Here is a 57,671-nt window from a genome sequence, read left to right on the forward strand (position 1 = left end):
CCAGCGCGGATTGCCCGGCCATTCCGAAGCAAGCACAAGCGCCTGCCCGAACCGACGAAAACGATTGCGGCTGAAATCGCGGCGCAGGTCTTTCAAAAAGAGACCGAATGCCGGCCAGAAACCTGGCTTCGGCAAGCAACGCACGAGACTGCGGAGTACCCGCAGCGGTTCCTCATGTAGATATTCGGGAAGATAGTGGACATCGGCACGAATTTCATCGTGAACCGGATGGCGCTTGCCGTCGGTCGGGCGGCGAAGCGCGATCAGCACGAGGTCTAGTCCGGCCTGCTCGAGGCCAAGCAGTTCCTGCGCGATGAAGGTTTCCGAAAGACGCGGATAGCCCTTCAGAACGACTGCAATCTTGCGATTTGTCGGCAATGCTTCAGCTCGATTTCTTCACGATATTCAGGTGGTCGCTCGAAGGCCGTTCGAGCCACCCGCCGACGATTTCAGAGATATGCGCGAGTCCTTCCAACCGCAAGCCGTTGGCGGTGCTCTTCGACGGCGGCGCCCGGGACGGCAGCGCCTTCAGCGCCGCCGCCAACCGCAGCGGATCTTCCGCTTCGTCCGGCAGCAGCATTTCGACGAGCCCAAGCTCGGCGGCGCGGCGCGCACGGATCAACTGCTCTTCGCGCGGCTGGATGCGCGGCACGATCAGAGCAGGCTTGTCGAAAGAGAGGATTTCGCAATAGGTGTTGTAGCCGCCCATGGCGACGACGCCTTTTGCCCCGGCGATGAGCTCTTCCATGCGATTGTCGAACTCGATGATCTTGATATAGGGGATCTTGCTGCCCTTGCGGATCAATTTCTCCCGCTTCTTGACCGGCATATAGGGCCCGAGCACGATCAACGCATTGTACGTGAGTTCCGGATCCTGCTGATAGGCATGGATCACATCGTGGATCAGGTCGGCACCGTCGCCGCCGCCACCTGTCGTCACCAGGATGTAGTCGCCCTGCGGCTTGTGTCCGGGCAATTCCTCGCGCGGAACGCTGCGCTGCAGGAAGCCGACGAAGTTCATTCGGTCGCGCACGGCCGGCGGCACTTCGAGCTCGGTCAGCGGGTCGTAGAAATCCGGCGGGCCATAGACCCAGATCGTATCGTAATACTGCTCGATCTTTCGCATCGTGTCGCGCCGCTTCCACTCCGCTTCCAGCAGGTGCGGCGCATCCATGACCTCGCGCAAGCCCAAGACCAGCGTCGTGCCGTGCGCTTTCAAATAGGTGAGCGTCTCTTCGACTTCGCCGCGCAGGCCCATCGGCTCCTTGTCTACGATGAAGATGTCGGGCTTGAAGGTCTCGGCGGTGTGGCGAATGATCGCCTGGCGCATCTTCAGCGTCTCATCGAGCTCGATGTGGCGGTCGAGCGACGTGTAGTCGCCATTGTGGAGTTTGATAACGCTCGGGATCTTCACGAAATCGACGCGCGCACGGTAGTCGAATGCGCCGGCGATCGTCGCGCCGGAGATGATCAGAATGTTCAAACCGCGGTAGTCTTCCACCAGCGAATGCGCGATCGTGCGGCACCGGCGAAGGTGCCCGAGCCCGAACGTGTCATGGCTGTACATGAGGATCCGGGCATCTTCAAAGCGCCGCATCATGCAAGGAACCTTTCGCTCAGAGGCAATGAACCGTTTCACGCCGTTCGGTTGCCGGCATCAAATCGGGCCTCATTTGTAGGGATCGGCCGCGTCACGCAACCCATCTCCCAGGAAGTTGAACGCCAAAATCACAAGAATGACCGGAATTGTGGGAAATAGGAGCCAGGGATAGAAGGCGATGACGCTGACGCTTTTTGCCTCGGTCAGGAGAATGCCCCAACTGGTGATCGGGGGCCTGAGGCCGAGGCCGAGGAAGCTCAGGGCGGTCTCGCCGAGGATCATGCCGGGGATCGAGATCGTCGCGGTGGCGATCAGATGCGACATGAAGCCGGGCACGAGATGTCGGCCGATGATGCGGCTGCTCTTCGCACCCATCAACTGGGCGGCCAGCACGTAATCTTCTTCGCGAAGCGCCAGCAGTTTCGAGCGTACCGCGCGCGCGAGCCCCGTCCAGTCCAGGAGTCCGAGGATGATCGTGATCGCCAGGTAGATCAGAATCGGGCTCCAGGTCGCCGGCATGATCGCCGCGAGCGACAGCCAGAGCGGGATGCTCGGGATCGACTGCAAGACTTCGATGACGCGCTGGACGATGAGATCGAAGACGCCGCCGTGATAACCGGCAAGGCCGCCGATGACGATGCCGAGCACGAAGCTGACGGTGATGCCGAGAAGACCGATCGTGAGCGAAATTCGAGCGCCGTAAATGATGCGGGACAGCACGTCACGGCCGAGACGATCCGTTCCCAGGAAAAAGGCCTGACCGCCTTCGGCCGGGCAAACGAGATGCACGTTGCTGTCGAACAGGCCCCAGAAGCGATAGCTGTCGCCGCGGCAGAAGAATCGGAGCCGCTGCACGTCCTTGGTATCGTCGGTGTAGTTGCGCTTCAGCGTGTCCATGTCGAGTGTCATGGTCCGTCCATAGACGAAGGGACCGACGAACTTGCCCTCATGGAACAGATGCACCGCCTGCGGCGGCGCATAGATGTAATCCATGTTGCGGGTGTGCAGGTTGTAGGGTGCCAGGAACTCGGAGACGACGATCGACAGATAGAGCACCGCGAGGAAAATGCCGGAGGCGAGCGCGAGCCTGTGGCGGCGGAATTTCCACCACATCAGGCGAAGCTGGGAAGCCTGGTTGACGCGCACCTGCTCGTCGGTCATCGCCTCGATGGAATAGGGATCGAAGGGAGCCGTCGATACGTAGTGCGGCAAGGGCTCGCCGGGCGCCGGAAGAAATGACGTCACTTGGTGCTCCTGCCTTGCAGCCGAATTCGAGGATCGAGGATGGCGAGCGCGATGTCGGAAATCAGCACGCCGATCACCGTCAGGAAGGCGAGGAACATCAGGAACGAACCGGCGAGATACATGTCCTGGCTTTGCAGAGCCTTGATCAACATCGGTCCGGTGGTTTCCAGCGACAATACGATCGCGGTGATTTCAGCGCCGGAAATGATCGCCGGCAGAATCGAGCCGATATCCGATATGAAGAAGTTCAGGGCCATCCGCAGGGGGTACTTGACCAGCGTGCGCATCGGCGAAAGGCCCTTGGCCCGGGCCGTCACGACATACTGCTTCTGCAACTCGTCGAGCAGATTGGCGCGCAGGCGCCGGATCATGCCGGCCGTGCCCGCCGCGCCGACGATGATGACGGGAATCCAGATATGCTCGAGGATCGACTTCGCCTTGGCCCAACTCATCGGCTCGGCCAGATACTTCTGGTCCATCAGGTGACCGATCGAAATCCCGAACCAGATATTGGCGAAATACATCAGGATCAGTGCGAGCATGAAGTTCGGGATGGCGATGCCGATCAACCCCACGAGCGACAGGCCGTAGTCGCCCCAGCTATACTGATGCGTCGCGGAATAGATGCCGATTGGAAAGGCGATCAGCCAGGTGAAGATGATGGTGACGAAAGAAACAAGGATCGTCAGCCACAGACGGTCGCCGACCACGGCGCTGACCGGCAGTTCATATTCGAAGGAATAGCCGAAATCGCCCTTCAGCATGCCACCGAGCCAGTAGACGTAGCGCAGGGCCGCCGGCTGATCGAAGCCGTACTCCTTCCTCAGCGCCTCGATCTGTTCCATGTCGACGCCTTCGCCCTGCGCCTTGATCTCGGAGACATAGCTCTCGAAGTAGTCGCCGGGCGGCAGTTCGATGATGGTGAACACGAGAGCGGAAATGATAAGAAGGGTTGGAACCATCGCCGCGATACGCCAGAGAATATATCGCAGCATGTCAGGCTTCCTGCTCGATCCAGAAGGTATCGGTCTTGTAAACACCAAAATAGCAGGTGGGATCGAAGCCGTAGAGCGCCGTTTCCGGCACATTCCGAAGCTTCTTCGCCACGAGGATCGGCTGTAGCGAGGCGTTGACGATACCGATCGAGAAGACCTGGTCTGTGTAAATCGACAGCATGCGGGTCCAAATCTCCGTACGCTCGGCATCTTCAGCCGAATGCCGCCAGCGCTGCAGCAGTTCCGTCAGTTCGATGGCGGCCGGAAGATCCGGCGGCTGGCCCATTTCGCCATGGGACAGGTAGTTGAGCCCCCAGACCGGCCATTGCAGCTGGTCGTCGGCGGTCGGCGCCAGCTGCCCTGGGTTCATTCCCGGGGTGGGAACGCCGTTGTCGAGCCCGAACCACATCGACATGATGATCTCGCCGCCGACAGCGCGGCTGCGGAACGTGTCGCGCTGCGAGGTGCGGATGAAAAGGGATATCCCGATCTTTTGCCAGTAGTCGGTGATGAGCTGCAGCACGTCCGTTTCGAGCGTGCTTTCACCCGCCGTTTCCACGACGATTTGCGCCGCCCGGCCGTCGGACAGGATGCGAATACCATCGCTGCCGCGTTGCGTAAGCCCAACCTCGTCCAGCAACGCATTGGCCTGGGCCGGATCGTGTGCGATCCAGGCGCTGGCGAATTCCGGACGAAAGAGCGGGCTATCCTGCAGGACCGTGTCGGCGCTCTCCTTGGTCAGGCCGTAGAAGACTGCCTTGTTGATCTCGGTGCGGTCGATCGCAAGTGACAGCGCGCGGCGAACGCGCACGTCCTGCAGAAGCGCCCGCCAGACCGTGTCGGAGCAGTTGAGGTTCGGCAAGAGCGCCAGGCGCGAGCCTTGCGTCTTCTTCCACAGCAGCACCTTCACCGGATAACGCTTCTCGGAATCCTTGAGGAAGGTATAGTCGACGAAATCGATACCCGTCGCCTGCAAATCGCTTTCGCCCGTTCCGGTCTTCGCCGGAATCAGCGCCGGCGAGCTGACGTTGAGCACGAACTTGTCGATATAGGGAAGCTGCAATCCGTTCTCGTCGACGCGGTGGAAATAGGGATTGCGCTCGAAGACGAACTGTTCGGCCGGAAGCGACGTGGTGTTACGCCATGGATCGAGCGTTGGAAGGTCGGGGTTCTCAGGGCGATAGGAGCGAGCCATGCGCATATGGAGCTGGCTCCATTTCTTGACGCGCTGCTCCTTCATCAAAGCCTTGAGCTTGTCTTCTTCCTGGTACTTCTCATGGAACTGTTTGAGATAGGCTGACGGCATCGCCACCACCAGCGGCTGCGGTGCCGCGAGCTTCTGCAGGAAGTCCGGGTTCGGTGTCGCCCAGGTATAGCGAACGGTTCGCTCGTCGATGACTTCGAACTTTCCTGCTTCGCCGTCCATGACGAGCGCAGTCGGCAATCCGGCGGGGCTAAGCTTCTCGTTGTTGAGGACATCGTCCCAGCAGTAGCGGAAGTCCTCGGCCGTCAGCGGTGTTCCGTCGGACCACTTGTGACCTTCCCTCAAATGGAAGGTGAAGATACGGTCCTCGACCGTCTCGTAGCTCTCGAGCACGTCCGCTTCGAGCTTCAGCGTTTCGTCATAGCCGACCAGTCGGGCATAGCCGTAGACGGTCATCAGCCGGATGTCCTTGGCGCTGCCGATGATCATCGTCACGACGCCACCATGCTTGCCGGGTTTGCGCCCCAAGGCCGCGACGTTGATAACGCGTGGCGTCTTGGGCAAACGTTCGCTAAGCGGCGGGAGCTTGCCTTCCGCAATCAGCTTTTCCAGAAACGCCGGCTCGCCGGCGGCAGCCAGGAGCCGCATAGGAAACGCCACGGTTGCAAGCAATGCCAGAACAGTTCGGCGGGTGATCATGGCCGTAACTCCCTTGCATCCACCGACCGGCGCGCCAGTACGAAGTGGTCGCCACCGAGATCTGCGGGGGTGAGCGTGTCGCCAGCGTCGTCGTCACGGAACTGCGGTCCCCAGCGCCGCATATCCGATCCTTCGCTGTCCTTCAGCCTGTCGAAGTCGAGTTGCCGGTCGAGATCCGGATAGGGAACGGCCGCCAGCAGCGACTTGGTATAGGGATGAACCGGATTGCGCATTAGCACCTCGCGCGGGGCGAGCTCGACGATGCGACCGGCGCACATCACGGCGATGCGGTCCGCCATATAGTCCACGACTGCAAGGTTGTGCGAGATGAACAGGCAGGTCAGCCCCAGTTCCTTCTGCAGATCCTTGAGAAGGTTGAGAATTTGCGCCTGGACCGAAACGTCGAGCGCCGAAACCGGTTCGTCGCAGATCAACAGTTCCGGTACCAGTGCGAGAGCCCGGGCAATGCCGATACGCTGACGCTGCCCACCGGAGAAGCTGTGCGGGTAACGGTTGATGAAACGCTGGTCCAGACCCACCGCCTGCAACAGCGAACGCACCGTCTCGACACGCGATTTCGCCGTCCCGCGCCCGTGAATCTCCAGCGGTTCGCTGAGGATGTTCTTGACCGTCATGCGCGGGGAAAGCGACGAAACCGGATCCTGGAAGACCATCTGGATTTTCGAGCGCAATGCCTGGAGATCGTCGCCCTGCGCCTTCAATACATCGACGGGACCTTCGCCATTGTCGAAGATCACCGATCCGGCATCGGGTGTCACCGCCCGCATGAGGATCTTGCTGACGGTCGTCTTGCCGCAGCCGCTCTCTCCGACGAGACCAAGACATTCACCACGGCGAATATCGAAGCTGACGTCGTCGACGGCGCGATGCAGCGTGCTCTCCCCGCCGCCGAACCACGAAGACTTTCGCGTTCCGTAGGTCTTCGAAACATTGCGGACGGACAAGAGCACATCGGGACCGGCCCGTCGGTCGGCAGCCGAGCCCCCAAGCAGCGTGCCCGCCTTGACCGGCACTTCACGCAGCGCCTTCAACCGCTCGCCGGGCTTCATGTCGAAATGGGGAACGGCCGCCATCAGCCCCTTGAGATAGGGGTGCTGCGGATTGCGGAAGATCGCCTCGACGGGACCGGCCTCGACGATCTGCCCGTGATAGATCACCACAACCTCGTCGGCCATGTTGGCGACGACGCCGAGGTCGTGGGTAATCAGCAGCATCGCCATATTGAGCTTCACCTGAAGCTCGCGCAGAAGTTTCAGGATCTGCGCCTGTACCGTCACGTCGAGCGCGGTCGTCGGCTCGTCGGCGATCAACAGGGCAGGCCGACAGATCAGTGCCATGGCGATCATCGCGCGCTGGCGCATCCCGCCGGAAAGCTCGAAGGGATACATGTCGTAGGCGCGCTTCGGATTGGCGAAGCCGACATAGCCGAGCAGTTCCTCGGTGCGCGCACGGCGCTCAGCCTTTTCCGCATCCGTGTGGATTTTCAGCACTTCGGAAATCTGGTTTCCGATCGTGTGGAGCGGCGACAGCGACGTCATCGGCTCCTGAAAGATCTTGCTGATGCGCGTACCGCGTAGACCGCGTATTTCCTCGCCTTCCCGCTCCAGCGAGAGCAGGTCGATCGGCTTTGCCGCCGTGGTGGGGTCGTTGAACAAAATTTTGCCACCAACCCTCGCGACGTTGGGCAAAATGCCCATTACCGCTTGGCTGATGGCCGACTTTCCCGATCCCGACTCACCGACGAGAGCCGTAACCTTCCCGGGCAAAATCCTGAAATTCGCGTTATTGACGGCTTGAACTTCGCCGCCGAGCACCGAGAATGTGATCCGCAGACCTTCAACTCGAAGCAGGTCCGCCCCAGATGTCATCGCAGCACGCTTCCCTCATCGCTTCTTTTTATCCGCCGCCTCTAAAAAAAGACTAGCGCAGCTTCAGAGGGCTGTCCAGCAGGGCCGACTGCAACCGGAGCATTGCCCCGTGCATTCAGTTGGTTAGAGCGCAGGGCACGCCCCGCCCTTCAACACATCGGAGCAATTCGGCGAGCGACGGAAGTCGTCATAAAACAGCGTCCAGTCCGTCCCGTCGGCCGCACGGTAGGGGCCGAACTTGAAGTATTGGTTCTTCCCGAGCCCCTTGTCGTCGTGGCCGACGTGCCCCGTTACCGTGATGATCGGCTTGTCATTGGCGAACAGCTCGATGCGCCCCGTCCCATTGGCTCCCGGTAGCGTGTAGATCGCGAAATCGATCCAGCCGGATTTCGGGTCGGGCAGGGGGTTGCCGTGGTTCGTCACCTTGATGGCATCCGTGCAGGCATTGAACAGACTGCCGTCCTCCAGTTTCCAGTTGCTGTCGGCGGCGACCAGCATGCGCATCTGGTTGACGCCTGGCCGCCCCCACACGGGGATCTCGCCGGGCTTGCAGCTCGCTGGCGTACCTTCCGGGCCGGATGAGAGCGGCGCGATGTAATTCGTCTCCACCGTGACGAAGAGCTTGCCCGCCTCGAGGCGCAAGGCAAGGAACGGGCTGAAGTCGCCTTCGGCGCCGGGATCGATCTCGCGCTTCCATTGGGCGATCAGATAGCGATGATCCTCGTTGGGGATCGGATCGGCGAATTTGACTGCGAAGCCGTACCAAATCCCCTGGTCGTAGGGCACGCGAAGCGCCGTCTTCTCCCAGATCTCGGCTCGCTCGCTGCAACCGTCGAGCGAATCAGGACAGGTCGGAACGACGCTCAGTTTGAGCGCGCCCTTTCCGGTATGCGTGACCTGGCTTTGAAATTCGACCGTGCCGGCGCTCTGCTCGAAATTCTCGCGATAGTAAAGCCCACCTTCGGGCGCGAAGTTCTGTCCCTCGAAGCCGTCTGACAGTTTGGTTTCCCACGGCTGCGCCATCGCGCCCCCGGCCATGGCAATGCTGGCGGCGACAAACACGACTCGGAACATTCTTCCCCCTTATTGAAGCATCTTGTCGATGAGGCCGCGCGGCGGCTGTAGCGGACGAGTATTGCGATGAAGCAACATGACATGTTCCGCCTCGGAAAGTCCATCCTGCAACACATCGTCGAAGCGCTCGTCTGCCCTGGCAAGCAACGCCGCATCGTTGGGGTAGAGAATCGTGAATTTCTGCCGGACTCCGCGCAGTTTTTCCTGGCCGAGCGCCGTCCAATCTCCGCCGCAGTAGTTGACGAAGGCCTCACTGGCAACAACGCTATGCGCATATTTCTTGGTGAGGTTCTGCAACCGCTGCACTTCGTTGACGGCCGAGCCGAAAGCGGAAAAGGTCAGCCGGTCGCGCAAGCCAACGTTGCCGAACATCACGTTGCCGACATGGAGCCCGATACCGTAGCCAATCGGATCGCGCGCTTGCTTGCGCCGTTCGCCGTTCAACATCTCCATGCGCGCCGTTGCTGCGCGCACGGCGGAAAAAGCCTCGCGGGCAGCAAACTCGGACGGCTCCTTGTGGCGGCCGCACGGATAGACGGCGATGAACCCATCCCCGACGAAGCTCAGGATATGGCCGCCATTGCGGTTGAACGGCGCGGCGATCGCGTCGAAATAGGTGTTCAGCGTCTCGATGTAGGACTGTCGCCCTTCCTTTTCCGCCAGCATCGTCGAACGACGCATGTCGGCCATGACCAGGATCGCGCGCACCGTTTCCCCGTCGCCACGGCGGACCTGACCGCTCATCACGCGTCGACCGGCACTGGAACCGAGATAGGTGGTCAGCATGTTGTCGGCGAGTTTGCCGAGTACCGCCATCTTGGCAGCGACCGCGAGGTGATACTGCAGCTTCAGCAATGCCCCGATCACATCGTCGGTGAAGCCGCCGTGACGATCCGTCGTCCAGGAACCGACCATGCCGTGACCGGAATCGGCGCCGAGCGACTGCATGAAGGCCAGATAGTCGGTGGCCCCCATCTCCTTGAGGTCGTCGAAGATCGGGAACTCGGACGGGGTATCCTGATAGATGCGCCGCCGGACATGTTCGAGATTGTTGTTGAGCAGATAGTAATAGGGGCTCTGGAGGAAACGCTCCGGATTGAGCGCCAGCTCTTCGTGCCGAAGGCCGCTGACCTCGACGCCCTTGCCGCGGATCCAGGTAAAACCAAGCGCATCATAGAGCGGATGCAACATCGAAAAGGACAGATGAACGCGCATCAGCGGCAGGCCGGCGGCGGCGAGCCGCTCGCAGAAGCCTTTGACGATCGTCTCCAGCGGTGCGTCGCTCAGCGATGTCCGCATCAGCCAGTCGGCAACCTTGTCGATGAGGATTTCGGATACGTTGTCGTTCGTCGGGGCCATTTCGCGTCCTCACCATGACAGACCGTCCCGCGTCAGCATCCGGAGACGACGAACGCCCCGGCAAAGTGCCGGTCCATGTTCGCGGGGGGATGATGATGAGCCGTGCCCGTTAAGAAAATGCTCCAGCCGATTCCGGCGTCAATGACGTGCAGGCACCCGGAATGCGGCACTTATATGTTGCAGATATTGATCCCGCCTTGCGATTTCCAGAGGCCCGGCAAAGTTTTTCTCGCACGAAGAATTGATAGCCGGCTCAAGGGCCTGAATGCAGGCGTGACGCAGTGCCTCGCTTGACTTGCCGCTTGTTTCTCTCCAACAAACCACGACATGTTCGCGCGGGCGCCACCGCCTGCCACGAGATCCGGAAAACAAACTTGACCTCACCTCATTACGAAAGCCTGCTCTCGTCCATCTCCGCCTTGAGCGCCACGGTTGGCGTCATCGGTCTCGGCTATGTCGGCCTGCCGCTCGCCATCGCCGCTGCTCGCGCGGGCTTCGTCGTCACCGGCTTCGACATCGACCCCACCAAGATCGTCGCGCTCGACGCGGGCAAATCCTACATCGCCGCCGTATCGGACGCAGCACTTGCGAAAGAGAACAGTGCCGGCCGCTTCCGCTCGACCACGGACTTTCAAAAGCTGACGGACTGCGACGTCATCATCATCTGCGTGCCGACCCCGCTCACCAAACACCGCGATCCCGATCTTTCCTTCGTCGAGAAGACGTCACGGGCGATCGCCGCGACCCTGAGGCCCGCACAGCTCGTCGTCCTGGAATCGACCACCTATCCCGGGACGACCGACGGCGTCGTGCGCACGATCCTCGAAGAAACCGGGCTCAAATCGGGCAGCGATTTCTTCGTCGGCTTTTCGCCGGAGCGTGAGGATCCCGGCAACCCGACCTACGAAACCGTCAGCATTCCGAAGGTCGTCGCCGGCGACGGACCGCAGGCTTCGGCGTTGATGGAGCGCTTCTACGCAGCCGTGGTGAAAACCGTGGTGCCGGTCTCCTCCAACGCCACGGCGGAGGCGGTGAAACTGACCGAGAACATTTTCCGCTCGGTGAACATCGCCCTCGTCAACGAATTGAAGATCGTCTACGAGGCGATGGGCATCGACGTATGGGAAGTGATCGAGGCGGCGAAGACCAAGCCGTTCGGCTACATGCCCTTCTACCCCGGCCCGGGGCTCGGCGGTCACTGCATACCGATCGACCCCTTCTATCTCACCTGGAAGTCGCGGGAATACGAACTGCCGACACGCTTCATCGAACTTGCCGGCGAGATCAACTCGGCCATGCCCCGTCATGTGATCAGCCGACTTGCCGAGGCGCTCGACCGCAAGGCCGGCAAGGCGCTCAGCCGTTCCAACGTCCTCGTCGTCGGCCTCGCCTACAAGAAGAACGTTCCGGATATTCGCGAAAGCCCGTCGCTGCGCCTGATCGAATTGATCGAAGAGCGCGGGGGCCGCACCGCCTATCATGACCCCCACGTCGCCGAGATCCCGCCGACACGCGAACATGGTGCGCTGAAGGGCCGGCGTTCGGTCCCGCTCGACGCGCAAACGGTCGCGGCGTTCGATGCGGTTCTGATTGCCACCGACCACGACCAGGTGGACTACGCCGCCCTTGCCAATTCCGCCTCGCTCATCGTCGATACGCGCAACGTCTTTTACCGCAACGGCTTGACCGGCGACCATATCGTCAAGGCTTAGCCCGATCTGGCCCGGGAGGTCTGAAAATCGGGCGGCAGCTCGCGTGTGTCTACGCCGCCTGCACGCGCGCCAGCGCGGCCTTGAGCTTGCTTGCTGCCACCGCATAGCCGCCCGACGCGCCGTCGACGAAATGCATGTGATCCCGTGTCATCGGCGTCGGCACGATGCAGGTCATCAGCGCCGAGCCCTGTTGATGCAGGCCATAGTGCCCGACACCCGCCGCCTCGGCCTGCCTTAGCCGCGTCTCGATCCGTCCGAGCCGTTCGGCACTGATGTCGATCGTCATTTTCAGCCCATCATCGAATTTGCGGAAATCCGTGTTGTCGGCGAGATCACGACGGTAACGGCCCGTGTCGAATGATCCAAGATTCCAGCCCATCCTGAGGCAGACGAACAGCACCAGCGTCTGCACGGTGATGAAGCAACGGGCGAGGAAGCGCCGTCCTTTTGGTGCCACAGCCCGCGTCTCGGCATCGATCCCCTTGAAGGAGAACCGCGGATTCGGCCCGAGTTCAGGAACCGGATGGCCGTTGCGCTCCTCCTCGTCGGCCAAAGCGACAATATCGGCGATCAGCGACTGGAATTCTGCTCCATTGCCTTTCGGTCCGGGCACGGCGATGATCGACGCAATGGTGCCATGGCGGGACTCGATCGGGTTCCAGCGACAGGAGAGCCCGGTCAAATCAGGCCGGCTGCCGGGGATCGCGGCACCGACGGAATAGCGACCCGCCTTCATCGCCGCCTCGGCCCAACTGGCGCCACCGCCCGCAAACATCGCATAGGAAACTTCTTCGCTCGCCTTGAAGCGGGCGACGCGCATGTCGAGGCCGTTTGCGCGGATATCGCTGACCGGCACCAGCGCGGCGCGCAAGTCGAGCCCAAGTTCCTCCGCCACCCAGGTCTTCACGGCGGCGAGTGCGTCGCGGGCGCGATCCTGCATTGGCGCCGGCAGCGCGGCGAGCGCGCCGTCACCCCCGAAAACAAAGGGCATCGACTTTTCTTCGAGTGCGTTCATCAACGCCGAAATGACGCTGGCGCCTGCCATGTTCACGGTTTTGTAACGGCCCTCGGCGATCGCGCCGGTGGAATTGACGATGTCGGCAACGGCAAGAATCCAGCTGTCCGGCAGCGGGCGATAGTTCGCCTCGTCCGCGACCCCTTCGAACGCATCGAAAAGGGGGACGCTGTCGTAGAACCGCCCGTCTGCTGTCTCAACCATGCGTGACCTGTTCCCTACGTTACTGCGTTCGATAGACAATCCATATAAGAGCGCAACAAAAAGTTTCACATGCCGTTGCCAAGGCCCCGCAATCTGTCCGGCGACCCCCGCTATAATGCGGTTCCGTCGGGCGATTTCCAATCAGGCGCTGTTGGCGACGCTAAGGTTACTTTCCAAATAATAACCCATGGCATTGCAGGGGTATGGCCATCTGTGCTTGTTTAACAGTCACACAAGGATCAAAATGACCCGAGCGTGCGTAGTGAAGCCGAAACTGAATGCGTGACGACAACTTTCGAGTGCGGTTCTGGGGCGTAAGAGGAAGTTTGCCGGTATCCGGCCAACAATACGTCGCCTATGGGGGAAATACATCCTGCATCGAAGTTCGATGCGGCAAGGATGTTTTGCTCTTCGATGCGGGGTCTGGGCTGCGCGAAGCCGGTTACTCGCTGATCGCCGAGGGCGTCGACCGGTTCGACCTTTTCTTCACCCACAGCCACTATGACCACATCATCGGCCTTCCCTATTTCAAGCCGATCTACAAGTGTCAGAATTCGGTTCGCTTCTGGTCGGGCCACCTGCACGGCAGCATGACCACCAGGGAAATGATCCGTGACTTCATGCGCCCGCCATGGTTCCCGGTGGACCCGGATATCTGTCAGGCAAGCCTCGACGGCATGGATTTCAAGCCCGGCGACGTACTGACACCGCGCGAAGGGATCACGATCCGCACGACAAGTCTCAATCATCCCGGCGGCTGTGTCGGCTACCGCGTCGAATGGAACGGCCGCGCCGTCGCTCTCGTCTACGACACCGAGCACGAGCCCGGCATTCTGGATCCCGCCGTTCTCGAACTGATCGCCGGCTGCGACCTGATGGTCTACGACTGCACCTATCTCGAGAGCGAGATGGATCATTTTCAGGGCTATGGACACTCGACCGGCATGCATGGCGCCCGGCTGGCGATGGCCGCCGGGGTCAAGCAGCTCGCCATGTTCCATCATGATCCGTCCCGCACCGACGAGGCGCTTGCCGCCATGGAGCGTGACATTCGAGCCACCTTCGCCGGCGCCTTTGCCGCCCGCGACGGGCAGTTCATCGATCTGTAAGGTCGCCGCCGGCAAGCCAGCGACAGGCAGGATGTCTGCTGGTCGCTGCGAAGAGCTTTTCGAGGAACGCCCATACTCCCTCGTCGTGAACCAAGTGATGCGTCAACACGCCGATCATGCGGCCCTTCTGGTCTGCTCTCTCATCGACATCGCCGGATACTTGCCGAAGCCTCGCGAGGATGTCGGCGACGATCAGGGCATGGTCGCGGCAGCCGCGTGTCCCGCGCCAGTCCATCACGTCGACATGGGTGTTAACGAGCTTGAACGGTGACGGCTTTTCCGGACCGAAGATCGAGAGCGCCTTGAAACCGACATCGGGCAAGCCGTCGAGAAGGGCTGGATCGATCCGGTTCCACGGCGGAACGAGCATCGGCACGAAGCTACCGGGGAAAAGCGCCTGCAGGCGGCTATAGCCGCGCTCGAGTTCGTGGAGCACCGTGGCGCGCGGCCGGTGTGCGCCGAGCTCCTGCTTCTTTTCCTCAGGCGGCGCGTGATTGCGATGCGCCCAACCGTGCACCGCAATGCTTGCACCTTCGAGCCCGTCGAGGCGGCGCGCGAGCGCATCGCCGGCCTGGGCCGGCGGAACGGCCAGAACCACCGGAAATGCGTGTCGGTCGATCAGCGACAGCAGGCGATCGAGCGCCGCCGTCGGTTCGGCTGCGTCGTCGTCCCGCAGCCAGAAGTCCACCTGCCGCCCCGACGCCGCAACGCGATCGAGTTCCGCAGCAAAGCGCTGCCAATGGATTTCTTCGGTCATGCCGGCCTCTCCAGGAATTCATCGAAAATCGAGCGAAGCCGTCGAGCGGCTGCCGGAAACGAACGCTCCTCATGAACGAACCGTCGGGCGGCTGCGCCCAATCGCCATCGGCGTGCCGGGTTCTCGATCAGGTCGCGCATCGCCGCCGCATAGGCATCGATATCCCCGTCCGGCGTCAGCAACCCGGTCTCCCCGTGCCTCACGACCTCGGGCACACCGGCCGTTCGCTGGGCAACGACCGGCAGACCGGCCGCCTGCGCTTCGAGATAGGCAAGCCCGTAGGCCTCGCCGCAGCCGGGCCACACGTAAAGGTCACCGCCTGCAAGAATTTGCGGAAGCTCGGCTGCATCCTTTTCGCCAAGCCACACCAATCGGTCGGGAGGCAAGGAAGTGAAGGTTTCTTTGACCGCCTCCCGGCAAGGCCCGTCGCCGACGATCGTCAAGGTCCAGGCGGTGGCAGCAAGGCGCATCAGCGCCTGCGCCAGCATGCGGTAGCTGTCCATCTTGTCGCCGCTGCGCATCATCGCGACCACGACCATCCGGCAATCGGCATCGGCCCGCGGCTTGGTTTCAATGAATGGCGCCGCATCGATGAACGGCGCGAGCATCGTGTGGCGGCAGGAAGGCGCGGCTTCAAGAAGGCCGTCGCGGTCGCGGTGTGTCAGGCAGATATTGACGGCCGCCTGCGAGATGGCCGCAAGAACATGCCGCTGGGCTATGGCCCGGATACCCTCGTTCCGCCGCATCGAATAGGACGCTTCAGCCGTCACATAGGGAATGGAAAATTCGTCTGCGAGCCCCGGCCCGAGAAGGTCCGGCGCCTTGTAATAGGGGTGGTAGCAGAACCAGAGATCGGGCGCGCCCTCGCTGCGCCAGAGTGCCCGAAGGCGCGCGGCCTCCGTGTCCGCCGCAAGCTCCAACGCGTGGAAATCGTGATCGGATGGCGTCGCCATGAAGCTGCGCAGGTCGGATGCAATGGCAACCTCGTGCCCATCGATCCGAAGGGCCGCCATCAGCATGCGCGCCATCAGCCGGTCACCTGACGGCACCGGGTGATCGGGGGATTTCAGCGGTGCATAAAAGGCGATCTTCATCTGCAGCGAGCTATCGTGCCTCCGCGCGAGACTGTCAACCAACCGAGTCCGGCACGCACCTTAGGTTCATCAATCAAACGGCAAATCATAGTAGTCGCGCCGGATAAGTTTCAGCGTGCGATCCGGCTGAATGACATAGGTCTCCTGAACGAAACTGTTGCCGCTCGTGAAGCGGTGCGGGACGATGCTGCCCACGGGCGCCTTCGTCAGTTTTGTCCGGGGCTGGCCACCATAGGTGATGCTGCCCGGGATCGGCTCGATGTCTGGCGTCGTGCAGCCGGCGAGCGTCAGAGCGAAAAGGCAAAGAAGGGCTGCCGATCGCCTCACGGGCGCATTGCTTTTCACCGCGACCATTTCGAAACCTCCACTTCCGGCGAACGCGTGCGCCGCACCTATGGCGCGGTGGGTGCCGCCTTGTTTTCAACTTTTGCCGCGGCCGCGTCGGCGTCATGGGCCTCGAGCAGGCTGTAGGCGACATAGTATTTATAGATGTTGCTGACATATTGAACCGTCTCGCGCCCCACGATCGCGGCAGCGGCGTTTTCGACATTTCCGAACCAAACGTTCGGATCGAGTCCCATCTCCTTGGCCTTCGTTCGGAACTTGCGCAGGTTCCCAGGCCCGGCATTGTAGGCGGCGAAAGCGAACAGCAGCTGGTCTCGCGGCGTGACCGCCGGATCGTTGATATAGGTGTCGATGAGGAAACGCAGATACTTCGATCCAGCCTCGACGTTCAGGTTCTCGTCCTTGTCGATGCCGCGAATGTCGACCGACTTGTCGGCCGCGGTCGATGGCAGCAATTGCATGATGCCAACGGCGCCGCGCGGGCTGCGCCTGGACTGGTCGAGTTGCGATTCCTGATAGCCCTGGGCCATCAGCATCAGATGATCGAAGGAATAGTTGCCTCCGTGCTTGCGGAAGATCTCCACCAGTTGCTTGAAGCGCTCGACATCATCAGGCGCATAGGCGCGCTTCAGCATCTTGTCGCTCTTGTAGTATTTGTTTCTCAGGATGTTGCCGAAGGTCGTGCCGATCCGATGCCCCTTAACGAATCCGTCCAGGACGGCCTTGAATTTCGGGCTGTTCTTGCGGATCGCCCAGGCAATCTGTCCATGATCCGAAATGACGATATCGTCGCGCACCTTAATGTCGGTCAAAACCCTCGACCAGATACCCACCTTGTGCCCGTCGACGACGGTCCACGACAGCAGACCGGCATTGACCATCTCCAGGATGTCTTCGTCCTCAAGGTTCTCGTCGATGTCCTTCAGCGCGATCGGCGCACGGCCCACCTTCTTGAAATTCGCGCTGAGCGCCACCAGGTGTTCGTAATAGCTGCTCGAGCGGCGCACGTGGATCTCCTGACCGCTCAGGTCGTCGAGGCTGGCGATTGCCGGTGCCGAAGGACCGGTAACCAGCACTTCCTTGGCCTCCTCGAACAACGGCGCGGTAAAGTCCACCTTGGCAAGCCGCGTCTCGATGATCGTCAGATTGGCCATGACGACATCGCCAAGGCCCTCCTCAAGCGCCGACAGCAACCGCGCGCGGGGCACGGGCACGAAACCGACATGGATCTTGTCGACCTGCTTCTTGCGGCCTTTGTTGAGCTCTTTTTCGAGAGCCATCCCTGATTCGACCGCCGTGCCGAGCTGCTGGCCGCGGTCGATGAAGTAGATCGTCTTGCTGAACGGCACGAGGATGCGGACAATCCGCCTCTTTTCCATCCCGTCGAAATCGTCCTTGTGCGGAACGAACATCGACCGGACGAATTGCTCGCTCGATTGCGCCAAGGCGCTGCCGCCTGCGAAGAACACGAACAGCAACATCCCCAATAGAACGCGCTTCATGGTCGGCCTCCCCAGCCCCTGGAAAACCTGTCGACGAACCCCCTATTCCTCTGGCGGCCCTCCCTCCCCGAGGGCTGCGGCGGCATTCTTCTTGGCGATGGCATCGCGGGTGGCGGCAGCGGCGGCAGCAGAATGCTGCTGCTCGTCGCCGGCCACCTGCACCGTCGGCGAGGCGAAGTTGATGCCGTTTTCCTTGAAGGCTTCCTTGATCATGACCTGGGCCCGGCGTCTGACCTGGGTCTGGCTGCCCGGCTTCGTCTTCATGGCGAAGCTCAGGGTCATCCCATAGTCACCAAAATTCTCGACGCCCTTCATCTTGACCGTTTCCAGGATCAGTGGCCCGATATCCGGATCTTCGAGCAGCTTGGCACCGATGCCCTTCACCAGCTTCTTCACCTTGGCGACATCGGCATCGAACGAAACGTTGATCAGGAACTTGTCGATCACCCAGTCACGGCTCATGTTCTGCACCGCGCCGAGCGAGCCGAAAGGCACGGTAAAGACCGGGCCGCGGTGATGCCGGAGCTTGACGGAACGAATGCTGAAGGATTCGACCGTGCCCTTGTAGCTGCCGCTCTGGATATATTCCCCGATGCGGAAAGCGTCATCCATCATGTAGAAGATGCCGCTGATGACGTCCTTGACGAGCGTTTGCGAGCCGAAGCCGATGGCTACGCCGAAGACACCGGCACCGGCGATCAGCGGGCCGATTTCCACTCCGAGGCCGGACAGCACCATGAGCACCGCCACGACGGCGATGATGGCAGCGAGGAAGTTGCGCAGGATCGGTAGCAACGTCATCAGACGGGTGTTGCGGGCGCGCTCGGCCGGGTCCTCGGTCGCGTGATTGGCCTGCTTGACGCGCAGATTGATGAAACCCTTCACGAGCTGCCAGATGAGGTCTGCCGCCAGCAGAATGACGATACCGGCGAGCGCCCCGCGGACCACCCGATTGAAGGCGTCGTCATGCATCATCGCCGTGGCACTGACCTTGAAGACCAGCGCCAGCCAGCCGGCCGCCAGAGCGATGACCAGCAGCCGCGCGCCGCGCTCGACGAAGATATTGCGCATCACACGCGTGTCGTCTTCGGCAGACGCAACCAGCATCGTCTTGGTAAACGCACTGGTGAAGCGCAGCAACGGCGGTATGCCGATCACGTAGAGGCCGATCCAGAACAGCACGTCCATCCCCGCGACCCACAGCATCCACAGCACGACCAGGAAGGCGATCAGCAGGATATTTCCGACGATGCGGCGCGAGCCGACGACGTTACCGGTGGGCCGGCGCACCACCGTCAAGATCCCGAGCGCCAAGACCACCAGGCCAAGAGCCGCGGCGACGAGATCGTGCACGTCAGTGGGAATGGAAAGAGCCAGCATCGCATCGCCGACACCCCAGACCAGCGCGGCAGCGCCGATCAGCCACAGGCTGTGCCGGTACCAGAAGCGGGCATCGTCCGGCGTCAGCGACATGTAGCCGACCCGTCCATCTGCACTCTCCTCGCTTGCCGGTCCGCCGGTCAACACAGCCGAGGCGATGATCATCAGCAGGCGGGCGCCGATCCAGGCGCCAAGCAGCGGCGCGATCGTCGTCTCCAGCCGCCGAGGCCAATCGGCGATCGCAAGCACCGACATGCTGGCGGCCGCGAAAACGATGAGCGGCAGGACCCGTGTCAATATCGTCCGGGCCGGCCCGGTCAGGACCGCACCCTGCAGGCTGCGCTTTAACACCCAACGCAGCAGATATTCGGCGCCGTAGCCGATCAGCAGGATGAGGAAGAAGCCTTTGAGGATCGGAGCGGCGCCGTGGTTTTCCATGTCTCCGGCCAGGCGATCCCGTGCGGCTTGCATTTCCGGGAGAACGCGCGGCACGGCATTGGTGATGCCTGTCAGGTGGCGCCTGATTTCAGCCGTCCACCGGGCGACGACCCCCGTCGCCGGCGCCTCGGTCGCAGCCGGAGTGACGGCAGGCGTCTGTTTCGTCGAAAGCCACTGCTTCACTTCGGGATCGTCGAGAAGCTGGATCAGTTGCTGGACCTTGGCAGGCGGCGCGGCGGGCGCCGCTTCCTGCGCAAATCCCTTGGAAACGGGACCGAAGACAATCGAAAGGAACACGAGAAGGCCGATGATCGGCCCTAGAAAACGATGCGACGACCCGACACAGCCCATTCTTACCACCCCCATTGACCATGCCGGTCCCCCGACCGGCACGATTCTCAACCTTTTCAAATGCTAACATACCTATAGGCGGTTCTGCCAACGCCCTTTCGCCGCAGATCAACGACGTCGGAAGCCGCCGCCGCCATGGAACCCGCCGCCCCCGTGGAAACCACCGCCTCCCTGGAAGCCGCCACTGCCATGGAAGCCGCCTCTCTCGAAGTCACCGCCACCGAAGCCACCCGGACGGTCAAAGCCACCGCCTGCGCTGCTCGGGAAGTTCAGCGGCCGCTCATCGAAGGACTGACGCCCGAAGGAACGCTGGTTGCCGAGCTGTCGCCCGATATTGTCGATGGCCAGGTGATCGGGCGCGCGGTCCAGCGTTCGCGCGCCCGCTCCCTGGCCGAAATCGATCTGCTGGTTCAGGCTCTGGGCCGCGTCCGGGTGCCTGGCAGAAAAGTGTTCGCCCGCCTTGGCCCTGTCCTGGATCGAAGGCTTGTCGACCGGCTGCCAGCCGTCCGGAGTGTGCTTCTGCCATTGTCCGTCGTCGCGGCGATAGACGTTTCCGTCGCGCCCGGCATAGACGTCGCCGCCCTTGCCGTCGGCGACAAAGCCGTGATTGCCGTCCGACGTGCGCCAATGCATACCGGCGCCGTCCGCGGTCGAGCCGCCGGAAATGCGCGCATAGTCGGAACCATGCTTGACGGCCGCCGTGCCCCAGCTCCCGTAGACATTGTGCCCGCCGCGCGCGATCGCAGCGTTGCCAGTGCGCGGGTTGTAGGCGGCAAGGAAGCCCCGGTCACCGTTCGGCCCGTAGCCGACGGTACCGCGCATATAGGTGCCGGTGCGTGGATTGTAGGCCGCACCGGCGGCGATGCCGCGATAGGGACCGTACGCATAGCCATAGCGGCCGAAGGTCCCGACGGCCGGGTTGTAGAACGCACCGACGCCATAGGTCACGGGACGGGGATAATAGGGCCAGTAGCCGCCGCCGGCCCAGCCATAGTCCCAATAATCGTCATAGTACCAGCCAGTGCCGTAGACGAAGGTATCCCCGGCGAGATAGGCGCCGAGATAGCCCATCGTATAGCCGAACCAGACGGCATCCGGTTCAGTTTCGTAGATCCGCACATAGGTGACGTTGTAGACCGGCGAGGACGGCGGGATCTTGTAGATCTCGTCGGGCACCGCCTTGGCGACGCTGAACGGTCCAGTCGGCGTGTCGCCGACGAACCATATACCGTCCTTCACCACGAAGTATTGGTCACCGACCTTGATGACGCTCTCGTTCGTGTTCACGGCGTAGGTGAGCGAGGTGCCGTCGATCTTTTCGAATTTCGGATCGCCACTATAGGTGACGTCCGCCTTGACCGACCCGTCGAGCGCCACACGCGCCTTTTCGGGGATGCTTGCCTTCAGCCGCGCCTCGGCATTCTCGGACGTACCGGGAACGGACGAGCGCACCGTGTAATAGGCGGCGTCCTGCGGGATGTTCTGGAAATCTTCGGGAAGCTTGGGCGTGGCGAAAGTCCACGGGCCATCGAGCGAAGAACTCGCAAACCAGCGACCGGACACGAGGATATACCAGTTGGAATCTGCGTCGCGGTAGAAGACGTCGCTCTCGCTGTTGGTCGCAACCTTGAGGCCGGTGCCCGGTACCTGCTCGAGCTTCGGCTCACCGTCGAAGACGAGCAGTTCCGACGGCTTGTCCGAGTAGATGACCTTCGCCGCGGCGTCCGTCTCGGCCTGCGGCGGGATTGCCGCCTTGGCATCCTTCCAGTTGTCATCGTCCGGCAGCTTGCCGAGAATGTCCGGAAGCGATGAAGCAGGTTGCCACCCCGAGGCCAGATCCTTCGATTGCAGCCACGCCTTGTCGTTGCGCAGGTAATAGCTGCCGTCCGCATCGACCTTGAACAGGTCCCAATTGGTATTGACCGCGAAGGACAGGCCCTCGACGCCCTTGACCGGCGCGAACACCGCTTTGCCGTCGGTCTGCACCAGCACCGCCGGCTCGTTGCTGACGAAGATCGGCGGTGGATCGGCCTTCAGCCCCTCGACATTGCCGAGCCGCTCGTAGTCGGCGAGGCTCGCCGTCAACTTGTCCTCGGAAACCGTGATGGTTCCGACCGGCATCAGCTTGCCGACCTCGAGAGCGAGATCCGCCAGTTCCTTCCGATCGAGGACTGAGAAATTGATCTCCGTCATCTTGATATCCGAAACGACGACCTGGCCGGACGCGCTGTCGGCATCGGTCTTGCCGGTCACCCCGATGACACCGTAAATCGGCTTGGCGTCGTCGGACCGCTTGTATTCGGCAGCGATCAGCGCATCGAGGTCGGTGAAGTCCTTCCACGCGTTGATCTGCGGCTGATAGAGCGTGATGGTCGCGCCGCTGTCGGTCTTAAAGGCGCGCGGCCAGCCGAGCCCCTTGAGATCGGCATCGTTCAGATATTTGCCGCTGACGAAGCCGTTCTGGCCATCGAAGCTCACCGCGCACCATGTGCCGCCATCGTCGCATTCCTTGACGTCGACTTGCGCGCCTGCCGCAATCGTGCCGAGACTGTCGAAGCCGGTTCCCGGCCCTTCCCGGAAATTGACGGACGCGCTCGTCGTTGCGGGACCGGCCTCGGCCGGAACGGAAGCAATCGCGAACAGGGTCAAGGTCAAGGTCAATCTGCGCATTTGGTTCTCCGGCATCTGGCAGCGATCAGAACCGGCACCGCGCCGTCGCCCCTCGCGTAGATGGCGGGTGGGGAGCGGACATGGGACCGGGATCATCGCAGCATCCTCGGCAGCGGGAACAGCGCAAGTACGTAACAGTAACGGCGACTGTAACCGGCTGCTGAAAGGGACGGTAAGTCTCGGCCACAGGCCCCTCGGGCGGCCGCGTAAGACGAGATCGATTCGCGCGGGCGCGCTTCGCATTTCGGCGCAATCAGGGCAATCTGTCGCATATGGACCATCACAATTGGCGCGCTTGCGTGCCGATCACGGCAGCACCGGCCGGCTCATCCCTTGGAAAACCGGGACGGCGCCGCAAATCTCGGCGTTTTAGCCCGTAGTGATTGCATCAGGAGATTTATTCAAGCAAACTCATATGTATGATTTCGACCATTCCTACGTGCGGAGGACATGCAAGTGAACACAAAAGCCCCCAGCCAGATTGATGTCTTTGTCGGTTCCCGCGTCAGGATGCGTCGGTTGATGGCCGGGTTGAGCCAGGAAAAGCTGGCCGACGGCCTCGGGATCACATTCCAGCAGGTTCAGAAATACGAAAAAGGCACCAACCGCATCGGCGCCAGCCGTCTTCAGGCGATCGCCGATATCCTCGGCGTGCATCCGAGCTTCTTCTTCCAGGAAGGCGACGACGCCTCTGCTCGCACCGGCGCCGGCGACACGACCCGCGAACCGAGCGAGATCTCCTCTTTCGTTTCGTCGAAGGAAGGCATCGCCCTCAACCGCGCTTTCCTGAAGATCAGCGATCCGGTGCTGCGCAAGAAGATCATCTCGCTCGTCGCCGCCGTGGCCCAGACGCCCGAGACGGAAAGCAGCCGCGCAGGAACGAGCCACGCTCAGGATCTGCACGGATAAGCGTTTGCGCCCGACAGGAATGAGCGGATGACATTCAGACTGCAGACCCTCGGGCGCTTGCGTCTCGTCGACAAGAACGGGCGCGAAGTGGCCTTTCCGGAGAAGGGTCTGCTCATCCTTTGCCATCTGATCGTCGGCGGATATCGCGAACAATCGAGAAACGACATCGCGAAGCTGTTGTGGGACGAAGTCGTCCCCAGCCAGGCCTTCGTCAATCTGCGCAAGACAATCTCCCGGATCAGCGCGCGACAGGACGAACTCGGCTGCCATTTCCTGAGTTTCTCCCAATCGTCGGTCGCGCTCGACGTCGATCGGCTGCAGAGCGACCTGGACGAAATCAATCGAGACCCGGGCGATGCGCTCACCCGCTTCGAACTGGCGGCAACGACGTTCCAGGAAGATTTCCTCAAGGACCTGAAATCGCAGGGGCAATCGTTGCACGGCTGGATCGAACGGCAGCGCGGCGAACACATGACGCTCCTGCGCGAAAGCCTGATCGCAGCCGCGCCGGAAGCGACGAAGACCCATCGCAAACTGGTCAAGGCGGCTGCAGCGCGGCTTCTCGAGCGCAATCCGCTCGACGAGGATGTGCGCAAGATCCTAACTGAGGTGTTTCAGCTCGAAGGCAATCACCTCGAAGCGAGGGCAATCGCACACAGCAATGCGCCGGCCATTCCGGCCGTCGCGGAATGGCGACCCGCTTCGCCGATCTTCACGCCGGTCTCCGAGGCGGCCGCGGACCTGCGTCCGCCACGCGTCGTGCTGCTGCCGCCGAGCAACGGAGCGATCGACAGTCCCGGCACGCAGTTTGCGAGCGCCTTGATCGAGGACGTCACCATCGGCCTTTGCGGCCTTCGTTCGGTCTCGGTCATCGCCCCCTACACGGCGGCGCAGATCAGCCTCCAGGCCGACAAGGCAAACACCTACCAGAAGCACGCCATCAGCTACATCCTCGACACGCGCCTGACGGACGAAGGCAGCCGGCTCACCCTGTTCACGCAGCTGATCTTCTTTGCCAATGACGAAGTGATCTGGGCCGACCGCTTCAATCTCGACGGCGAAGGGCTGATGACCTCGCGGCGGGAGATTGCCCGGCAGATCGCCTATGCCATCGCCAGCCAGGTAGAGCGCAACGAGACGCACCGGAAGACCTACGAGACCAATGTTGGTTCCTATCGCAGCTTCCTGCTGGGCCAGCGCTACCTCAAGCAACTCAACCTTCCGGAGCTGCGGCGCGCGCGCAAGAGCTTCCGTGAATCGCTGTACGAAAATTCCGACTTTGCGCCAGCAATGAGCGGTCTGGCGCGCAGCTACTTCTTCGAATGGCTGTTGACGGCGCGCGGCGACAGCGAATTGCTGGCGCTTGCGGAACGGCACGCACGCGATGCAGTGGTGGCCGACGACACGCTGGCAACCGGCTACCGCGAGCTCGGCGTCGTCAAGCTCTATCTGAGACAGTTCGATGAGAGCATGGAATACCATGACAAGGCGGAGGCGCTGAGCCCGCAGCACGCCAACGTCATCGCGAGCTACGCCGACACGCTGGTGCAGGCGTCGCGGCCGGAGGGCGGCCTTCGCAAGATCCAAGCCGCGCTCGACCTTAACCCGATCGCGCCGGACGAGTATTTCTGGACCGCCGCCGGCGCCAGCTATTCGCTTGGCCAATACGAACAGGCCATCGCCTACATCGAGCGCATGCGCGATCCGACGCCCGCCGACCGGCTGTCGGCGGCAAGTTGGGGCATGCTCGGCAACAAGAAGAAGGCCCGCCAATTCGTCCGCAAGACGTTCGACGTACACCCGGATTTTAATCTCGACAAATGGATGGCCATCGTTCCCTTCAGGGAAGAGTGGCAACGAGTCCACTATTGCGAAGGTCTGCGCAAGGCAGGCTTCTGAGATCTTCGTTCAGCGAAAGCCAGGAGGGGCAAATGGCGAAAGTGGTGGTAATTGGCGTGGCGGGTGACGATCGGCTCTGGATGGCCGATCTGGATGCGGGAACGGTGACACAGATTCCGGCGCCGACACAGGGGCCTTTGGCAGCGGCCAATGACCTGCGCGTCAACGGTGGCGCAACGGTACACAAGGGCGTCAACCTCGCCGTCCTGGCGGCCTCGTCCGACTCGGTATCCGGCGGGTTCATGGACGGCTGACGCCGACAGGTGGCGCAAGTCAGCGGAATTGACCGGGCGTCGGACGATTGTTTCAGCCGTTCGACGCCCGGCGTGCTTTCATACAGCGATCGCGCCTGCCCACCGGAAGAGACCCTCCGGCGCATCGAACCGCTTTTGCCGAAATTCGGCGTCAGCAGGCTTGCGCGCCTGACCGGGCTCGACAAGGTCGGAATTCCCGTCTGGAGCGCCATTTCTCCGAACGCGCGGTCGATCGTCATCAATCAGGGCAAGGGCGTCACCGACGATGACGCCAAGGTTTCGGCCGCCATGGAGGCGCTCGAACGCGCCGTTGCCTGCGCTCCATCGGTGCCGGCCAGCATGGCGACCCGACAGGCATTATGTGAAAGCGGCGATCGGGCGTTGACGCTTCCGGGATTGATCGCCAGCGGCCAGCCGGATCTCGGCGACGATGAGACGATCGCCTGGCTTCGCGGCTTCGATCTCTCAGACGGAGCCACCACCTGGGTGCCGCTTCAGGCGACCACGCTCGACCGGACCATCGAAGGCTGTCGATACTGGCAATCCTCGGATGGCCTCGCCTCCGGCAACACCCGGACGGAAGCCATTCTGCACGGACTGCTTGAGCGGATCGAGCGCGACGCCGAAACGCTCTGGCGCCTGTTGCCGCTCGGCGCCAAGCTCGGAAGTTGCATCGATCCTGCGTCGTTCGAGGATCCGATCCTCGACGCGATGCTTCGTCAAATCATGGCCTGCGGCCTGCAATTGCGCCTCTTCGACGTGACCAGTGACGTCGCTATCCCCTGCTACGCAGCAACCCTTGCAGATGCCGGCATCTCGAGTGCACGGCAAGCCCGGTACCATGACGTGACGATCGGACATGGAGCTCACCCGGTAGCGCGCAGAGCCGCCATCCGCGCCGTGACCGAGGCAGCCCAGTCGCGCCTCACCTATATCAGCGGCGCCCGCGACGACGTTTTTCCCGAAACCTTTACCCGCCCCCTCTCTCGCGAGACGCAGCGCCTGTTCGAGGCGGCCCCGCAAAGGAAAGCCCCGATGCCGACAAACGCAGCAGGTGCACCGCAGGGACTGCTGCGCTTCGCAATGCAACGGCTCGAGGAGGCGCGTATCCGCTCGGCTGTGGTCGTACCGCTCGTCGAAGAAGGAGACATGCCGTTCTCCGTCGTCAAGGTTCTCGTTCCGGACCTCGAGAACCCCGACGGGTTGCGCAAGCGCCGTTTCGGCGAACGGGCGCTGGCGCGCGCGCTGGAGGTCGGATGAAGATCGCCTTCGTCGGGCCGAGCCTGCCGGACGCGCACCGCCTGGCAGCCGCCGCCATCACCGTCCTGCCGCCCGCCGCTCAGGGCGACATTCTGCGCGCGACCGAACGTGGCGCGACGGCCATCGGCCTGATCGATGGCAATTTCGAACACGTCGCCCCGGTTTGGCACAAGGAGATTCTGTATGCGCTGACGCAAGGCGTTCAGGTATTCGGCGCCGCCAGCATGGGGGCGCTTCGCGCTGCCGAATGCGCTCCCTTCGGCATGGTGGGCATCGGTGAGATCTGCCGACAGTATGTTGAAGGCAGGCGTGTGGACGATGCCGATGTCGCCCTGATCCATGGCCCGGCCGAACTCGGATACCTGCCGCTGACCTTGCCACTCGTCAACGTCGACATGACCCTTGGACGCCTACGGGAGCGTCAGTTGCTTCCGGCGGATGAGGTGGCGGCGCTCGGCGCCGCGGCAGCCGCCGTCTTCTACAAGGATCGCACCTGGACGACGATCGTCGAGCGCGCGGCACTTCCTGCCGGCACCAACCGCACCCGCCGCGCTGAGCTGCTTGCCGCAGAATTCATCGACCAGAAACGCATTGATGCGCTGCATTTGCTAGACGCACTGCACAACGCGCCCGACCAACGGACGGTTGTGGCGCGAGATTGGGAATTCAATTCTACCAGCATGTGGAAGAGGTTGTTCGGTCAACCTGACGCTTCATCTTAAGCGCGCGGTTTTCCCATACAACGTGTGTCACGCTCATGTCACGCGCACTGCGGCGCAGTCACGCTATGATTGACCACGCTGAACTGGATCTATCGATCCATAGGGAGCTGGGGAAAATGATGCTATCTTCATTTGCTGTACCGGTGGAACCGGAAGACAAGGAAAAGGAGCTGCTGGCATTGGCTCGCCTTGTCACCTATGCGCGAGATTCCGCCAAGACCCTCAATGTCGAAGGTGTGCAATATTGCCTCGAGCTGGCGCTCGCATCGCTGCTCAAGGAGGCTGGGGAATACGGTGACAAGAGGGCGCATCTCACCAACGAGCTGATGACGCGACCAAGCCTCGGTCGCTGCTGAGGCCGGCGAGTTCTGGGCGTTCAGCGTCCAGAATTGTGCAAACGTGAAAGATCATCCGCCGTTGCCGGGAACGATGGAATGATCTGAAAACCAAATCGCTAAAAAGCCCTGTCTGCAGACGTGCACGACAGGGCTTTTCATTTGCCGCCTGCGATTTCATCTCCGACGATGCGTCGTCGTGCGGCCTGCGGGGCACCGCAGTTTCGTCTTCCGCCGATCTGCCGCCGGCACCTGTCATCAAACATTTGAAGCTCAGTGCGAGATAGCGCTCGCCGGAGGCAAATGCAGGGGCTGGACGGATTTTTCCTGGAAGGTCGCCCCGTCCGAATGTTTGCTTCGCTGATCGCCGACAATTTAGTCCAGAATTTCCATAGATTTTATTGAATAAAGAGCATTACCGGGTAGGCTTGAACTGCCAGACACAAACGGGGATGCCATGAGCCAACTCCACTTCACGACCGGTGACTTGTCGCAGCGCAATCTCTTGCGACCAACCGCGGCTGCCGGACTCCCCCTTCCCACCTGCCCCTTCGGTGCAGCCGCCGCCCGCTCCGCTCAATGCGCGGGGTTTCGCCGGCCAGCGGCACGGGCCACGCAACAATGGAGACCAGCTTGAGCCAGACCAACCCAACCCTGCCTGTCCTCGACCTTTCGCGCTTTGCGGCGGGCCAACCCGAGCGGGCAACGGCGCTCGACGAATTGCGCAGCGTTGCCCGCTCGGTGGGCTTCTTCTACCTCGAAGGACACGGCATTCCGCAAGACGAGATCGACGGCATCCTCTCGCTTTCGCGGCGCTTCTTCGCACTGCCTGAGGATGACAAGCTGGCGATCGAAATGCGCAAGTCGCCGCACTTCCGCGGCTATAACCGCGCCGGCCTCGAATATACCCGCGGCACCCAGGACTGGCGCGAGCAGGTCGATTTCGGCCCCGAGCGTCAAAGCCTTGAGGTCACGGCACAGGACGCGCCGTGGAAGCGGCTGGTCGGCCCCAATCAGTTCCCCGATGCATTGCCCGAGTTGAAGCCGGCAGTCCTCGGCTATATCGAAGCCGTCACCGGGCTCGGCATTCGTCTGATCGAGATCTTCTCCGAGGCGCTCGGCCAGAAGCCCGATGTCTTCGGGCCGATCTATCGCGACGGCCCCAACCAGCTTCTGAAGATCATCCGCTACCCCGGCCGCGACAAGACCGAGAGCGACCAGGGGGTGGGCGCCCACAAGGACGGCGGCTTCGTCACCATCCTGCTGCAGGACGTGGTCGGCGGCTTGCAGGTCGATGATGGCAAGGGCGGCTGGATCGACGCGCCGCCGAAGCGCGGCACATTCGTCATCAATGTCGGCGAACTGCTCGAACTGGCGTCGAACGGCTACCTGCTCGCCAACATCCACCGGGTGGTCACGCCGCCGGCGGGCGGCGACCGGCTTTCCGTCGCCTTTTTCCTCGGCGCCAACCTCGCCTCGACCATTCCGGTGCTCGACCTGCCGCCGGAGCTGGCGGCGCAAGTCCGCGGCGTGACCCAGGATCCGCAGAACCCGCTCTTCCACGAGGTGGGCCGCAATGTGCTCAAATCCCGGCTGCGCTCGCATCCGGATGTCGCGGCCGCGCACCACGCCGACCTCCTGGAGCAGAAGGCCGCCGTACCCGCCTGATCAACCTGAGAACCGAGGAGAAATGGCATGACGATCCATCAAAGGCCGGAAGAACCCGCAATCGAGATCAAGGCACCGACCGGGCTGCGGGAGACCGGCGGGCGACTGCATCCGGAAACCCTGGCGCTCCACGGAGGCAGCTACCGTTTCGACCCGGCAAGCGGCGCCGTCGCCGTACCGATCTACCAGACGACCTCCTATCAGTTGCCCGGCACGGATGGGGCCGACAAGCTCTTTGCGCTCGAGGCCCCGGGGCATCTCTACACCCGTGTCTCGAACCCGACCCAGGACGCCTTCGAGCAGCGCCTGGCGGAAATCGAAGGCGGCGCCGCAGCACTGTCGCTCGGCTCCGGCCAGGCGGCATCAGCTTTCGCATTGCTGAACCTTGCACGCGCCGGTGACAACATCGTCAGCGCCGCCGGCCTCTATGGCGGCACCTGGGCGCTCTTTGCCGCAACGCTGAAGAGCTTCGGCATAGAAGTGCGCTTCGTCGATGCCGCCGATCCCGAGGCCTTTGCCCGGGCAACGGACGACAGGACGCGCGCCTACTACGCCGAGTCCCTGCCAAACCCGAAGCTCGAAGTCTTCCCGATCGGCGAAGTGGCCGAAGTCGGCCAGCGCTTCGGCATTCCGCTGATCGTCGACAACACCGCGGCGCCGCTGACCATCCGCCCGTTCGACCACGGCGCGGCCGTCGTCGTCTATTCGACGACCAAATATATCGGCGGTCACGGCACCTCGATCGGCGGCGCGATCATCGACAGCGGCCGCTTCCCTTGGCATGAGCATGAGGCGCGGCATCCGAACCTGCACGAGCCGGACCCGAGCTATCAGGGCAAGACCTGGCTCGAAAAGGCCGCCGCGATCGCCTTCCATCCCTATATCCTGCGCGCCCGGGCGGTACTGCTGCGCGACCTCGGCGCCGCCATTAGTCCGTTGAACGCCTTCCAGTTCATCCAGGGGCTGGAGACGCTGCCGCTCAGAATCCGCCAGCACAACGAGAATGCGATCAAGGTCGCCGAGTTCCTCCTCACCCATCCGAAGGTCGGGCGCGTGGTCTTCCCGAAACTCCAGGAAGGCGAAGTGAAGGCCCGCGCCGAGAAATATCTCCAAAACGGGCACTATGGGGCTCTGGTCGGCTTCGAGCTGAAGGGCGGACGCGAGGCCGGACGCCGCTTCATCGACGGACTGAAACTGCTCTACCATGTCGCCAATATCGGTGATGCGCGTTCACTTGCCATCCATCCGGCAACGACGACGCACTCGCAGCTTTCGGAGGAGGACCAGCTGAAGACCGGCGTAACGCCGGGTTACGTCCGGCTGTCGATCGGCATCGAACATGCCGACGACATCATCGCCGATATCCGCCAGGCGATCGACGCGGCCTGACGACACGTTTCCGTGCCATCCTCCGCAGCCCGGGCCCTTGCGGTCGGGCTGCGGAGGTTTCTTTTGGCGGGCGAGAAATGCCCGATAGGCCGACGATCGCTTTCGTGCCACAACTGCCCGCCGGTCGCGGCGTCCGTGAAACGCTACCCGAACGCCCCCAACAGCGCCGAGCGTCAGACGCACGAAGGCTTTTCTGCATGTCTTCGTCCTTAAATCGAGGTCGATTCAAGGGGACATGCAATAGGAGAGATGATGAGCACGAATACCCAGATCCTGCTTGCCGCCCGGCCATCGGGCCGACCGACGCCAAGCGATTTCCGCATCGTCGAAGCGGCAATCCCCGAGCCGGCCGAAAGCGAGGTCCTGCTGAAGATCCTCTACCTCTCGCTCGATCCCTACATGCGTGGCCGCATGAACGCCGGCAAATCCTACGCCAAACCCGTGGAGATCGGCGCGGTCATGGAAGGCGGCACCGTTGCCCGCGTCGTACGCTCACGTCACCCGGACTTCACCGACGGCGACTTCGTGCTCTCCCACTCCGGCTGGCAGAGCTATGCGCTCTCGCGCGGTGCGGACCTGCGCAAGCTCGATCCGTCCGCGGCACCCCTGTCGACCGCGCTTGGCATTCTCGGCATGCCCGGCTTCACCGCCTATGCGGGACTGCTGACGATCGGCCAGCCGAAACCGGGCGAGACGGTCGTCGTGGCTGCGGCAAGTGGCGCCGTCGGCTCGGCGGTCGGCCAGATCGCACGCATCAAGGGAGCGCGCGCGGTCGGTATAGCGGGCGGAGCGGACAAGTGCGCTTTCGTTCGCGACACGCTCGGCTTCGATGCGGTGATCGATCACCGCGCTCCCGATTTCGCCGAGCAGCTTGCCACCGCGTGCCCCAACGGCATCGACGTCTATTTCGAGAATGTCGGCGGCCATGTCTGGGACGCGGTCTTTCCGCTGCTGAACGACTTTGCCCGCGTCCCCGTCTGCGGCTTGATCGCGCACTACAACCAGACCGGTGGTCCGCAAGCGGGCGGCGACAGGCTGCCGGGCGTCATGCGTGAAGTTCTGAGCAGGAGCCTGCTGATCAGGGGCTTCATCCAGCGTGAATTCGCCGGTCAGCGACCAGCCTTCTACCAGGAGATGGCAGACTGGATTGCGCGCGGCGAGGTTCGCTACAAAGAGGACATCGTCGATGGCATCGAGAACGCTCCCAATGCCTTCATCGGGCTGCTCGAAGGCCGCAACTTCGGCAAGCTGATCGTGCGGGTGGCCGCCGAGAACTGAAAGCCACGCCTCGCAAGTGATCAGTGCAGGCCGGCGAGACGGACGCCGGCCTTGCCAAGACCATCGTCGAGAAGCGCGATCAACTCGGGCGCATAACCGCGCGCGGTGAGTTCGCTTTCAATCGACCGCGTCGAGCCAACCTTGTGCCAGCGTAAGCCGTCAAGGGCGCTGGTGGCCTCTCTCGTTCGGCCGAGTTGACCTGCCGCTGCGATCCGCAGGAGGTTGACGGCGGTGTCGGCGGGATTGGCGAGTTGGCGCGCACGTCTCAGCGCTTCGCGGTATTTGCCGTTCCGATAGTCTTCGAGCGCCAGTGTGAGCGCCGCGTCGCGATGCAGATACTCGCAGCCCACCTCCGCCACCCGCGCGAGGCTCACGCCCTCCGAATATTGCCCACTGACAAAGAGCAGCAGGCCGAGCCGGGCGGCTATGACGTCATCGAGCGGATTGAGCGCAGCGGCACGGCGACCGGACAAGAACGCGGCCTCCGTGTCGCCGGTGACGAAGCGCGCCTGCATCTGCGCGATGTAGCTCTGGCTCGATTGCGGTGCAAGAGCCACGGCCTTGTCCGCGAGCTTCACCGCCCGTGCCGCCACCGTCGGCGAGGCGCTCGCCTCGCCGGTCGCCACCAGCACCATGGCGAGGCTCGCGAGCACGTCGGGATCCGCCGCCTGGTAGGTCATCGATTGCTCCAGGCAGGCATGTGCCGAAGCCAAGCCTTCCGGGTCGAGCCGGGCCACCGCGACGTCGGCAAGCAGCACGCAACCGTAGCCGATCGACGGCGTCACGAGCTGCCGCGCCGCCTCCAGGCTGACGATGACGCCTTCCTCGCCGGCGAGCGAGCGGGCGAGCCGAGCCAACAGTTTTTCCTGAACTGCTTGTGCATCACCGTTGTCTATATCGGCTTTCGCGGTACCCGCTCTCAGCGCCTCATTGCTTTGCGCATCGACAACCTGCCACGAGACCTGATGCTCCTTGACGTCGGCACTGTACGCGACCGAGAGCCGGTATTCCTTGCTCCCCTGCAGCTTCACCTGCGGTGCTGACGCGACCCAGCCGGTAACCGATGCGACATCGACGCCCGGCGCCGGCGCCCGCGCCAAAGTGCGGACAGTGGAGAACTGGGACAAGGCGTGGATCAGGTAGTCGCCTGCCTTCCTCTGCTCTTCGCCACCGGTTCCGCTGCCCGCTGGAGCGTCGATGACGATCGTGGGCTTGGCGGAAAGCACCGGTTGCCATGGAAGGCGTTCAGCGACGGAGAGATAGAAGGTTCCAGCCATGGCTGCGAGTCCTGCGGCAGCGGCCGCAATCACGCCGAGCGGACGACGCGACCGTCGAACAGGGGCCGAAGCGACGTCGGCCGGTTCTTGCTGCTCGTTCCCCGATTCAGTGGGATCCGCTGCGATTTCCGAAGGGCCCTGCGCCAAGCCGCTCATCACGAAATGCGGGACGTAGTTTCCCTTTGGGAGCTCAATGCGAAGCCTCTCCTTTTCGCCGACGGTCTCATAATATTGTGTCAGCGCCGCGCGCAGCCGCGAGGCTTCGACACGCACGATCGGATCGGTTGCCGGATCGAAGGAGGCCGGTCGGCCGAAAACGTCGATCGCGATAGTATAGGCTTTGACCTGCCCCGAGCGGCCAGCGAAGAACTCGTCGACCAGGTAGCGCAGGAGCTTCCGGTGGCGTTCAGTCGCGTGAAATTGGCTATCCGCAAGAATACGATCAAGTGCAGCACGTGCGTCACATTCATCAACGGCACAATGAGCTGCTAGACCCGTATTTCTGGCTTCCATAATACGCTCCCAACTGCCCACAACCCCAAAGAGAGTGCAAACGCGAGACGAACTCTAGACGAGAGCCGCGATGACGAAAAGAAGAATATTGCGCCATCACAAAGCATTTTTGCGAAGGAAACGAGCTATGTCAGAGCGGGATAAGAACCGCCAAAATATCCCACGAAGTTTATACTGGATTTACATGAAATCTATGAATCCAAGGAGGCTATTTGCTAATCACACCGGACTAGGTTCGCGGCCTGAATCGATGATACAGATAGAAATTACCTCTTCTTCAATCTCGCGACAGATCAATTCATACTCCGAGATCATGGAATGATCCAGCGGATCGAGCCTGCGTTGCCGGTCGAGCATGGAACTTGCTTCTTCGTAGGCCTCGCAGAGGTTGGAAAGAGACACGTTCTTGGCGATCAGGAGCTGCAGTTGGCCGCGCAGCGCCGGGAGCTTCAGCATTAGCTTCAAAAGTCCGCGCTGTAGGGCCGCGTTGGGCATTGTTTGTTACCCGCCTGATCGACAGTCGATGACCTTGTCGCCAGCCCGACATGCTGGCGCGCCATTTCTCAGGACCATTTTCCCGGCACCGAGACGACACATCGGTCTGCCGACGCCCTCAACCAAGGCTGGCGACGGGAGCAGCCCTCTCCCTCGAAGGTCAGCGTGACGACAGCCGCTCCGTTTCGGAAGTACGTAACAGTAACATTGCCCCGATAGTCTTGACGCCGACGCGGTGAGCGTCCGAATTCGTCCCTCGATACGGCGAGCCTTACCCCTCGCGGGCCCCGGCATCGCCAAGGCTATCCCTGTCGACGACAGATCGGTTTGGACGCCTTTCTCGAACCATAGGTCACCGTTGCCGGAGCGCGGCCGAGAGGGCTGGAACCCACCGGCTGTCGTAGGCGGGTCGATTGACCCCGGGGCGCCACCGCCCAGGGGGCTGACTGCTCCCTACTTCTCGAAAGCATAGATCTGGCGCCAGTCCTCTTTCATGTCGACCAGCAGCCAGTTTCTCTGTTCGGCTTCCGTCAGCGCCTTGTCCAGCTTGCCGACGGGCGATTGCCGATCATAGGCCCATTCGCGCTCTCCATCCGTATGGTGCACGATCAGGCCGAAGCGTGGGCCTGCGCCGGCCGTCGCCCAGCGCAGCATTTCGTAGTCGCCGTCGGAATTGCCGGCAGCAAAGATCGGCCGTCGGCCGATGAACGTGTTGATGCCGACGGGCTTGCCCGGGCCATCGTCGATGAAGTCGATCTTGGGTTCGCGCGTCAGCACCGGCGTATCGCCATCGAGTGCATATTTCGTCACGATGCTGCTGCCGATGACCTGTTCGGGCGGGATGCCATACATCTGTTCGGTCATCGGCCGCATGAACTCGATGCCGCCGCCGGAGACGATATAGGTCTTGAAGCCATTGGCCCTTAGATAATCGAGCAGCTCACGCATCGGCAGATAGGTGATCTCGTTATAGGGACGGTTGAAACGCGGGTGCCTGGCCGTCGCGAACCAATCCTTGACCGTCTTGGTAAACGCATCCGTCGTCATGCCGGCATGGGTCTCCATCAAGAGTTCGACGAGGCCTTTCTCGCCGGCGGCGGCGACACCCGCCATGTCGCCCTTCAGCAGCGATGCGAACGGCTCCTTGTCCTTCCATTCCGGATGCTCCGGCGCCATGACCTTGACGCGGTCTGCGGCGAACAGGCCCTGGAAATAGCTCGGCTGCTCGGTCCAGAGCGTGCCGTCATTGTCGAAGACGGCGATACGTTCCTCCGGCGCCACGAAGTCGGCGCCGTTCTCGCTGGTCACCCGCGTGACGAAATCGACGATGGCCGTCTTCGCCTCACCATCGTTCCAGGACGGAAGATTGTCGGCGGGCGCATCGGCCGCGACGACGGCAGCCGGCGCGGCCAAGGCGGTCGAAAGCAGAAACAGGAGAGCGGCGAACCGCGAGCGGCACCGGCTTGGCCTGGCATTGGATCGCATCGCAATTGCCGTCATACCGCATCCTCCTTGCAGGAACGATTTGAATCCTCTGGAAAGGTTAGGGCCGCCGAATGCAGCGAAAACCGATATGGGTGGTCGCCGCGTTTTCCTCATGCGCATGGCGCGCCGCCGGCCGGTAGCGGCGGCAATAATTGGGTGCGCAGAGATGCGAGCCACCTTTCACCACCCGGCGGGCGATGTGGATCGTCGGTTGTCTCGGATCGAAACTCGCTTCCCTGTCGCCGCCGCGCGGATTGGAAGGGATACAGCAGCTCTTTTGCGCCGGCGCCGGGTGGTGGGTCGACCAGAAATCGCTCGACCATTCCCAGACATTGCCAATCATGTCGTAGAGGCCGTAGCCGTTCGGCGGGAAGCTTGCGACCGGCGAGGTCCGCTCGAAGCCATCGGGCCTGAGATTTTCCGTCGGGAACATGCCGTGCCAGGTGTTCGCCATGAAGCGACCCTCCGGTACCAGGTCGTCGCCCCAGGCAAATTCAGCGCCCTCGAGCCCGCCCTTTGCGGCGAACTCCCATTCCGCCTCCGTCGGCAAATCCTTGCCCGCCCATTCCGCATAGGCCTTGGCATCGAGATAAGAGACCTGGACGACCGGATGATCGAGCTTGCCGCGGATATTGCTCTGCCGCCCATAGGGCCGCCGCCAATCGGCGCCGAACTTGAAGTTCCACCATTGCGACGGACTGCTGCCGGAAATCCTCTTCGGCGGATCGAAGATCACCGACCCGGCACGCATCATCTCCGGCAGGGCGCCCGGATAATCCTTGGGATCCGGCGCCTTTTCCGCCTCGGTCACGTAGCCCGTCGCCTCGACGAAGGCGGCAAACTGGCGGTTGGTCACCGGCGCCACGTCGATCCAGAATCCGTCGACCTTAACCGGATGCGCCGGCGCCTCCTCCGGATAGTGCTTGTCCGAGCCCATGACGAAGGTGCCGCCTTCGATCCAGATCGGCTCACGCGCACTGATCGCCGCCGGCGTTTCGTTGAGAAGCAGTATTTTCTGCGACACGGGCATGCGGTTCCATATCCCCGGAGCGGCGGTTTCGATCACCAAGTCGCTACAAGCTAACGCCATTTCCCTTCGACCCAAAGTACGTAACCGTTACGACGGCAAGCAAAACCTCGCGCGCCACGGTCGAAATCGGGCAAATGCGCTTCCTGCCTAGTCTTTGTTACTGTTACATCCTTTCCAATTGGCCTGATTTAACAATAAGCTCTGCCGAAATTTCATGATGACTGATGCTGCCGGAAAGGCAGAGGGAGCAGGAATTCATGGGTGCACGCGACGACATCGAGCAACTCGGCAAACGCATCGGCGAAGCGATCGTCGGCCAGCAAGGCATGATCGAGCGGTTGCTGCTGGGCTTGCTCAGCAACGGCCACTTGCTCGTCGAGGGCCTGCCGGGGCTCGCCAAGACGCGCGCCATCAAGAGCATGGCGAAGAACCTCGACGCGGAGCTTTCGCGCATCCAGTTCACGCCCGACCTTCTGCCCGCCGACATCACTGGGTCGGAGATCTACTTTTCCGATGGCGGCAAAGGCGAGTTTCGCTTTCAGGAAGGCCCGATCTTCGCCAATCTCATCCTCGCCGACGAGGTGAACCGTGCGCCGGCGAAGGTGCAATCGGCGCTGCTCGAAGCGATGGAGGAGCGCCAGGTCACCATCGGTGGCAAGCGTCACGCCCTGCCGGACCTGTTCCTGGTGATGGCGACCCAGAACCCGATCGAGCAGGAAGGTACCTATCCCCTGCCCGAAGCACAGCTCGACCGCTTCCTCATGCATGTCCAGGTGGATTACCCGAACGCTGCGTCGGAAGCCGAAATCATGCGGCTCGTGCGGTCCGAGGAAATCCACACGAAACCCAACAATCACGCGACGGAAAAACTCGCCCAGGATGCGGTGTTTACCGCGCGCCAGGAGATATCGGCGATCACCGTTTCCGAAGCGATCGAGAACTACATCGTCGCGCTCGTCATGGCGACCCGCTACCCCGACAAGGTCGACAAGGATCTCGCCAAATGGGTCCAGGTCGGCGTCAGCCCGCGCGGCGTCATCGGCCTCGACAAGGTTTCGCGGGCGCACGCCTGGCTGAACGGCCGCGACTTCGTGACGCCCGACGACGTGCAGGCAACCGTACATGACGTCTTTCGCCACCGGCTGGTGCTCTCCTACGAGGCGCATGCCGGCGGCACCACCGCCAACCAGGTGATCGACCGTATCGTCGAACTCGTCGCGGTCGCCTGAGGATGGAGGTCTGCCGATGGCCATATCCCTGCCGGCTCTCGCCCGTTCCCGCGGCATCGTAAAGCCCCGCCAGGTCGATACGACCGGCGTCTATACGTCGGTCGACACGCTCGTCGGCCTTGAAGCGATGGCCCGCGACCTGACTTTCCTGCGCAAGGCGCCGGTGCGGCGCCTGCTTGCCGGACGTCATGAATCGCGCATGCGCGGCCGCGGGCTCTCCTTCGAAGAACTGCGCAACTATCTCCCCGGCGATGACATCCGTGCCATCGACTGGCGGGTGACGGCCCGCACCGGCAAGCCGGTCGTCCGTGTCTATGACGAGGAGAAGGACCGGCCGGCGCTGATCCTCGTCGACCAACGCATCAACATGTTCTTCGGCAGCCGCCGCGCGATGAAGTCGGTCGCGGCTGCCGAAGTCGCCGCGCTCTCGGCCTGGCGCGTGCTGGCGCTCGGCGATCGTGTCGGCGGCGTCGTCTTCGGCGACGAAGAGGTTACCGAGGTGCGCCCCTATCGCAGCCGGGAAGCGGTGATCCGCCTGGCCGACAGCATCGTGCGCTACAACATGGCGCTGAAGGCGGGTTCGCAGGCGCCGCATGGCGAGGAACAGCTCGACGTGGTTCTCTCCACGGTCGCCAACATTGCGCGGCACGATCACCTGATCATCGTCATCAGTGATTTCGACGGCTACAGCCTCGAGACCCGCGACATGCTCCTGAAGCTCTCGGCCCACAATGATGTGATCTCCGTTCTCATCTACGATCCGTTCCTGCTCGAGCTGCCCCGCAAGGGCGATATCGTCTTCAGCGGCGGGCTGCTTCAGGCCGAAGTGCAATTCGGCCACGGCAATGTTCGCGAGGCCATCGACGGCTTCGCCAGAAAGCGCGGGCGGGCGCTGCGCGCCTGGCAGGAGGAACTCGGCTTGCCGATGTTGCCGATTTCGGCGGCCGAGGAAGTGGCGCCGCAACTGCGCACCATGCTCGGCCAACTCGCCAACCGGCAGCGGAGGCGATAGCGATGGCGACGGCCGCCCCTGCGAAAGATCCGTTGCTCGAGGCAAGCCTTCGAGGTCTCGCGGACATCGCCATGCCTCAGCCCGTCTCGATGATGCCGCAGACCGTGGCCTGGGCGGTGCTCGGTTGCGTCGTGCTCCTGCTGATCGCCTTCGCCTGCTGGCGCTGGTACCGGCGCTGGGAGACCAATCGCTACCGCCGCGAAGCGCTCGCTGACCTCAAGGAAATCGAAGGACGGCTGACCGCCCCCACCACCCGCGGCGAAGCGCTTGTCGCCCTGCCCGTCCTCCTGAAGCGCACCGCCTTGGTACTCTGGCCGCGCGAAACGATAGCCGGGCTCCACGGCACGGGCTGGACGGGTTTCCTCGATGCCCATTCCGGCGGCCCCGTGTTTCCGATCGCCTCGGCGCGCTTTTTCGAAGAGGCCGAATATCGCGGCAGCGCGGCGCTTTGCGCGGTTCCGGAGCCGGAAGCGCGGACCTATGCCGCTGCGGCACGTCACTGGATCGAGGCGCACCATGTACGTGCTTGACCATGCCTGGGTTCTGATCCTCCTGCCGCTGCCCTTCCTCGTCTGGTGGATGCTTCCGCCGTACCGCGAGCAGTCGGCCGCCGTCAGAATACCTTTCTTCAAGGACATTACCGCCGCTGCAAATCTCGGTCCGACCGAAGGTTCGGTCGTTCCGAGAACCAATCTCGGCCAGAAGGTGATTGCGCCGATCTGCTGGACCCTGATCGTGCTGGCGCTCGCGCGGCCGCAATATGTCGAGCCGCCGATCGAGAAGACCGAGCCCCAGCGCGACCTGATGCTGGCGATCGATCTTTCGCAGTCAATGGACACGCGGGACTTTCGCGCTCCCTCCGGCGAACTGCAGACCCGGGCAGAGGCGGTTCACAAGGTGGTCGCCGGCTTCATCGACCGCCGGCCGAACGATCGCCTCGGCCTGATCGCCTTCGGCGATGCGCCCTATCCGCTGGTGCCGTTCACGCTCGACCACGAGACCGTCAAGCTGATCCTGTCCGACAGCCTGCCCGGCATGGCCGGCCCGCGCACCGCCGTCGGCGACGCGATCGGCCTCGCGATCAAGATGTTCGACGCCAGTACCGCGCCGGACAAGGTGATGATCCTCCTGACCGACGGCAACGACACCGCCAGCAAGATGCCGCCCGACAAGGCCGCCAGCATCGCCGCCGACAGGCAAGTGGTGATCCACACCGTCGGCATCGGTGACCCCAATGCGGAAGGCGAACAGAAGCTCGATACGGCAACCCTCCAGGGCATCGCCGAGACGACGAAGGGCCGCTATTTCTTCGGCCAGGACCAGGCAAGCCTGCAGAACATCTACGAACTGCTCGACCAGCTGACGCCGGCCAATCAGAAGACGCTATCCTGGCGGCCGCGCATCGAACTGTTCCACTACCCGCTTGGCGCAGCCCTTCTGATCGTCCTCGCTTACCACACCATCATGTGGCTCCTCTCTTCGCTTACCGAGCGCCGCCGACGGCAGGAGGCAGCGCCATGATCTCGGATTTCCACTTCCTGAGGCCGTTCTGGCTGCTGGCGCTGGTCGCCGCCCCTCTGCTCGTCTACCTCGTCAGCCGGCGCGGTGATGTCCGCTCGCAATGGCAGGGCATGATCGCGCCGCATCTGCTCGACCACCTTCTGGTCGAAAAAGGCGGCAAGCGGCGCTTCCAGCCCGTGCACGTCACGGCGGCGTTGATCGTCGTTGCGGCCATCGCCGTCGCCGGTCCGACCTGGCAGCGCGAGCGCCCGCCCTTCGTCGAGGACACCGCGCCGCTGGCGATCGCCATCGACCTCAACCCGACCATGAACGCGACCGACATCTCCCCGACGCGGCTCGAACGCGCCAAGCTCAAGGTCCTGGATATTCTCAGCCTCAGAAAGGGTTCGCGCACCGCGCTCTTCGCCTATGCCGGCTCCGCCCATATGGTGCTGCCGCTGAGCGATGATACAGCGCTGGTCAAAACCTATCTCGCCGCCCTCTCACCTCAGATCATGCCGGTCGACGGCAAGGATACGGCAAAGGCCCTGCAGGAAGTCGAGAAGGCTCTGGCCTATGAAACGGTGCCCGGCACGATCCTGTTCATGACCGACGGGGTCGAGCGCGCCGATTTCCAGGCGTTCAGCCGATATCAGGGGCGCAATGCCCTGATGGTGCTCGGTATCGGTACGGCCGAAGGTGGCCCGGTGAAGACCGCCGACGGCGGGTTCCTGACCGACGCGACCGGCAGTCATGTTCGCTCCAAGCTCGATGTCGACGCCCTCAAGGCGCTGCAGTCCGCGTCCAAGGCCGAGGTCGCGACCGTGACGCCTGACGATGCCGACGTGCGCTGGATCGTCCGGCGCATCCAGACCAACTTCGCCGCAAAGACCGCGGAGGGGCTGACGCGCTGGCACGATGCCGGCTGGTGGCTGACGATCCCGATCGCCGTCTTCGGCCTGTTCTGGTTCCGGCGCGGCTGGACCGTGCGCTGGGCAGTCTACCTGTTCGCCGTCGCCCTGTTCATGGGCAACGAACGGGCGCAGGCCGCCGATAACCGATTCCTCGATCTCTGGCTGACGCCGGACCAGCAGGGCCGTCGCGCCTTCGAGCAAGGCGACTTCCCGGGCGCGACCGAAAAGTTCGCCAATCCCGACTGGCGCGGGGCGGCGCTCTATCGTGCCGGGCGTTTCCAGGATGCGATCGACGCCTTCGCCGAGACCGATACGGCCGAAAGCTACTACAACCAGGGCAACGCTCTCATGCACCTCGGCAAGGCGGAAGAGGCGATCGCTGCCTATAAGCAGGCATTGAAACGCCGCCCCGACTGGCCCGACGCGAAACAGAACCTGGCGGCTGCCGAAAACTTCAAGGTCGCCAAGGACAAGCAGGAACAGGACGAGCAACAGGAACAGGCGGGCATCGACCCCGATCAGGTGCAGTTTGACGACAAGGGCAAGAAGGGCACGGACGCGACGATCCAGGGTGAGCCGCAGACGGCCGACATGTGGATGCGCAACATCCAGGTCTCGCCCGCTGCGCTGCTCGCACGCAAATTTGCGATCGAGGCGAAGGAGGCGACACCGTGAGCGCCTCGTCCAATTTGCCTCGGCTGCTCGTCTGGCTCGTTGGCCTGTCGTTCTGGCTTGTGGGCAACGCACTTGCCGCGAACCCCTTCGCGCGCGCCACGCTCGCAACCGAGGGGACGATCTATGCCGGGCAGCAGATAGAGATCGACGTCGACGTCTTCGTGCCGAACTATTTCCTGGCGCCGCCGCAGTTCCCCTTGTTCGACCTTCCGGGTGCGGTGGTCACCATGCCCGACGACCGCGGCATGAACCTCAACGAGACTGTTGATGGTGAGGCCTTCTCCGGCATCCGCAAGACCTTTGTGATCACGCCTCAGGCAGCGGGCAACTATGCCCTGCCGACGATCGTGATCCCCTTCGGCTATGCCGCCCTGCCCGGCCAGACGACACAAGGCAGGGTGGCGGTACCACGGCTCAAATTTACCGTTGCTGCGGTTCCCGGAGGGGCGGCCGGTACGCCCGGTGTCACCGCCGGGAAAATAACGATCACGCAGACATTCGACCGGGACGCCGCCGGCCTGCATGCAGGCGACGCACTGGTGCGCACAGTCACCACCCGCGCGACCGGCCTGGCGCCGATGATGATCCCCGAGCCGACCTTCGAAGCGCCCGAGGGCGTCAAGATTTATCGGCACGATCCGGTGCTCTCGGAGGAGCGCACGCCGCGCGGCGATATTGCCGCCGGACTGCGCAAGGACGCCGCAACCTATGTCTTTGCCGCGCCGGGAACCTTCTCGCTGGCGGCGATTACACTGGAATGGTTCAGCCCCGCGACCGGGAAGACCGAAACGGCCGAGGTCGACGGGGCGAAGGTGGTGGTCGGTGCAGCGCCGGCAACGGAAATTGCCCTTGCGCCGCCCCCGCCGCCACCCGTCGAGGCACCAATCGACTGGCTGTGGTGGGCCGCTGCCGCGGCCGCCGTCCTCGCTTTTGCCTTACTGGTCCAGCTTGCCGCCAATCTGGCCGGCCGGCTGGAAACCTGGATCGGCGCGGCGCTCTTGCGCAAAGCGCACTCAGAGGAGACGGCCTTCCGACACGTTCTCGATGCCTGCCGCGACCATGACAGGACACGGCTGGAATCGGCGCTCGATAAGTGGTCGCGCAAGACCGGCAACGTGCCGCTTGCGAAATGGGTGGATCGGTTTGCCGATCCGAAGACGCAAAGCGCCTTCGCTCGCCATCGGCAGAGCCGCTACGGCATCGCGCAATCAGGACACGAGCGCTCCGATTTCACCCGTCTGCGAAGCGGACTGAAGTCGGCCCGGCGACGTTGGCTGGAAGAGTTCTCCGACGACGAAGCGGCTGATGAATTGCCCGAGCTCAACCCGCTGTTCGACAGCACCTTGCGCAAGAGCCGCTGAAGCCCCATGCGGCGCCCCCGTTACACGCGTCCGCGCGCCTTCGTAACCGTTGCGTACTTACCCGCTGGCGCCTTCCCGCGGAGATTACGTCGGTAAATTCGAACCTTGCCTGCAGTCCAAGAGCCGATCGCATAAATCTGTGTTTCGCCGGTCACGAACGGACATCACGCGACTCCTACTCGTTCGGCGCCGGTGGCGGCGAGATTGATTCCGGCATAAGCGCAAATCCGCGCAAAATATTTGCACCATATCAGTCGCTTCCGGCACAGAATTGCAACACAAAGGCATCACCGCCGTAGTATCCTCCCCCCGTTGTTCTGCCCTGTGGCAGACAGGGAGGCATTCCATGGAAAAGACGGACAAAGAAAACACCGAAACCACGTCGCGGGCGGCGATGGACGGCGAAATCGGTATTCTCGCACGCCGCCGGATCGAGGCCGGCATCATCGCGCCGATCTACGAGGCGATGCGTGAGGAAATCGGCGAGGCGCGCGCGCAGGCAATCCTCGACAAGGCGATCACAAAGGCCGCGATCGAAGCCGGCCGGACCTTTGCGGCAAAGACACCCGGCGGCACCAATCTGCGCACGTTCCAGGAGTTGCAGGACCTCTGGACCCAGGATGATGCACTGACGATCGAAGTCACGAAAGCGACGGACGAAGAGTTCCACTACAATGTGAAGCGCTGTCGCTACGCCGAGACCTATCGCGAGATGGGGCTCGGCCATATCGGGCACCTGCTTTCCTGCAACCGTGACGGCGTCTTCTGCACCGGCTACGACCCACGCATCACGCTTGAACGCACCCAGACGGTGATGCAGGGCGCAACCCATTGCGACTTCCGCTACCGGTTCGACAAGGACGCTCCGGAGCAGCCGAAATGAGCGCCGAAGCCTTGCGCACTCAGCCCAAGCGCATCAACACACCGGCAACAAACGGCGACAGGCTGTGGAACGACATCGTCACGACGGCCCGTTTCGGCGGCACCGACAAGGGCGGGGTCACCCGCCTGACGCTGACCGAGGAGGATCGCCAGGTCCGCGACTGGTTCGTCGGCGAGTGCCGGGCGCTCGGCTGCTCGGTCGAAGTCGACGGCATCGGCAACATCTTCGCGACCTATCCGGGCGAGGACATGGCGCTGCCGGCGATCGCCGTCGGCAGCCATCTCGATACCCAGCCGCAAGGCGGCCGGTTCGACGGCATCCTTGGCGTGCTGGCTGGGGTCGAGATCCTGCGCACCCTCAAGGAAACCTCCACGCGGCTCCGCCGTCCGCTGACGGTGGTCAACTGGACGAACGAGGAAGGCTCGCGCTTCTCGCCGGCGATGATGGGTTCGGGCGTCTTCGCCGACGCGCTTTCGCTTGATGCAGCCCATGCCCTCAGCGACCGCGAAGGCGTCACGGTGGGCGCGGCCCTCGATGCGATCGGCTATCGCGGAAGAGGAACGCTCGAAGCGACCGCCTTAGCCGCCTATGTCGAGCTCCATATCGAGCAGGGACCGCTGCTCGAAGCGTCCGCAACCGAGATCGGTGTCGTCACTGGCATCCAGGGCCTGCGCTGGTTTGATGTCGTCATCACCGGAACCGAGGCACATGCGGGCAGCACGCCGATGGCGCAGCGCGACGATGCGCTCGTTGCCGCCGCCGAAATCGTGCTTGCCGTGCGCGACATCGCCCGAGAGAATCCCCCCGGCGTCGGAACCGTCGGCTTCGTCGAGGTCGGCCCCAATTCGCGCAACGTCGTGCCGGGTTCCGTTCGACTCCAGATCGACATGCGCCATCCCTCCGAGGCTGGCCTCGACCGGATGGAAACCGCTTTGCAGGATGCCGTTCGCAAGGCGGGCGCTAACGCCGAGCTGAAGTGCGTCTGGTCGAAGGCGCCGGTCGTCTTCGATCCGTCGATCGTGGATGCCGTGCGCCACAGCGCAGACGCACTCAGCTATTCGGCCACGGACGTCATATCCGGCGCCGGGCATGATGCGGCGCATATCGCGACGATTACGCCGACCGCAATGATCTTTGTGCCCTCCAAGGACGGTCTTTCGCACAACGAGGCGGAATATACCGCGCCCGAAGAGTGCGCCCGCGGCGCGGAGGTTCTGTTCCAGACCATCCTGGAACTCGACCGGCGCTGATCGATAAAGCGAAGCACACAACGCCGTGGGTGTCTGTAGGTGTCGTGGTCTTGCTCCGCGTTGGAACGCAGGCACGCATTCGGGTTCGCCGAACACGAACGCTTCGGCGTTTGGATTGGGGCGCGGCGGTCAGCCGCGCCCGCGGTTTTCGTTATTCGGATTTGTCGTAAGAGAACTGGATGCCGGCGGTACCGCCGGTCTCGATGAAGAGATTCATGAAGGCGGTCGCCGTTTCCTTGCGCTGCCAGTCACGCTGCAGTTCGCAGAAGAGCTGTGGCACGCTGATCATCTGGCCGCCCGCCTGTTCGATCCGGCGCAATGCGGCCTCATGGGCGGCGACGGACGTGCCGCCGACCGCGTCGACCGGGACATAGACCTCGTAGCCAGCCTTCAGCGCGTCGAGCGCCGGAAATGTCAGGCATGCTTCGGTCCAGAGCGCTGTCATGATCAACTTCTTGCGTCCGGTCTTCTCCACGGCTTGCCGGAACTCGACGTCTTCCCAGGAATTGATCGAGGTGCGGTCGTAGGTCGGGACCTCCTTCAAGACCCGGTTGACTTGCGGGATCGGCGGCTTGTTCAGCCCGGTCTTCACGTTGACCGTCGAATGGACGATCGGCAGCCCGTAGACGACAGCGGCTTTGGCTGCGCCACAGATGTTGTTGATCAGCAGTTGCCGGTCCATCGAAGCGATCGAGTTCACCTGGACCGGTTGGTAGTCAATGATGATGAAGGTCGAATTGGCAGGGGTCAGCAGATGATCCTTTGAAGGATCACGAATTGCTTCACTGGTCATGGTCGTCTTCCTTCCTTCGAGTGCCCGAGATGATCGGCGGATCGTCCCCGCCGCAGGACCGCCCGAGCGTCGGTCCGGGACACGGGCGCCTGGCAGGCTAAGCCGACGCTAGGCGCTCGCGATCTTGCCAAGCGGCCGGACTGAAAGTCCGTCATCGCCTGCCTGATTTCCTGCTCGGTGTTCATGATGAAGGGGTCGTCCATGGCGACCGGTTCGTTGATCGGCTCGCCGCTAAGGACGAGCGCCGTCACATCCGAGCTGACGTCCAGTGTAACGCCGCCGCCGTCACGACCGAAGAGAACAAATTGCCTCCCCGAAGAGATAGCCGCGATTGACGAGGACATTGCCGCGCGGGACCGCCAGGCCAGCCGAATGGCCCTCCGGGAGATCGAGAGCCAGCGAAGCTTGCCGTTTCAGGCGCAGGTCCCAGCGATCGGGCGTGAAGTTGCGGGCGGATCCATGCGCTCCGGCATAACTCCCGGCAATCACCCGCAACGCTCCGGCGCCATCCGGCAGGCAGACCGTCGAAATGTCCCGATCGAGCAAAATTGGTCCGGCAGGACCTGAAGGATGGCACGCTGGTCGATGTGCTGCCGGACTGGGGGCCAAAGGCCGGCAGCATCCACGCCGCGTTCCCGTCGCGCCGGGCCTATTGCCTTCCGTTCGCGCGCTGCTCGACCTTCTCGCCTCCGAATTTGCGGACCTGGCGCGTCTGGACGAGCCGCGAACCTGATCGCCCGCAAACCCGTGGTCATAGGGCGGCGCTGACCCGGGTCTTGAGGATTGCTGAGAAGCGCGGATCGAAAGTGCGGCTGATCGGCTCTGCCGCGGCACCGATCGCCACCGCCCAGGGATCGGTGAAACCGATCTGCAATCGCGGGAGGCTGCGGTCGCGCCGGTCGGCGATCGAAGGCAGCAACGGCATCATCGCCTCGACGAGCAGACGCGCGAGCCCCGGTGGAAGCCCGCCGCACAGGATCACCGTCTGCGGATCGAAGATCGTTTCGAGCGCCTGCACGGCGGCGCGCAGTTCGAAGACGGCCGCGTCGAGCCAGCGCCGCACCCGCTCGTCCGAGCCGGCGGCAACCGCATCGATATGGGCGTATAGCTCGGGATCGGCGGGGTCGAGGTCGAGCAGCCTGCAGAGCGAAGCGATCGAGGCGCGGTGTTCGAGCGGCGTACGCTCGTCCAGCGACGCACCCCGCGGCAGGCTGAGGATCATGCCGATCTCGCCGGCATTGCCATTGGCGCCGCGGTAGAGCTCGCCGTTGAGGATCAGCCCGGCGCCAAGGCCATAGCCGAGATAGATGCAGATGGCATGGTCCACGCCGTGCGCAGCTCCAACCATGCGTTCGGCAGTGGCAGCCGCTGCGGCATCGTTCTGCAAGCCGACATCGAGTCCCGTGCCGGCAGCAAGCGTTTCGAGCAACGGAAAATTCTGCCAGGCCGCCATCATCCAGGTATCGTCGTCATCGGCTTCGATACCGAAGGGACCGGGCATTGCCGCCCCGAGGCCGACGAGCCGGTCTTCCGATTGCGGAGCGATCGCCGTGAGATCGCGCCGGGTCTTCTCGATCAGTTCCAGGATCGTCCGGACCCCGGTCGCCGGTCCTCCGGCGGGCAGGTTGGCCTCGCCGCGGGCAAGCACGCGGCCGACGAGATCGACCGCGATGGTCCGCGTCACATGCCGGTCGATCTGCAGTCCGATCGCAAAGGCACCCTCCGGCACCAGGCGATAGGGTGTCGAGGGTTGTCCGCGGCCGTTGCGCACCGCCTCAAGCGATTCGACCAGCCCGTCACGCTCCAGGTCCTCGATGATGTTGGAGACCGTCTGCTTCGTGAGCGCCGTCGCGCGGGCAAGCTCGGCCCGGGACAGTTGACCGTTCAAGCGCAGGGCGTCGATCATCACACGCCGGTTGTGCGCACTGGTTCCCTCCTGATTGGTGCCGCTCTTCGCCCGGATTAGGCGCATATCATTCATCCACCACAAACCCCTCTTGACACTGTTAGAATATTGAACAAAAAATAAGTCAAGACAATTGACTTAATAGGAGCCGAAATGAGCTCCGGGGGAACGAAGGCAGCGGCAAAGGCCGCTGCGGGCGCTCCGATGGATATGTCGACGGCCGCTCGGAAACGGACGGACTTCTCGCATACGGCGCACCATAGAGAGGCGTCGAAGGAAGCTGAAACGCTCAAGTTACTGGAGGTAATCATGTTGAAATCGATAAGAACCGCGCTGCTTTGCGCGACCCTCGCCGGCGTTTCCTTCGCCGGCCATGCGCATGCGGAAACGACGCTGAATGCGCTGTTCATGGCCCAGGCTGCCTATAGCGAAGCGGACGTACGCGCCATGACGGAGGGCTTCACCAAGGCCAATCCGGATGTGAAGGTGAACCTCGAATTCGTGCCCTATGAGGGGCTGCACGACAAGACCGTGCTGGCGCAGGGGTCTGGCGGCGGCTACGACGTCGTGCTCTTCGATGTGATCTGGCCGGCCGAATACGCCACCAACAAGGTGCTCGTCGACGTCACCGACCGCATCACCGACGAGATGAAATCCGGCGTGCTGCCCGGCGCGTGGACGACCGTCGAATATGACGGCAAGCGCTACGGCATGCCCTGGATCCTCGACACCAAATACCTGTTCTACAACAAGGAGATCCTGGAGAAGGCCGGCATCAAGGCGCCGCCGAAGACCTGGGACGAACTTGCCGAACAGGCGAAGGTGATCAAGGACAAGGGCCTGCTCGCAACCCCGATCGCCTGGAGCTGGTCGCAGGCCGAAGCCGCGATCTGCGACTACACGACCCTCGTCAGCGCCTATGGCGGCAAGTTCATCGACGGCGGCAAGCCGGCCTTTACGTCGGGCGGCGGCCTCGACGCGCTCAACTACATGGTGACGAGCTATTCTTCGGGCCTCACCAATCCGAACTCCAAGGAATTCCTGGAGGAGGACGTGCGCAAGGTGTTCCAGAACGGCGAAGCCGCTTTCGCGCTGAACTGGACCTACATGTACAACCTTGCCAACGATCCGAATGAAAGCAAGGTTGCCGGCAAGGTCGGCGTCGTGCCGGCGCCGGGTGTTGCCGGCAAGAGCGAGGTTTCCGCCGTCAACGGTTCGATGGGCCTCGGCGTCACCTCGACCAGCAAGCACCCGGACGAGGCCTGGAAATACATCGTCCACATGACCTCGCAACAGACGCAGAATGCCTATGCCAAGCTCAGCCTGCCGATCTGGGCCTCTTCCTACGAGGATGCGAGCGTCACCAAGGGTCAGGAAGAACTGATCGGTGCCGCCAAGCGCGGCCTGGCGGCCATGTATCCGCGCCCGACGACACCAAAGTACCAGGAACTTTCGACTGCCCTTCAGCAGGCGATCCAGGAAGCGCTGCTCGGCCAGGCTTCACCTGAGGACGCCTTGAAGACGGCGGCCGAAAACAGCGGCCTTTGAGCCGTCCTCCCAAGCCCCGGGCGGATAACCGCCCGGGGACCGCGGGAAGCGACGCTTCGGCGGTTTAACGCTTGCGTCCAAGGACCTTAACACTTTGATTTGGCGCATCATTCGCTTGGGTCGGTTACGATCCGAGGCAATGTGCGATAGCATGACGGGGCTCCCTGGGCCCGAGAAGGTTTCCACCCCATGTCCGGCACCTGGATAACGACGCGCGCATGGCTGCTCATGCTGCCACTGCTGGTGGTCATGATTGCGGTCATCGGCTGGCCGTTGGTCGATACGGTCAGGCTGTCCTTCACCGACGCCAAACTCGTCGGCACTGAAGGCACATTCGTCGGCTTCGACAACTATGCCAAGATGCTCGGCGGCTCGAACTTCCAGCGCGCCTTCGTGACGACGGCCTGGTTCGCCGTCGTCTCGGTCACCGCCGAGATGGTGCTCGGCGTGCTGGCGGCCCTTCTGCTCAATCAACAGTTTCGTGGTCGCACCGCACTGCGGGCGCTGATGATCCTGCCCTGGGCGCTGCCGACGGTGGTCAACGCCACACTCTGGCGGCTGATCTATAATCCCGAGTATGGCGCGCTCAACGCCGCCTTGACGCAGATCGGCCTGATCGACAGCTACCGCTCCTGGCTCGGCGAGCCCGGCTCCGCGCTGACGGCGCTGATCATCGCCGACTGTTGGAAGAACTTTCCGCTGGTGGCCCTGATCGCACTCGCGGCCCTCCAGGCCGTGCCGCGCGATATCACCGCCGCCTCGCTCGTCGATGGCGCCGGCCCCTTCAATCGCTTCCGCTATGTCATCCTGCCCTATCTGGCGGGGCCTCTGCTCGTCGCCCTCGTGCTGCGCACGATCGAGGCCTTCAAAGTGTTCGACATCATCTGGGTGATGACGCGCGGCGGCCCCGCCAACAGCACGCGCACGCTGTCGATCCTCGTCTATCAGGAGGCCTTCTCCTTCCAGCGCGCCGGATCGGGCGCCTCGCTGGCACTGATCGTCACGCTGCTCGTGACCGTGCTGGCCGTCGCCTATGCGGCACTGGTGCGCAAGGCCGCAGGAGCATCGTAATGGAACGCCAGAGCCACCTGTTCACCACCTTCGTCTACGCCTCGGCGCTCTTGCTGGCAGCGGTCATCCTCGCCCCCATTCTCTGGCTCTTCGTCATGAGCATCTCTTCGGCTGCCGATCTCTCCGCAAGGCCGCTCAACTGGTGGCCGGACGAAATTGACCTGTCGCGCTACCGCCTGCTGTTGTCGACGCTGGAAAACAGCGCCGGCGCCGCCTTTACCGCTTCGCTGTTCAACAGCATCAAGGTCGCCGGCATGGCGACGCTGGCGGCGATCGCTGTCGCCATACCGTCCGCCTGGGCGGTATCTCGCACGCCCAGTGTTTCCTGGTCGCTCTATGGCGTGATCGCCACCTATATGCTGCCGCCGGTGGCGCTGGCCGTACCGCTCTACATGGGTCTTGCCTATCTCGGCCTTTTGAACTCCGTGTTCGGCCTGGCGCTTGTCTACCTCACCATTTTGGCCCCCTTCACCACCTGGCTGTTGAAATCCGGCTTCGATTCCATTCCCAGGGAGATCGAGAGCGCGGCGATGATCGATGGCGCCCGCCTCGACCAGATCCTGCGGCTCATCACCCTGCCGCTCGCGGCACCGGTCATGGCGACTTCCGCGCTCTTCGCCTTCCTGCTCGCCTGGGACGAATTCTTCTATGCGCTGCTCTTCACCTCCGATCTGCGCGCCAAGACGCTCACGGTCGCCATTGCCGATCTCGCCGGCGGCCGTGTCTCCGACTACGGACTGATCGCAACCGCCGGGGTGCTCGCCGCCCTGCCCCCGGTGCTGATCGGCCTCCTCATGCAGCGAGCCCTGATTTCCGGGCTGACCAGCGGCGGCGTCAAAGGATGACGGCTATGACCACCACGCAACGCCCGGCCGGGCTCGTCGCAATCGATCGTGAAATGGCGCGTCAGGCCTCGGATGCGATCGCCTCCTTCCACCAGGCAACCACCCTTGCAACGAAGATTGCCGCCTCGCTAGAGGCGACGGGCAAGCTGCTGCTGCTCGGCATGGGCGGTTCGCATGCCGTCGGCCGCGCCGTCGAGCCGCTCTACCGCGCCCATGGCATCGACGCCGTTGCCCTGCCGCTCTCGGAACAGCTCGGCCAGCCGCTTCCAATCGAGAACAAGACAATCCTGGTGACCTCGCAGTCGGGCGAAAGCGCCGAAGTGCTGCGCTGGTTCAGCGAAACCAATGGCGCAACGCCGGACACCTTCGGCCTCACCTTGGAAGGTGGCTCCTTCCTCGCGAAGAACGCACCATCGCTCATCGGCGTTGGAGGCACGGAAAGAGCCTTTGCCGCCACCCGCAGCCTGTCGATCAGCTTCGCCCTGCATCTTGCCGTTCTCGCTGCCCTTGGCGACGACCCGGCCGCAGCGCTTCAGGCACTGGAACATCCGCAATCGCCCGATGCGGCGGCAGCGCTTGCTGCGTTGAGCGGCGTCCGATCCGTCGTCACGTCGGGCCGCCGGTTGCAGGGCCTCGCGGAAGCGATCGGCCTCGGTCTGACCGAGCTTTCGCGACTGCCCTGCTTCTCGCTCGAAGGCGGCCAGCTCCGCCACGGACCGATGGAAATGCTCGGCCCGTCGGTTGGCGTCGTGCTCTTCCGGGCGAACGATCCGACCGCCGGTCTCGTCGAAGCCATGGCTGTTTCCGCCGCCGGGGCCGGCTCGCCGGTCATCGTCTTCGACGCCTCCGGCCAAGCGCCGATCGAAGGCGTCACCACCGTTTCCTTTGCACCGGCCGCCGGCATGGCGGCGATTTTCGCCATGCTGCCGGTCGCCCAGTCCTTCATGATCGCCTTTGCGGCGGCCCGCGTCGAGAATGCCGGCACTCCCGTGCGCTCGACCAAGATCACCCGGAGCGAATAGCCGATGCGTCCTCTTGCCGTGGTCGGCAACGCCAATGTCGACCTCATCCTCGGGCCGGCGGCCCCCTGGCCGAAGGCTGGCACCGAAATCATCGTCGATCACGACGAACTGCGCGTCGGCGGCTGCGCCGGCAACAGTGCGCTCGCCTGGAATTCGCTCGGCGTCGACTATGTGATCGCCGCCAATGTCGGCAACGACCAGTTCGGAACCTGGCTGAAGGAGGCTTTTCCCGAGCGATCCAAGTCCTGGCCGGTCGAAAATGTCGGGACCACGCTCTCCGTCGGCATCACCCATCCCGATGGCGAGCGCACCTTCTTCACGACGCGCGGACATCTTCCGCTTTTGAGTTTTAAGAAGGTTCGAGCGATGCTTGACGGCGAGAAGCTGCGCGGCGGCTACGCGCTGCTTTCGGGTGCCTTCCTCACCGATGCGCTAACCGCGGACTATGACCGTTTCTTCGACTGGACAGACGCGCACGACATAGCCGTTGCCCTCGACACCGGCTGGCCGCTCGACGGCTGGACGCAGACAAACTGCACGGCAACCGTCGGCTGGCTGAAGCGTTGCCGGCTGGCGCTGTTCAACGAGGTCGAGACGACGACGCTGACGGGCGTTGCCGACCCGACCGCCGCAACACACGAACTCCGGAAATACATGCCCGAAGGCGCGATCGTCGTCGTCAAACGCGGCCCCCATGGCGCGATCGCCATCGATGCGGAAGGCCGTCTTTCGTCGGCCGCCGCACCCGCAGTCTCCGTGGTCGATACGATCGGCGCCGGCGACGTCTTCAATGCCGGGTTCCTGGCGGCACTTGCCGCCGAGATGCCTTTGGAAGCCTGTCTTCGCACCGGCGTCGCCATCGCCTCCGAGGCGATTTCCACCCTGCCGCGCAGCTACGGCAAACCGCTTTCGTCCTACCTTCAGGAGACCGGCGCATGAGCGCTCTCGCCATTCAGAACATTCACAAGCGCTATGGCGAGATCGAGACGCTGAAGGGCATCGACATCGACTTGGAGAGCGGCGAGTTCCTGGTGCTGCTCGGTTCGTCCGGCTGCGGCAAGTCGACCCTGCTCAACATCATCGCCGGACTTGCTGAGCCGAGCGGCGGCGACATCCGGATCGGCGATCGCTCCATCCTCGGCGCCCACCCCAAGGACCGCGACATCGCCATGGTGTTCCAGTCCTACGCGCTCTACCCGAACATGAGCGTCGCGCGGAACATCGGCTTCGGGCTGGAGATGCGCAAGGTTCCGGCCGCCGAGCGCGAGAAGGCGGTGGCGGAAACGGCGAAGCTCCTGCAGATCGAGAACCTGCTCGACCGCAAGCCGAGCCAGCTTTCCGGCGGTCAGCGCCAGCGCGTCGCCATCGGCCGCGCGCTTGTCCGCAAGCCGCAGGTCTTCCTCTTCGACGAACCGCTCTCCAACCTCGACGCAAAGCTGCGCATGGAGATGCGCACCGAGCTCAAGCGCCTGCACCAGATGCTGAAGACCACGGTCGTCTACGTCACCCACGACCAGATCGAGGCGATGACGCTCGCGACCCGGATCGCGGTGATGCGCGACGGGCGGATCGAGCAACTCGGAACGCCGGAAGAGATCTACGACCGGCCGGCGACGCTCTATGTCGCCGGCTTCGTCGGCTCGCCGCCGATGAACATCCTTGATGCGACCGTTGCGCGAGGTGAGTTGCAGATCGCCGGCGACGGGCAGGCAATCACCCTGCCGGCCCGCTTCCGGGGCGTTGTCTCGGATGGCCAGCGCGTCAAGGTCGGCCTTCGGCCGGAAGCGCTGCGGCTTGCCGCCGCCGGCGAGACCGCGCCGCAGTTCAAGGCCCGTGTCGAGGTGGTCGAACTGACCGGCCCCGAGCTCGTGACGACGGCGCGGATCGGCGAGCAGCGCATCACCGCGTGCCTGCCGCCGCGCAGCTCGGTTCTTTCGGGCGAAGAGCGCGCCTTCGCCGTCGAGGCGGATGCCCTTCATCTCTTCGATCCCGACAGCGGCCGGTCGCTGGCGAAGGCCTGAGGTTGGCTACGGGCGACGGCCCGGATTGCTTTGACAACGCCTTTTCCTTCTTGTGAGAATCGTTCATCACAGATTGTCCCGCGCGAGAAGAGGAAGTGACCGTGATGCCCTTGCCGATCGAAACGCCGGCCGTTCTCGTCGATCTCGAGGTTGCCAAGCGCAACATCGAGCGCTTCCAGGCCTACGCCGACGAGCATGGCATTCGCGTGCGTCCGCATATCAAGACGCACAAGCTGCCGCAGATGGCCGAACTGCAGCTCGAGGCCGGCGCAGTCGGCATCACCTGCCAGAAGGTCACCGAGGCGGAAGCGATGGTCGAGGGCAGCGACCGGATCAAGGACGTGCTGATCACCTACAACATTCTCGGCGAGGCCAAGATGGCTCGGCTGGAACGGCTCAATGGCCGCGTCGCGCTTGCCGTCGTCGCCGACAATGAGACTGTCATCGACGGGCTTGCGGGCTTTTTCGCGGGCAAGGACAAGCCGCTTCGCGTGCTTGTCGAATGCAACACCGGTGCCGATCGCTGTGGCGTTGGCACGCCGGCAGAAGCCGCGAGGCTGGCCCGCCGGATCGCGGATGCGCCGGGGCTGGTCTTCGGCGGCCTGATGACCTATCCGCCGGTCGACGGCGAGGCGAAGGTCCAGGCCTTCATGAGTGAGGCGAAGCGACTGATCGAAGCCGACGACATCGCCGTGCCCGCCATCACCTCGGGCGGCACCCCGAGCATGATGCACGCCGCCGGCGCCCCTGTTGCCTGTGAATATCGACCGGGCACATACATCTACAACGATCGCTCGCTGGTTTCGCGCGGCGTTGCCGGCTGGGACGATTGCGCCCTGACGGTGCTTGCGACCGTCGTCTCGGTGCCTTCCGAAAGCCGGGCGATCATTGATGCCGGCAGCAAGGTGCTGACCTCGGACCTGCTCGGGCTTGCCGGTTACGGTCACGTGCTCGGCCGTGATGACATCCGCATCGACCAACTCTCGGAAGAACATGGCCGCCTCGTCACCGATGGCCCGATCAACCTTAAGGTCGGCGACCAGCTCCGCATCGTACCCAACCACGCCTGCGTCGTGACCAACATGGTCGACGCCGTCCATATCGTCGAGGGCGGCACGCTGAAGGACACCTGGCCAATCGTCGCCCGCGGCCGCGTGCTGTAGAGACGTAGCGACCTGCCTTCTGCAGAAGCCTGTGCTCTCCGGGAGTACCCGCATTCGCCCTGAAATGCAGAGCTGACGGGTCCTTGAGGGACCTTTCGGCCAAGCAGCAGCAGCAGGGAGAATCGACGCGCGTCCACTGGACATAGGCGTCGCTCCCTCCATTTAATGGTCCCGGCGGACCGGTGCGGCCCGATGGGACGGTTGCAGGCAAACCGTTCCTGAAAAAGCCGCGAGAACGATAGGACATTTCCCGATAGCCGCCTCCAGCATCATCGGTTTGCGTTGTAGCAGTCGATTAAATTGATAGTTTTATCTGGTAACCAATGGAGGTCGAGATGGTCTTTGGACGAATTACCGGAATAGTGGGACTGGCAATTGTGCTCGGAGGCCTGCAGCTGGGAGCTGCGAGTGTTGCGTTTGCCGACACAACGATCCTGAACGTGTCCTATGACCCGACACGTGAACTCTATAAGGACTTCAACGCTGCCTTTGCCGAGAAGTGGAAGGCCGATACCGGCGAAACGGTGACGATCCAGACGTCGCATGGCGGCTCGGGCAAGCAGGCGCGCTCGGTCATCGATGGCCTGCAGGCCGATGTCGTCACGCTGGCGCTCGAAGCCGATATCGACGCGATCGCCAAGGGAACCGGCAAGATCCCGGCCGACTGGAAGTCGAAATTCGAAAACAACAGCGCGCCTTACACGTCGACGATCGTCTTCCTGGTGCGCAAGGGCAATCCCAAGGGCGTCAAGGACTGGAACGATCTGGTGAAACCGGACATCCAGGTGATCACGCCGAATCCGAAGACTTCGGGCGGGGCACGTTGGAACTTCTTGGCCGCTTGGGCCTACGGCAGAGCCGCCAATGGCGGTGACGACGCCAAGGCGCAGGAATATGTGACGGAACTCTTCAAGCACGTTCCGGTGCTCGACACCGGTGCGCGCGGAGCGACGACGACCTTCGTGCAGCGCGGCCTCGGCGACGTCCTGCTCGCCTGGGAAAACGAAGCCTATCTGTCGCTCGAGGAGCTCGGGCCCGACAAGTTCGAGATCGTTACGCCGTCGATCTCGATCAAGGCCGAACCGCCGGTGGCGCTCGTCGACGGCAATGTCGACGCCAAGGGCACGCGCAAGGTGGCGGAAGCCTATCTCGGCTACCTCTACAGCGATGCCGGCCAGAAGATCGCCGCCAAGCACTACTACCGGCCGTTCAAGCCGGCGGCGGCCGACCCGGCTGATATCGCTCGCTTCGGCGAATTGAAGCTCGTCACCATCGAAGATTTCGGCGGCTGGAAGGAAGCCCAGCCGAAATTCTTTGGCGAT

At 63.0% G+C, this 57,671-nt stretch carries 50 protein-coding genes (2 of these 50 cut by a window edge); 27 read left to right on the forward strand and 23 right to left on the reverse strand.

Features of this window, described 5'->3' with window-relative positions; genetic code table 11:
• From AC0C6X_RS07005 to AC0C6X_RS07040, 8 genes are all read right to left on the reverse strand, one after another.
• Positions 1-378 carry the 5' portion of a glycosyltransferase family 4 protein gene (locus AC0C6X_RS07005; RefSeq protein WP_472952297.1) on the reverse strand. 867 nt of this gene lie to the left of the window's left edge, so the window shows 378 of its 1,245 coding nt (coding positions 1-378); its start codon is at positions 376-378; its stop codon lies beyond the left edge, outside the window.
• Between the two features lie 4 nt (positions 379-382).
• Positions 383-1,600, reverse strand: a complete 1,218-nt coding sequence (locus AC0C6X_RS07010; protein ID WP_334198044.1) for a glycosyltransferase family protein — start codon at positions 1,598-1,600, stop codon at positions 383-385.
• 69 nt (positions 1,601-1,669) lie between these two features.
• Complete coding sequence (locus AC0C6X_RS07015; RefSeq protein ID WP_472952298.1) at positions 1,670-2,845, reverse strand: ABC transporter permease; 1,176 nt, start codon at positions 2,843-2,845, stop codon at positions 1,670-1,672.
• Positions 2,842-3,840, reverse strand: a complete 999-nt coding sequence (locus AC0C6X_RS07020) for an ABC transporter permease (protein ID WP_247959545.1) — start codon at positions 3,838-3,840, stop codon at positions 2,842-2,844. The genes AC0C6X_RS07015 and AC0C6X_RS07020 overlap by 4 nt, the downstream gene beginning before the upstream one ends.
• A 1-nt stretch (position 3,841) precedes the next feature.
• Entirely contained in the window at positions 3,842-5,743 is a 1,902-nt protein-coding gene (locus tag AC0C6X_RS07025) for an ABC transporter substrate-binding protein (RefSeq protein WP_472952300.1), read from the reverse strand.
• Positions 5,740-7,632, reverse strand: a complete 1,893-nt coding sequence (locus tag AC0C6X_RS07030) for an ABC transporter ATP-binding protein (protein WP_247959544.1) — start codon at positions 7,630-7,632, stop codon at positions 5,740-5,742. The genes AC0C6X_RS07025 and AC0C6X_RS07030 overlap by 4 nt, the downstream gene beginning before the upstream one ends.
• Positions 7,633-7,755: 123 nt before the next feature.
• Complete coding sequence (locus tag AC0C6X_RS07035; protein ID WP_173518739.1) at positions 7,756-8,706, reverse strand: polysaccharide lyase family 20 protein; 951 nt, start codon at positions 8,704-8,706, stop codon at positions 7,756-7,758.
• A gap of 9 nt (positions 8,707-8,715) precedes the next feature.
• On the reverse strand, positions 8,716-10,065 hold the full coding sequence (locus AC0C6X_RS07040; RefSeq protein WP_173518740.1) for an adenylate/guanylate cyclase domain-containing protein: 1,350 nt from the start codon (positions 10,063-10,065) through the stop codon (positions 8,716-8,718).
• Between the two features lie 374 nt (positions 10,066-10,439).
• On the opposite strand from AC0C6X_RS07040, the gene AC0C6X_RS07045 reads away from it, so the two are divergent.
• A complete protein-coding gene (locus tag AC0C6X_RS07045) occupies positions 10,440-11,777 on the forward strand; it encodes a nucleotide sugar dehydrogenase (protein ID WP_472952303.1) in 1,338 nt (445 codons plus the stop codon).
• Positions 11,778-11,826: 49 nt separating this feature from the next.
• On the opposite strand, the gene AC0C6X_RS07050 is transcribed toward AC0C6X_RS07045, so the two are convergent.
• The gene (locus AC0C6X_RS07050; RefSeq protein ID WP_173518742.1) at positions 11,827-12,996 is read right to left on the reverse strand and encodes a DUF3095 domain-containing protein; all 1,170 of its coding nucleotides are present in this window, start codon (positions 12,994-12,996) and stop codon (positions 11,827-11,829) included.
• A gap of 278 nt (positions 12,997-13,274) precedes the next feature.
• Here AC0C6X_RS07050 and AC0C6X_RS07055 point away from each other — a divergent pair, with 278 nt between their 5' ends.
• On the forward strand, positions 13,275-14,105 hold the full coding sequence (locus tag AC0C6X_RS07055; RefSeq protein WP_173518743.1) for an MBL fold metallo-hydrolase: 831 nt from the start codon (positions 13,275-13,277) through the stop codon (positions 14,103-14,105).
• On the opposite strand, the gene AC0C6X_RS07060 is transcribed toward AC0C6X_RS07055, so the two are convergent.
• The 6 genes from AC0C6X_RS07060 to AC0C6X_RS07085 all read right to left on the reverse strand — a co-directional run bounded on the left by AC0C6X_RS07060 (position 14,092) and on the right by AC0C6X_RS07085 (position 22,642).
• Positions 14,092-14,862 carry a polysaccharide deacetylase family protein gene (locus AC0C6X_RS07060; protein ID WP_247959541.1) on the reverse strand — a complete coding sequence of 257 codons (771 nt, stop codon included), beginning with the start codon at positions 14,860-14,862 and terminating at the stop codon, positions 14,092-14,094. The genes AC0C6X_RS07055 and AC0C6X_RS07060 overlap by 14 nt on opposite strands.
• Complete coding sequence (locus AC0C6X_RS07065) at positions 14,859-15,956, reverse strand: glycosyltransferase family 4 protein (protein ID WP_173518745.1); 1,098 nt, start codon at positions 15,954-15,956, stop codon at positions 14,859-14,861. The genes AC0C6X_RS07060 and AC0C6X_RS07065 overlap by 4 nt, the downstream gene beginning before the upstream one ends.
• Positions 15,957-16,025: 69 nt before the next feature.
• Entirely contained in the window at positions 16,026-16,310 is a 285-nt protein-coding gene (locus tag AC0C6X_RS07070) for a hypothetical protein (protein WP_173518746.1), read from the reverse strand.
• A gap of 38 nt (positions 16,311-16,348) precedes the next feature.
• Entirely contained in the window at positions 16,349-17,803 is a 1,455-nt protein-coding gene (locus AC0C6X_RS07075) for an MltF family protein (RefSeq protein ID WP_472952304.1), read from the reverse strand.
• A 42-nt stretch (positions 17,804-17,845) separates the two neighbouring features.
• The gene (locus AC0C6X_RS07080; RefSeq protein WP_472952340.1) at positions 17,846-19,972 is read right to left on the reverse strand and encodes a mechanosensitive ion channel family protein; all 2,127 of its coding nucleotides are present in this window, start codon (positions 19,970-19,972) and stop codon (positions 17,846-17,848) included.
• Between the two features lie 108 nt (positions 19,973-20,080).
• Complete coding sequence (locus AC0C6X_RS07085) at positions 20,081-22,642, reverse strand: SH3 domain-containing protein (protein WP_472952305.1); 2,562 nt, start codon at positions 22,640-22,642, stop codon at positions 20,081-20,083.
• A 456-nt stretch (positions 22,643-23,098) separates the two neighbouring features.
• Here AC0C6X_RS07085 and AC0C6X_RS07090 point away from each other — a divergent pair, with 456 nt between their 5' ends.
• From AC0C6X_RS07090 to AC0C6X_RS07130, 9 genes are all read left to right on the forward strand, one after another.
• Positions 23,099-23,551: a helix-turn-helix domain-containing protein gene (locus AC0C6X_RS07090; protein WP_173518750.1), complete on the forward strand. Its 453-nt coding sequence runs from the start codon at positions 23,099-23,101 to the stop codon at positions 23,549-23,551.
• A gap of 27 nt (positions 23,552-23,578) precedes the next feature.
• Positions 23,579-25,450, forward strand: a complete 1,872-nt coding sequence (locus tag AC0C6X_RS07095) for an SARP family transcriptional regulator (RefSeq protein ID WP_173518751.1) — start codon at positions 23,579-23,581, stop codon at positions 25,448-25,450.
• A gap of 32 nt (positions 25,451-25,482) precedes the next feature.
• Positions 25,483-25,704, forward strand: coding sequence for a hypothetical protein (locus tag AC0C6X_RS07100; RefSeq protein WP_173518752.1), 222 nt, complete (start codon positions 25,483-25,485; stop codon positions 25,702-25,704).
• 72 nt (positions 25,705-25,776) lie between these two features.
• Complete coding sequence (locus AC0C6X_RS07105; RefSeq protein ID WP_472952307.1) at positions 25,777-26,964, forward strand: YcaO-like family protein; 1,188 nt, start codon at positions 25,777-25,779, stop codon at positions 26,962-26,964.
• Positions 26,961-27,686, forward strand: coding sequence for a TfuA-like protein (locus AC0C6X_RS07110; protein ID WP_173518754.1), 726 nt, complete (start codon positions 26,961-26,963; stop codon positions 27,684-27,686). Before AC0C6X_RS07105 ends, AC0C6X_RS07110 begins: the two co-directional genes overlap by 4 nt.
• Before the next feature lie 65 nt (positions 27,687-27,751).
• Positions 27,752-28,042, forward strand: coding sequence for a hypothetical protein (locus tag AC0C6X_RS07115; RefSeq protein WP_246304493.1), 291 nt, complete (start codon positions 27,752-27,754; stop codon positions 28,040-28,042).
• Positions 28,043-28,642: 600 nt separating this feature from the next.
• Complete coding sequence (locus AC0C6X_RS07120) at positions 28,643-29,689, forward strand: isopenicillin N synthase family dioxygenase (RefSeq protein WP_472952309.1); 1,047 nt, start codon at positions 28,643-28,645, stop codon at positions 29,687-29,689.
• Positions 29,690-29,716: 27 nt separating this feature from the next.
• Entirely contained in the window at positions 29,717-31,078 is a 1,362-nt protein-coding gene (locus tag AC0C6X_RS07125; protein ID WP_472952310.1) for an O-acetylhomoserine aminocarboxypropyltransferase/cysteine synthase family protein, read from the forward strand.
• 252 nt (positions 31,079-31,330) lie between these two features.
• Positions 31,331-32,356 carry an NADP-dependent oxidoreductase gene (locus AC0C6X_RS07130; RefSeq protein ID WP_173518757.1) on the forward strand — a complete coding sequence of 342 codons (1,026 nt, stop codon included), beginning with the start codon at positions 31,331-31,333 and terminating at the stop codon, positions 32,354-32,356.
• 20 nt (positions 32,357-32,376) lie between these two features.
• On the opposite strand, the gene AC0C6X_RS07135 is transcribed toward AC0C6X_RS07130, so the two are convergent.
• The 4 genes from AC0C6X_RS07135 to AC0C6X_RS07150 form a co-directional block, all read right to left on the reverse strand.
• Positions 32,377-34,146, reverse strand: coding sequence for a hypothetical protein (locus AC0C6X_RS07135; RefSeq protein WP_173518758.1), 1,770 nt, complete (start codon positions 34,144-34,146; stop codon positions 32,377-32,379).
• 219 nt (positions 34,147-34,365) lie between these two features.
• Complete coding sequence (locus tag AC0C6X_RS07140; RefSeq protein ID WP_247959534.1) at positions 34,366-34,641, reverse strand: hypothetical protein; 276 nt, start codon at positions 34,639-34,641, stop codon at positions 34,366-34,368.
• Between the two features lie 453 nt (positions 34,642-35,094).
• Positions 35,095-36,141, reverse strand: coding sequence for an HAD family hydrolase (locus AC0C6X_RS07145; RefSeq protein WP_472952313.1), 1,047 nt, complete (start codon positions 36,139-36,141; stop codon positions 35,095-35,097).
• 43 nt (positions 36,142-36,184) lie between these two features.
• Positions 36,185-37,138 (reverse strand): formylglycine-generating enzyme family protein, encoded by a 954-nt coding sequence (locus tag AC0C6X_RS07150; protein ID WP_376741713.1) that lies wholly within the window; start codon positions 37,136-37,138, stop codon positions 36,185-36,187.
• 275 nt (positions 37,139-37,413) lie between these two features.
• Here AC0C6X_RS07150 and AC0C6X_RS07155 point away from each other — a divergent pair, with 275 nt between their 5' ends.
• From AC0C6X_RS07155 to AC0C6X_RS07190, 8 genes are all read left to right on the forward strand, one after another.
• Positions 37,414-38,385 carry an AAA family ATPase gene (locus AC0C6X_RS07155; RefSeq protein WP_173518761.1) on the forward strand — a complete coding sequence of 324 codons (972 nt, stop codon included), beginning with the start codon at positions 37,414-37,416 and terminating at the stop codon, positions 38,383-38,385.
• A gap of 16 nt (positions 38,386-38,401) precedes the next feature.
• Positions 38,402-39,397 carry a DUF58 domain-containing protein gene (locus tag AC0C6X_RS07160; protein WP_247959531.1) on the forward strand — a complete coding sequence of 332 codons (996 nt, stop codon included), beginning with the start codon at positions 38,402-38,404 and terminating at the stop codon, positions 39,395-39,397.
• Between the two features lie 71 nt (positions 39,398-39,468).
• The gene (locus AC0C6X_RS07165) at positions 39,469-39,927 is read left to right on the forward strand and encodes a DUF4381 domain-containing protein (protein WP_246304496.1); all 459 of its coding nucleotides are present in this window, start codon (positions 39,469-39,471) and stop codon (positions 39,925-39,927) included.
• A complete protein-coding gene (locus AC0C6X_RS07170) occupies positions 39,914-40,918 on the forward strand; it encodes a vWA domain-containing protein (RefSeq protein ID WP_472952315.1) in 1,005 nt (334 codons plus the stop codon). The genes AC0C6X_RS07165 and AC0C6X_RS07170 overlap by 14 nt, the downstream gene beginning before the upstream one ends.
• Positions 40,915-42,486 (forward strand): vWA domain-containing protein, encoded by a 1,572-nt coding sequence (locus AC0C6X_RS07175; protein WP_472952317.1) that lies wholly within the window; start codon positions 40,915-40,917, stop codon positions 42,484-42,486. The genes AC0C6X_RS07170 and AC0C6X_RS07175 overlap by 4 nt, the downstream gene beginning before the upstream one ends.
• Positions 42,483-43,847, forward strand: coding sequence for a BatD family protein (locus tag AC0C6X_RS07180; protein WP_173518766.1), 1,365 nt, complete (start codon positions 42,483-42,485; stop codon positions 43,845-43,847). Before AC0C6X_RS07175 ends, AC0C6X_RS07180 begins: the two co-directional genes overlap by 4 nt.
• A 346-nt stretch (positions 43,848-44,193) precedes the next feature.
• Positions 44,194-44,730, forward strand: a complete 537-nt coding sequence (locus AC0C6X_RS07185; protein ID WP_173518767.1) for an L-2-amino-thiazoline-4-carboxylic acid hydrolase — start codon at positions 44,194-44,196, stop codon at positions 44,728-44,730.
• Positions 44,727-45,980, forward strand: a complete 1,254-nt coding sequence (locus tag AC0C6X_RS07190; protein WP_173518768.1) for a Zn-dependent hydrolase — start codon at positions 44,727-44,729, stop codon at positions 45,978-45,980. Before AC0C6X_RS07185 ends, AC0C6X_RS07190 begins: the two co-directional genes overlap by 4 nt.
• Before the next feature lie 151 nt (positions 45,981-46,131).
• On the opposite strand, the gene AC0C6X_RS07195 is transcribed toward AC0C6X_RS07190, so the two are convergent.
• The 4 genes from AC0C6X_RS07195 to AC0C6X_RS07210 all read right to left on the reverse strand — a co-directional run bounded on the left by AC0C6X_RS07195 (position 46,132) and on the right by AC0C6X_RS07210 (position 48,754).
• Positions 46,132-46,773 (reverse strand): hydrolase, encoded by a 642-nt coding sequence (locus AC0C6X_RS07195; protein ID WP_173518769.1) that lies wholly within the window; start codon positions 46,771-46,773, stop codon positions 46,132-46,134.
• Positions 46,770-47,117, reverse strand: coding sequence for a pirin-like C-terminal cupin domain-containing protein (locus AC0C6X_RS07200; protein ID WP_173518770.1), 348 nt, complete (start codon positions 47,115-47,117; stop codon positions 46,770-46,772). The genes AC0C6X_RS07195 and AC0C6X_RS07200 overlap by 4 nt, the downstream gene beginning before the upstream one ends.
• A complete protein-coding gene (locus AC0C6X_RS07205) occupies positions 47,059-47,319 on the reverse strand; it encodes a pirin family protein (RefSeq protein ID WP_173518216.1) in 261 nt (86 codons plus the stop codon). The genes AC0C6X_RS07200 and AC0C6X_RS07205 overlap by 59 nt, the downstream gene beginning before the upstream one ends.
• Before the next feature lie 205 nt (positions 47,320-47,524).
• Positions 47,525-48,754, reverse strand: coding sequence for an ROK family transcriptional regulator (locus AC0C6X_RS07210; RefSeq protein WP_247959528.1), 1,230 nt, complete (start codon positions 48,752-48,754; stop codon positions 47,525-47,527).
• Positions 48,755-48,988: 234 nt separating this feature from the next.
• On the opposite strand from AC0C6X_RS07210, the gene AC0C6X_RS07215 reads away from it, so the two are divergent.
• The 8 genes from AC0C6X_RS07215 to AC0C6X_RS07250 all read left to right on the forward strand — a co-directional run.
• The gene (locus AC0C6X_RS07215; protein ID WP_472952319.1) at positions 48,989-50,227 is read left to right on the forward strand and encodes an extracellular solute-binding protein; all 1,239 of its coding nucleotides are present in this window, start codon (positions 48,989-48,991) and stop codon (positions 50,225-50,227) included.
• Positions 50,228-50,416: 189 nt separating this feature from the next.
• Entirely contained in the window at positions 50,417-51,298 is an 882-nt protein-coding gene (locus AC0C6X_RS07220) for a carbohydrate ABC transporter permease (RefSeq protein WP_173518773.1), read from the forward strand.
• Entirely contained in the window at positions 51,298-52,143 is an 846-nt protein-coding gene (locus AC0C6X_RS07225; RefSeq protein WP_173518774.1) for a carbohydrate ABC transporter permease, read from the forward strand. Before AC0C6X_RS07220 ends, AC0C6X_RS07225 begins: the two co-directional genes overlap by 1 nt.
• On the forward strand, positions 52,140-53,165 hold the full coding sequence (locus AC0C6X_RS07230) for an SIS domain-containing protein (protein ID WP_247959526.1): 1,026 nt from the start codon (positions 52,140-52,142) through the stop codon (positions 53,163-53,165). Before AC0C6X_RS07225 ends, AC0C6X_RS07230 begins: the two co-directional genes overlap by 4 nt.
• Positions 53,166-53,168: 3 nt before the next feature.
• A complete protein-coding gene (locus AC0C6X_RS07235) occupies positions 53,169-54,104 on the forward strand; it encodes a PfkB family carbohydrate kinase (RefSeq protein WP_472952321.1) in 936 nt (311 codons plus the stop codon).
• Complete coding sequence (locus tag AC0C6X_RS07240; RefSeq protein ID WP_247959524.1) at positions 54,101-55,186, forward strand: ABC transporter ATP-binding protein; 1,086 nt, start codon at positions 54,101-54,103, stop codon at positions 55,184-55,186. The genes AC0C6X_RS07235 and AC0C6X_RS07240 overlap by 4 nt, the downstream gene beginning before the upstream one ends.
• Before the next feature lie 104 nt (positions 55,187-55,290).
• Positions 55,291-56,349 (forward strand): D-TA family PLP-dependent enzyme, encoded by a 1,059-nt coding sequence (locus tag AC0C6X_RS07245; RefSeq protein WP_472952322.1) that lies wholly within the window; start codon positions 55,291-55,293, stop codon positions 56,347-56,349.
• A 323-nt stretch (positions 56,350-56,672) separates the two neighbouring features.
• Positions 56,673-57,671 carry the 5' portion of a sulfate ABC transporter substrate-binding protein gene (locus AC0C6X_RS07250; RefSeq protein ID WP_376741675.1) on the forward strand. The gene runs 39 nt beyond the window's last position, so 999 of the gene's 1,038 nt are visible here — the first part of the coding sequence; the start codon lies at positions 56,673-56,675; the stop codon falls past the right edge of the window.

It is taken from the genome of Ensifer sp. VA4 (assembly GCF_055710065.1).

Coding starts and splice junctions, on each gene's coding strand:
- AC0C6X_RS07010 (WP_334198044.1), bottom strand. CDS start 1,600: ATGATGCGGCGCTTTGAAGATGCCCGGATCCTCATGTACAGCCATGAC.
- AC0C6X_RS07020 (WP_247959545.1), bottom strand. CDS start 3,840: ATGCTGCGATATATTCTCTGGCGTATCGCGGCGATGGTTCCAACCCTT.
- AC0C6X_RS07025 (WP_472952300.1), bottom strand. CDS start 5,743: ATGATCACCCGCCGAACTGTTCTGGCATTGCTTGCAACCGTGGCGTTT.
- AC0C6X_RS07030 (WP_247959544.1), bottom strand. CDS start 7,632: ATGACATCTGGGGCGGACCTGCTTCGAGTTGAAGGTCTGCGGATCACA.
- AC0C6X_RS07035 (WP_173518739.1), bottom strand. CDS start 8,706: ATGTTCCGAGTCGTGTTTGTCGCCGCCAGCATTGCCATGGCCGGGGGC.
- AC0C6X_RS07040 (WP_173518740.1), bottom strand. CDS start 10,065: ATGGCCCCGACGAACGACAACGTATCCGAAATCCTCATCGACAAGGTT.
- AC0C6X_RS07050 (WP_173518742.1), bottom strand. CDS start 12,996: ATGGTTGAGACAGCAGACGGGCGGTTCTACGACAGCGTCCCCCTTTTC.
- AC0C6X_RS07055 (WP_173518743.1), top strand. CDS start 13,275: ATGCGTGACGACAACTTTCGAGTGCGGTTCTGGGGCGTAAGAGGAAGT.
- AC0C6X_RS07060 (WP_247959541.1), bottom strand. CDS start 14,862: ATGACCGAAGAAATCCATTGGCAGCGCTTTGCTGCGGAACTCGATCGC.
- AC0C6X_RS07065 (WP_173518745.1), bottom strand. CDS start 15,956: ATGAAGATCGCCTTTTATGCACCGCTGAAATCCCCCGATCACCCGGTG.
- AC0C6X_RS07070 (WP_173518746.1), bottom strand. CDS start 16,310: ATGGTCGCGGTGAAAAGCAATGCGCCCGTGAGGCGATCGGCAGCCCTT.
- AC0C6X_RS07075 (WP_472952304.1), bottom strand. CDS start 17,803: ATGAAGCGCGTTCTATTGGGGATGTTGCTGTTCGTGTTCTTCGCAGGC.
- AC0C6X_RS07080 (WP_472952340.1), bottom strand. CDS start 19,972: ATGGGCTGTGTCGGGTCGTCGCATCGTTTTCTAGGGCCGATCATCGGC.
- AC0C6X_RS07085 (WP_472952305.1), bottom strand. CDS start 22,642: ATGCGCAGATTGACCTTGACCTTGACCCTGTTCGCGATTGCTTCCGTT.
- AC0C6X_RS07095 (WP_173518751.1), top strand. CDS start 23,579: ATGACATTCAGACTGCAGACCCTCGGGCGCTTGCGTCTCGTCGACAAG.
- AC0C6X_RS07100 (WP_173518752.1), top strand. CDS start 25,483: ATGGCGAAAGTGGTGGTAATTGGCGTGGCGGGTGACGATCGGCTCTGG.
- AC0C6X_RS07110 (WP_173518754.1), top strand. CDS start 26,961: ATGAAGATCGCCTTCGTCGGGCCGAGCCTGCCGGACGCGCACCGCCTG.
- AC0C6X_RS07115 (WP_246304493.1), top strand. CDS start 27,752: ATGATTGACCACGCTGAACTGGATCTATCGATCCATAGGGAGCTGGGG.
- AC0C6X_RS07120 (WP_472952309.1), top strand. CDS start 28,643: ATGGAGACCAGCTTGAGCCAGACCAACCCAACCCTGCCTGTCCTCGAC.
- AC0C6X_RS07125 (WP_472952310.1), top strand. CDS start 29,717: ATGACGATCCATCAAAGGCCGGAAGAACCCGCAATCGAGATCAAGGCA.
- AC0C6X_RS07130 (WP_173518757.1), top strand. CDS start 31,331: ATGAGCACGAATACCCAGATCCTGCTTGCCGCCCGGCCATCGGGCCGA.
- AC0C6X_RS07135 (WP_173518758.1), bottom strand. CDS start 34,146: ATGGAAGCCAGAAATACGGGTCTAGCAGCTCATTGTGCCGTTGATGAA.
- AC0C6X_RS07140 (WP_247959534.1), bottom strand. CDS start 34,641: ATGCCCAACGCGGCCCTACAGCGCGGACTTTTGAAGCTAATGCTGAAG.
- AC0C6X_RS07145 (WP_472952313.1), bottom strand. CDS start 36,141: ATGACGGCAATTGCGATGCGATCCAATGCCAGGCCAAGCCGGTGCCGC.
- AC0C6X_RS07155 (WP_173518761.1), top strand. CDS start 37,414: ATGGGTGCACGCGACGACATCGAGCAACTCGGCAAACGCATCGGCGAA.
- AC0C6X_RS07160 (WP_247959531.1), top strand. CDS start 38,402: ATGGCCATATCCCTGCCGGCTCTCGCCCGTTCCCGCGGCATCGTAAAG.
- AC0C6X_RS07165 (WP_246304496.1), top strand. CDS start 39,469: ATGCCTCAGCCCGTCTCGATGATGCCGCAGACCGTGGCCTGGGCGGTG.
- AC0C6X_RS07170 (WP_472952315.1), top strand. CDS start 39,914: ATGTACGTGCTTGACCATGCCTGGGTTCTGATCCTCCTGCCGCTGCCC.
- AC0C6X_RS07175 (WP_472952317.1), top strand. CDS start 40,915: ATGATCTCGGATTTCCACTTCCTGAGGCCGTTCTGGCTGCTGGCGCTG.
- AC0C6X_RS07185 (WP_173518767.1), top strand. CDS start 44,194: ATGGAAAAGACGGACAAAGAAAACACCGAAACCACGTCGCGGGCGGCG.
- AC0C6X_RS07190 (WP_173518768.1), top strand. CDS start 44,727: ATGAGCGCCGAAGCCTTGCGCACTCAGCCCAAGCGCATCAACACACCG.
- AC0C6X_RS07195 (WP_173518769.1), bottom strand. CDS start 46,773: ATGACCAGTGAAGCAATTCGTGATCCTTCAAAGGATCATCTGCTGACC.
- AC0C6X_RS07200 (WP_173518770.1), bottom strand. CDS start 47,117: ATGTCCTCGTCAATCGCGGCTATCTCTTCGGGGAGGCAATTTGTTCTC.
- AC0C6X_RS07210 (WP_247959528.1), bottom strand. CDS start 48,754: ATGAATGATATGCGCCTAATCCGGGCGAAGAGCGGCACCAATCAGGAG.
- AC0C6X_RS07215 (WP_472952319.1), top strand. CDS start 48,989: ATGTTGAAATCGATAAGAACCGCGCTGCTTTGCGCGACCCTCGCCGGC.
- AC0C6X_RS07220 (WP_173518773.1), top strand. CDS start 50,417: ATGTCCGGCACCTGGATAACGACGCGCGCATGGCTGCTCATGCTGCCA.
- AC0C6X_RS07225 (WP_173518774.1), top strand. CDS start 51,298: ATGGAACGCCAGAGCCACCTGTTCACCACCTTCGTCTACGCCTCGGCG.
- AC0C6X_RS07230 (WP_247959526.1), top strand. CDS start 52,140: ATGACGGCTATGACCACCACGCAACGCCCGGCCGGGCTCGTCGCAATC.
- AC0C6X_RS07235 (WP_472952321.1), top strand. CDS start 53,169: ATGCGTCCTCTTGCCGTGGTCGGCAACGCCAATGTCGACCTCATCCTC.
- AC0C6X_RS07240 (WP_247959524.1), top strand. CDS start 54,101: ATGAGCGCTCTCGCCATTCAGAACATTCACAAGCGCTATGGCGAGATC.
- AC0C6X_RS07245 (WP_472952322.1), top strand. CDS start 55,291: ATGCCCTTGCCGATCGAAACGCCGGCCGTTCTCGTCGATCTCGAGGTT.